Raw genomic sequence first — 57,314 nt, 5'->3', positions numbered from 1 at the left:
TACCTGGACGCGTTCCGGCACGGCATGCCGCCGCACGGTGGCTTCGCCATCGGCCTGGAACGGTTCGTGGCCCGGCTGGTCGGCGCGGCCAACATCCGGGAGGTCACCGCGTTCCCGCGCGACCTGCACCGCCTGACTCCGTAGGGTGCGCCCTGCCGGCCCACCCGATCGGGTGGGCCGGCAGGGGGTTCAGGCGGGGCCGAGCAGGTCCCACAGGTTGCCGGCGATGTCGCGGAAGACAGCGACCTTGCCGTACGGCTCGGAGCGCGGCGGCTTGACGAACTCGACGTGCATCTCGACCATCCGGCGGTAGGTGGCGTCGAAGTCGTCGACCTGGAGGAAGAACCCGACGCGGCCGTGGGTCTGGTCGCCCACCGCGGACTCCTGCCGCTCGCCGTCGGCGCGGGCCAGCAGCAGCCCGGTGCCGCCGCCCGGCGGGCGGACCACCACCCAGCGCTTCGGCCGCCCGTCATTGGTCAGCGACGGGGAGTCCTCGGCCAGCTCGAAGCCGAGTACGCCCGTGAAGAAGGCGATGGCCGGGTCGTACTCGCTGACGACAACGGTGACGAGGTCGATCTGCATTGGCCCGAGGATAGGCCGGCCCTCGGTCACCCCGGCGCGCGGCCGGGCCTGCTCAGACCGTGACGAGGGTGGCGAGCCGACGCTCGACCACCGGCAGCACGTCGGCGACGCTGATCGGGCGGCCCAGCTCGGCGGTGAGCGAGGTGACACCGGCGTCGCGGATGCCGCACGGCACGATCCGGTCGAAGTACGTCAGGTCGCAGTCGCAGTTGATCGAGAAGCCGTGCAGGGTGACGCCCCGGGCCACCCGGATGCCGATGGCGGCCACCTTGCGGGCCGGCCCCCGGTCGTCGGCGGGCACCCAGACCCCGCTGCGTCCCTCGACCCGACCGGCGGTCAGCCCGAACTCGGCGCACACGTCGATGAGCAGCTCTTCGGTCCGGCGGACGTAGGCGACCACGTCCACCGGGTCGGGCAGGCGCAGGATCGGGTAACCGACGAGCTGCCCCGGCCCATGCCAGGTGATCTTGCCGCCGCGGTCCACGTCGACGACCGGAGTGCCGTCCATGGGCCGGTCCCACGGCTCGGTGCGCTTGCCCGCGGTGTAGACGCTCGGGTGCTCCAGCAGCAGCACGGTGTCGCCGCGCTCGCCAGCCACCACCGACTCGTGCAGGCGTCGCTGCTCGTCCCAGGCGGCCTGGTAGTCGAGCAGGCCGGCACGGACGGCCGTCAGGCCGGGGGTCGTCGTCGTCACGGCGTCCAGCCTAGTCCCGCAATGGGCGATCTTCCCTGGTGAGCCGCCTCACCGGGGCCGCGCCAACCGCAGCGGCCGGGCTCAGGCGCCGGGTGTCGGGGCGGCCGAGCGGCGGCCCCGCAGATGGCGGGTGAGGAGGGCGACGGCGAGCAGCAGTGGGACGGCCAGCACCAGGTAGAGCCAGGGCGGGGCGGCGAACGGTGACGGCCGGGGCTCCGGACCGCCGAACGCGGCCCGGGCCAGCAGGTCACCCGGGACCGCCAGATCGGTCGACCCGACCGGCGCGGTCACCAGCACCTCGCGGTGGCCGCCGGATGACAGCGCGGCGAGGACGGCCTGGCGGTCCGTGTGCTGCTCCGTCCCGCTGACCTCCTGCACCACCGGGTCCCCGCCGCGCCAGCCGACGATCTTGCTGGTCGAGGCGTTGACCGGCAGCGGCGCACCGACGGACTGACCGGTGGTGGCGTCCACGAACTCGATGCGCCAGGTGCGTGTCGCCGTCTGCTCCGGGGTGCAGCCCAGGCCGGCGCAACCGTCGAAGGCCAGCAGTGCGATCCGACTGCCGTCGGGGTGCCAGGCGGCCGGGCCGGCCAGCATCCGTCGCTCACCCAGGTCGACCTGCCAGCGAAGGCTGCCCCCGGCCGGGTCGACGACCACCAGCCGCTGCCGCTCGGCGACCTGCGCGGCCCCGTCCGGTGGACCAGCCACCGCCACCAGGTCGCCGGAGGGTGACCAGGCCGCCGCGTGGTGGGCGGCGAAGGTGCCGGCCGCGACCACCTGCTCGGTGCCCTGGTGCGGGTCGACGACCAACAGGTCGTCGGGCTTTTCCGGGTCGTTGAGCTGCTGATTGTCCGGCCCGTAGCTGATCACCAGGTCGTCGTTGCTGCGGGTGCCGAGCACACGTCGCCCATCCGGCGACCACGCGAAAGGGTGCAGCCCGGGGTTCAGGGTGCGGCGCTGCCGGCCGGTGGTGAGGTCCAGCAACTCGCCGGACTGCGGCCGCAGATAGTGGCGCCCGTCGGGGGAGAGCAGCCCGTGCCCCTCGGCGATGCGGATCGGGATCAGCCGGTAGGCACCGTCCCGGGCGATGAGCACCCCGGTCGACTCGAAATAGCGGGTGCGGTCGGTGAAGAACACCAACGCGGCCGGACCGGCCGGGCGTTGACCCACGGTGGCCTGCCACAGCCACGGATCGCGCACCCGGCTCGGCACCACTCCGGCCGTGCTGGCGGTGACAGCGCTCCCGCCGGCCGCGCTGGCGGTGACAGTGCTGTTCGCGGCCGTGGCGGCTGGCGCGCTGAGCACGACGAGCCCCAGCGCGAGCCCGACCACGGCGGCGCGCCGCAATCGCCCACCGGTCAATCTCATCGGCCCATTAGACGCGACGGCGGTCGGTCGTGGTGCCCCGGCCGGCCGCGTCGCGGTCTACCGATCGGCGGGCGGGATGCGCCACAGCCAGACGTCGTCGACCCGTTGCGGCTCGCCGAACAGGGCGGTGCCGGTGCGCAGCAGCGCCGCCTCGTCGACCTCGAACTTCGCGCCGTGCACCTCGTCGGCGAGGACCACCGTCTCGATGCGCCAGTGCCGCAGGTCCGACTGGACCTCCCGGATGGTCCCGTCGGTCACGATCGGCACCAGGCCGGTACGGCCGGCCTGGTCCATCAACGCGCTCAGGGTGCGCGGCACCGGGCCGATCCGGCCGCGCCCGTCCGGCCCGCCGGGGCCGAGGAAGAACCCGCCGGGGATCTCGAACTCGCCCTGCCGGTGCGACAACGCGTACGCCTGCCAGCGCTGGCCGTCCGGGTAGATGTCCACGGTCAGCGGCACCGGGGTGAGCACCCCGTCCGGTGAGACGTAGTGGCGCCACGTGCCGGAGGTGATGAACCGCGGGATCGGTTCCCGCTCGTCGGTCAGCAGCGGGGTGGGCAGCAGCGGCACCAGCGCCACCGCGAACCCGACCAGCCAGGCCAACTCGGTGGAGCGGTGCCGGGGTGGCGCGGTGCGCAACTGGTCGACGGCGTACGCCAGCAACAGCCCGATCACCGGCGCGACCACCAGCGCCAGCCGGGCGGGCAGCGCGGCGTTCACCACCGGCAGTTGTCCGAGTAGGTCGAACGGCATGGGAAGGTCGGTGCGTCGCCCGTCGACCTTGGCGATCGGGCCGAAGGAGAGCACCGAGAAGATCAGCGCGACGACGCCCAGCGCCCAGAGGGTGGCCCGGCGGCCCGGGTCGGCCCGCCGCCAGAGCGCGACGAAGCAGACCACGGTGAGCACCAGCAGCGGGATGCCGAAGAAGGAGTTCTCCTCGGTCGGGTTCGGTGCCAGCGAGGTGCCCAGCCCCACCTCACCGGCCAGCGAGCGGCGCGGGAAGGCGGCGAACGCCGCGATGTCCTCGGAGTGGATCACCGGGTCGAAGCCGGTGCCGTGGAACCGTTGCGGCCCGGCGAAGTGCAGCCACAGCGGGTACGACAGCAGCACGCCGGCGACCACGGCGGTCACCCCGAGCCCCCGCAGGAAATTGGGCAGCGCGGCGCGTGCCTCGGCCCGGTTGGCCGGGTGCAGCGCCCAGACGGCGACGAACACCCCGAGCGCCAGCGCGGTGAAGAACAGCCCTTCGGCGGCGATCGAGAAGGCCACCGCGACCAGCACGCCGAGGATCACCCCGTCGCGGAGCCAGTGCCCGGCTCGGCGCAGCGCGAACAGCCGCCAGATCAGCAGCGGCACCAGCCAGCCGGCGGTCCAGTTCAGGTGCGCGTTGGCGTGCGAGACCATGCCGGGGGAGTAGGCGATGAACAGGGCGCCGATCCCGGCGGCCAGCCGGCTGCGGACCAGGTGCCGGGAGAGCAACCAGTACCAGACCAGCGCGGTGGCGAGCAGGTTCAGGGTGAGGATCACCAGGAACGTCGCCGGTGGCCCGATCAGGTACGTGAGGGGGGCGAAGACCACCGCGTACACCGTGATCGAGGTGTTGACCGCGAGGTTCACGCCGTCCGGGACGTTGATCAGGTACGTGAAGAGCGGGTTGTCCCCGTGGGTGACCGCGTGCCCGCCGAAGGCCAGCAGCCACTCGAAGAGCGCCTGGTCGCTGGAGTTGACCGTGATGGTCCGGGTGTTCGGGTCCCGCCACAGCCCACTGGTCACCCAGACGGCGAGCGCGAGCGCCACCAGCACGACGATCAGGTCGGCCCGGCGGTCCCGGACGACGCGCGGCGGTGACGCTGGTGCGGGCCCGGTGGCCAGCGACGGGGAGGACGGCACGCAGCGGACGTTACCAACCGGACCTGGACGGGCCGGTCAGACCTGCAAGGACAGGACCGTTGGGGACGGATTCGGCCCGCCACGTCGACGGTCTGACGTACACAGCGTCCGTCGTGAATGTGTGAGCGCGCCCCATGTCATCGCGGCGACACATCGTCGTAACGTCTCGGCAATTCGACCGTGACCCAGTTCACAGTCCGCCCCCCTCAGGAGGCCGCCGTGCGCCGCTCCTCATCCACCATCACCCGCCTGGTCGGCGGGCTCGCCGGGCTCGCCCTCGCCCTGGCCGGCGCGGTCGCCATCGCCGCCCCCGCCCAGGCCGCCACCCTCACCCAGGTCACCGGGTTCGGCTCCAACCCGGGCAACCTCGCCATGTACGCCTACCGGCCGGACAACCTGCCGGCCAACTCCCCGGCCGTCGTCCTCCTGCACGGGTGCACCCAGAACGCGTCCGGCTACTTCGCCAACTCCGGCTGGCAGAAGTACGCCGACCAGTGGAAGTTCTCGCTGATCGTCGCCCAGCAGCCGTCCGGCAACAACGCCAACTCCTGCTTCAACTTCTTCGAGTCGGGCGACACCACCCGCGGTCAGGGTGAGGCGCTGTCGATCAAGCAGATGGTCGACCACGCCAAGGCGAACTTCGGGGTGAACGGCTCCCGGGTCTTCGTCAGCGGCCTCTCCGCGGGCGGGGCGATGAGCGCGGTCATGCTCGCCACCTACCCGGACGTCTTCGCCGCCGGATCGATCATCGCGGGGATTCCCTACCGCTGCGCCACGAGCATGGTCAACGCGTTCAGCTGCATGAACCCGGGCGCGGACAAGACACCGGCCGCCTGGGGCGACCTGGTCCGTGGCGCGTACTCCGGCTACACCGGCCCGCGACCCCGGGTGGCCATCTGGCACGGCACCTCGGACACCACTGTCACCCCGCTCAACGGCACCGAGTCGCGCGACCAGTGGACCAACGTGCGGGGGGTCTCGCAGACCCCGAGCAGCACCTCCTCGCTGCCCGGCAACACCAGCCTGGAGGTGTACGGCAACGACGACGTACGTCTCTACCGGGTCTCCGGGATGGGCCACGGCACTCCGGTCGACCCGGGTTCCGCAGCCGAGCAGTGTGGCACCGCCGGCGCGTACTTCCTGGACACCATCTGCTCGACGTACCGTGACGCGCTCTTCTTCGGCCTGAACGGCGGCGGCACCAACCCGACCCCCACCCCGACGGCCACGCCGACCCCCACGGCCACCCCGACGCCGACTCCGACGCCGACGCCGACCGTGCCGGCGACCTGCGTGACCGCCAGCAACTACGCGCACGTGGCGGCCGGTCGGGCGTACCAGTCCGGTGGCTACGCCTACGCGAACGGCTCCAACCAGCGGATGGGCCTCTACAACACCTTCTACACCAGCGCCCTCAAGCAGACCGCCCCCAACTACTGGGTGATCGGCTGCTGACCACGCCCGGGCCGACCCTGTCGATCATGAAGTTGTTGCCACGACACGCCGAGGCGGGTGGCAACAACTTCATGATCAACGCGAACGGCGACAGGGTTGTTCAGGGGGTCAGGGCCGCCTGGAGGGCTTCGGGGAGGGTGGGGTGCTGGTAGCGGTAGGCGGCTCTCGTCAGGACGCCGGGGAGGACGCGGGTGCTGGTCAGGGCCTCGTGGGAGAAGCCGCCGAGGGCCACCTTGAGCGCCAGTGCGGGGATCGGGATGATCGCCGGACGGTGCAGCTGTCGGGCCAGCTCGCGGGTGAACTCGGCGTTGGTCACCGGGTTCGGCCCCACCACGTTGACCGGGCCGGCGACCTCGTCGTGGTCCAGCAGGAAGAGGGTCGCGCCCAGCCAGTCGGCCATCGAGATCCACGGCAGCCACTGCCGGCCGCTGCCCAGCCGGCCGGCGATGCCCAGCTTGAATGGCAACAGCTGCGGCTTGAGCAGCCCGCCGTCGCGGTCCAGTGGCAGGCCGGTGCGCATCCGGATGACGCGTACCCCGGCGTCCTCGGCTGGCCGGGTCGCGGCCTCCCACACCCGGCAGACGTCGGCCAGGAAGCCCTCACCGGCCGGCGCGTCCTCCTCGACGGCCCGGTCGCCGGTGTTGCCGTACCACCCCACGGCCGAGGAGTTGAGCAACACCCGCGGTCGGTCGGCGGCGGGAAGCCCGGCGATGGTGACCGCCAGTGTGGTGGTGCTGTCCACCCGGCTGGTCCGGATCAACCGCCGGTAGTCGTCGTTCCAGCGCTTGTCACCGACGCCCGCGCCGGCCAGGTTGACCACCGCGTCCGCCTCGGTGACCACGGCGGGGTCGAGCTGCCCGGCGGCGGGGTCCCACCGCCGCTCCTGCGGGTCACGCGGCGGCCGACGGACCAGTCGGGTGATCTGGTGCCCGTCCGCCGTGAGCCGGTCGGCCAGCCGGGTGCCGAGGAAGCCGGACGCGCCGGCCAGAAGGATCCGCATGCTCATATCTTCGGGTACGGAGGGCAACTTGGATGCGTCCTGCCCGTGCACTCCCTCGTCGCGACAGCGTGCCTCCCGCGTTCCGCGATCTTGCACTTGATGTCCCCGCGAAGGTGGATGCCGGCCCGTGAACGGGTCGGCATCCACCGTTGACGCGTCAGTCGACGGGCGGCGCCGTGCACTCCTCGATCAGCACCCAGGCGTTGAAGAACTTCGGCTGCGGACCGAAAAGCGCCCCCAGATGGTGCGTCGGAGGTGCATGGCGGTCGTCCTCGGGCAGCCAGACCGAGTCGCACTCCGGGCACAGCAGGAACACGCGCCCGTCCTCACGAACCCGGTACCAGGTCTGCCAGTCCTGCCCGCATGCCGTGCAGGCGACCCGTGGGGAGTCGTTCACACACACCCTCCTCGGATCCGCGCCATCGACCCAGTATCGGCCCACGCCCGAGCCGCCGGCCACGCAGGTGGCCGCCGATCTGCCGAGGGGCCAACCTCCGGATTGGGCAATGCGGGCGCAGCGATAGGGGCCAGTCCTCTGCTTGGGAGGACCGGCCCCTACAGCCCGACCACGAAGCGACGGCCGGTGCGAGATTTCTAGACAGGCATGGTGGGCTCCAGCGCGGCAGCCTCGGCGAGCAAGGCGTCGATCACCTCGCTGCCGGCCGGCGGACGGGGCGCGCCGGCCCGCTCCAGCAACACCAGGGAAACCAGGAGGACCCCGCGTAGCAGCTGCGAGAGGGTGGGGTGGCGGCCCTCGTTGTAGAACTGTAGAAGGCGGTCCACGAAGGTCGTGAACGTCGTTGGATCGAGATCGCAGCTGCCGTTGCGGAGCGGCGTCAGACCTGACGCCGTCCCCACGACCTCCGCCACCGACTGGGCTTGGCCGAGGTATACCTGGCCGACCCGGAGCGCGGGATCCCACACCGGTGTCTCGGCGGTCTGGAACGGATAGCTCATGAGGCGAACTCAATCTTCAATTGGACGCCAGCCTCTTCGGCCAAACGAGTCAACCTCTCTGTGATGACCGTGCGTGTCTTCGCGTCGATCTTTTTGTTGGTGAAACGGAAGCCGATGACTGCGTCGCGGTAGTCAGCGGGGAGGATCGTTCGCGCCTTCAGGTACTTGGCGAACTTCCCGTCAATCTCCTTGGCGAGCCATTCATCGTCCCCCCACCACGGGATTCCGCCCTTCAGCTCCCACAGCTCGCCGTTTTCGATGCTGTCGATGTCGGTGACGATCCGCTTCGTGACAGGGTCCATGACGTCGTACTCGATCTCACCGTCCAGGCAGCCACCCACATTGTGTACCAGCAGCGCGGTCGAGCCGGCGGCCACGTAGTAGGTGTGGGTTTCGGCAACGGTCAGGTTGTGCATCACCCGCGGCCCGTCGAAGGTTCGGACGCCGGCCACCTGGACCGGTTCGCCGTCCGGATTGCGCAGGGTGCTGCCTACCGTCAGGTCCGCGGCGTCGACCCAGCGTCGGACAGCGGCGTCCCAGAATGGGTGATGCGGCGTGGTGTGAACGGTTACCGCCGCCCCGCCGGCCGGTGCAACCGTCACGTCGGTGAGGGCCGGATCGGTGCTCCGAATGAGGCGGGTCACGGGCTGGGCGGCAGATACACCCGTCGTGGGGTCCGTGGCCAGGACCCGATCGCCGACCCGTACGTCCGCGATGGGTTTGCTGCTGCCGTCGGCGAGCAGCACCGGTGTGTCGGCGGAGAAGCTGTTGGGGGTCAGGCACGAGTTGAGCCGCAGCTCACGCCGCGCCTTGTTCACCGTCTTGAGGTCCGCCTCTGCCTGTTTGGCGGCGCGGCTGAGGTCGTAGAGGTGCTTGGCGGCCTTGAAGCCGGCGCCGACGAGTTTGGCGATGCCGGCGAACGCTAGTGCTTCCAGCGCGACGGCGCCGAGCTGCATCAGGGTGTCCGCGAGTGACTGGTCACCGTTGATGTACTTGTAGATGCTGAGGCCGATTTCGCCGATCGTGACCAGGCTGCCGGCGACGATGCCGCAGACCACGCTCAGGACGCAGCCGATGCCGAGAGCGATGGCGACGGGAGCCAGGATCATGGCGACGCCCTGCAGCACCGCGGTGAGCATGACCAGCGTCTGTCCGCCCCGGAAATCGGGGGCCAGGACGGTGGCGAGGCAGTTCTTGGCGAGTTGGCTGCCGTCGGGGTAGACGCTGCAGTAGGCAGAGTTGGTGTAGGCGCGTTTCGCCAGCTCGGCGGGGTCGGCGATGACGTTGCGGACGCACTTCTCGGCGAAGTCACCCCGCTCACCGGTGAGTAGCTTCTCCCATTCGCCCAGCGGCCCCTCGGAGGTGTATTCGACGCTGCATTTCTGGATTTCCACGCCCTGGGCCGACTCGTACCGCTGGTAGGCGTCCTTGGCGGCCGCGACCGCCTCCTGGGCGCTCTTGCCGGCGGCGACAGCCGAGTTGTACGCGCGGGTGGCCGAGGCGTGGGCCTCGGTGGCGGACTGGATGGCCTGCTCGTGCGACAGGACGGCCCAGGACGCGGAACGGATCGCGCTGCGCGCCGACGCGGACGCCCGGGTCGCTGCCGCCTTGGCGGTCCGGACCGCGGCGGCGGCCTTCTCGGCCGACTGGCTGGCCTGGTCGGCGTACTGCGCGGCCTGCGTCGCGTACCCGGCGGCCTTCTGCGCCGACACGGCCGCCTGATTGGCGTATTCCGTGGCGGCGGCGGCGTCCTTCCGTGCCTGGGCTGCGACGGACTGCGCCGTCATGGCGTCCTGCACCGCCGTCTGCGCGATCTGGTTGATCCGCTGCACCAGGCCGGCGACCACGGCCAGGTGCGCCGCGCCGTCCTGGTCGCGCTCGGCTGCGGCGTAACGGCCCTCGTCGAGGAACTGCCGTAGCCCTGCCGGCGGCCCGTCCAACGCGATCTGCGCGGCGGCCTTCACCTCGGGACCACTGTCCGAGCTGGCCAGGATCGTGTTGACCTGGATCCGCTGGCCGATGGCGGCGGCCGTGTGCTGGCCGGAAGCAATGAACTCGCGCAGCTTCTGCCCGTCCCCGGAGTCCAAGGCTTCCTGCGCCTTCTGCGCCAGATAGGTGTCGCCAGCCGTCCGTGCCGCTGACGCGATCTGGTTGACCTTCAACCGGTCCTGCGTGTACCGGCCGGTGTAGTTCTGGGTCTGCAGGAACTGCGACACCTGCGCGTCGCTGCCCTGCAACGCGGCGAGGGCCGCGTCCCGCAACCCGGTGTTGTCCGTGACAGCCAGTTCCCGTACGGCCACCCGGTCGTCCTGCCCGGCCGCCTCGGCGATACCGGTGCGGACGAACTCCATCACCTGCGCGTCGGCGCCGGCGAGCGCGGCCATGGCCGCTTCCCGGGTCCACGTGCCGGACGCCTGGCTGAGGTTCAACGCCACCTTGCGGGCCTTAGTCACCGCGACGGCCGGGTCGGTGGCGGGATTGAGGACCTCGGCGATGAGCTGGTTGGTCGCCGCGTCACGCTCGGCGGCCTGTACCGCGTCCCACTTCGCCGCGGCCTGCGCCTGGTCGTACTGTGCGGCGGCCTGGCGGGCCGTCTCCGTACCCTCGTCCTGGGTGACCGCAAGCCGCTCGGCGTCCGCCACGCGCGCCGCGTCGTAGATCTCGATCGCCTGGCTGGCTGTCTCCACCGCGGCCTGAGCAGCTGCGGTCGCCGCGGTCGCTGCCGCGGTCGCCCGTGCCGCGGCGGTCGCCGCGTCACCGGCGTGGTTCGCCGCGTCGATCGCCGCGTCGGCGGCCTCCTCCGCGTGCTGCGCGGCCCGGTTCGCCGCGTCCCGAGCGCGGGCGGCCGCCGTGGCCGCCACCCGGAGGTATCGCTCCGCCGTGTCGGCCGCCCGCAGAGCCCGGTCCGCGTCCGCCCGCGCCTGCTTCGCTGCCGCGATCGAATCCTTGGCGTCCGCGCCGGCCGCATTCGCCCACCGGGTCGCGTCGTCGTTGGCGTCCGAGGCCAGCTTCGCGTTGTACGCCGCCGACCGCGCCGCGTCCAGGGATTCCAGGCCCGCCTGAATCGCCTGCCCCGCCAGGTTCGCGCTGGCGGCGAGGCCCCTCGTCACGCGCGCGGTGTCCCGCGCCTCCTGCGCCCGCACCCGGGCCGTGTCCGCTTTCGTCGCATCCGTCGCCGCGCCCGCCGCCGCGTTGTAGGCCCGGGTCGCCGCCCGCTCCGCCTGCGATGCCGCCGACGCCGCCCGCTGCGCCGCAGCGGCGGCCGCCCGCGCCGCCCGGTTCGCCGAGGCCGCCGCCTGCACCGCCACCTTCGCCGCCGACGCTGCCTTCTGTGCCGCCACCGCGGCCCGCTTCGCCTGCGCCGCCGCCTCGGCCGTGTCGTTGCGCGCCGCCTCCGTCGCCGCAGCCGCCAACTCCGCCGAACGCTTGGCCGCCGCTGCGGCCTCCTTCGCCCGTGCCGCCTCCGATACCGCGCGCTCGGTCTCCTGCTTCGCCAGGTCGCCATGCGCCTGCGCCTGCGCCTGCAACGCGGTCAGCGTCTCGGTCTCCTGGTCACGAGCCGCCGCCACCGACCACCCGCCGTCCAGGAACGACTCCAACGCCTCCGGCGTCCCCGCGTCCAGCGCCTTCTGCCCGGCTGCCCTCACCTGTGGCCCGCCGGTGGCCATCGCCTGGTTGACACGCACGCGCTGATCCGTCAACCACCGCGACTGCCAACCCGAGTCCGTGAACTGCCGCCACACCGCCGGGTCTTCCGAATCCAACGCCTGCTGCGCGGCTGCCTTGACCTGATCCCCACCAGCCGCCATCAACTGGTTGACCCGTACGCGGGTGTCGGTGTTCGAGGGCGGCTGCCAGCCGCTGTTCAGGAAGGTCGAGAGCGCGTCAATGTCACCGGCATCGAAGGCGTTCAAAGCCGTCTGTGCCGCCGCCCGTACCGCCGGCCCGGACTCGGCGATCACCGACACGACCGCGTCCCGCTCATCGAGCCGCTGCGCCTTCGCCCAGCCGTCGCTCACGAACGCCCGGATGTCGTCGTCGGAGCCGACCAGGGCCAGTTCGGCGGCGGCCCGCACCTTCGTGCCGCCGTTCAACCATGCCTGCACCACCGGCGTGCGCTCTGCGGCCGCGGGTGGCGGCTCCGCCGCCCGCGCCGGGTGCGCCGGAAGAAGACCGGCCAGCAGGGCGAGCGCCGTGACCTGCGCTACGGCGGCCCGTCGCCACCCCGTTCGGTGGCGCCGCGCCGGTGGCGCGACAGCCGCGGACATTCTCAGAACCATGTCTGCTCCCCGTGAAGACGCGCGCCGCCACCGTATGGGGGGCGGCGCGGCAATGAACATCGAACGGAGGACGGACCCGATGGACCGGCGGGATGGCGGATCCCGGCTCCACGCCGGCGCCGCCGCGTCGACGTGTGGTTACGAGTGATTGCCGCCTCCTGGGCCAACATCGCCGGCACGCCGGCGGCCGTACGCACAGGAACACGCTGCGTACGATGTGGACTGACGCCACGCTACAAGTGCCGGTTCGGCGGCGCTGTCCCGCTAAATGTGCCCGGCGTCACATTGATGGATCACGCTGGAGGCGGCGGTCGGCGCCGGCCAGGGCCGGAGTCCGGTGTTGTCCGCCCTGGTCGAGGACGATCGATGCGGTAGGCCTCGGCTGACGTCACCGGCTGCACAGCAATGGCAGGCAGAGAAATCTGGGCGGACCATCCGGACCAAGCGGGAAGCCGCAGGTCAACCAATGTTCCCGGAGCCGAAAACGGCCGCCGCGCGCTGTCGACGGTCAGCGCGTTTCCGCAGGTCAGAGCGAACGTGAATGCCATGTTCGCGATTGCTTCCGGCATCGATCTGGCTGAGCATGAGCCATCCGAGAGCGCCCCCGGGATGGCGGGGTCGGCTCGCCGTGCCCGCCGTCGGGCGATCCCTGAGGAGGAACCATGCCGATCCTGGTGACCGGAGCGACCGGGACCGTCGGAGGCAGCCTGGTCCGGCAACTGGTCAGCACCGGCCACGACGTACGCGCACTGACCCGCGATCCCGCGTCGCCGGCGGCCACCGCGCTGCCCGACCGGGTGGAGGTGGTGGCGGGTGACTTCGCCAGGCCCCACACGTTGGTCGCGGCGCTGCGCGGCGTGACGCGGATGCACCTGGTCGCGATGGACGGGTACGGGCCGCTGACCACCGGCGCGGAGATCCTGGAGCTGGCCCGTCAGGCCGGCGTCCGCCGGGTCACCCATCTCGGCCACAACGATCCGAGCCGGGCGGACGACGACCCGATCGAGGCCCCCCACCGGCCGCTGCACCGGGCCGTCGAGAACTCGGGCCTGGAGTGGACGCACATCTTCCCGGGCGAGTTCATGGCGAACACCCGCGAGTGGGCGGCCGGTATCCGCACCGAGGGGGTGGTGCGGGCGCCGTTCGGGGACTGGAACAGCGCGCTGGTCCACGAGGCGGACATCGCCGCGGTCATCGTGGCCGCGCTGACTGAGGACGGCCACGCCGGCCGGGTGTACCAGCCGACCGGGCCGGAGCCGGTTCGCCGCCGCGACGCGGTCCGGATGATCGGCGAGGCGATCGGCCGCCCGGTGCGCTTCGACGAGCTGACCCCGGAGCAAGCCCGCGAGTACTGGAAGGACCACTACCCGACCGAGGTGATCGAGTGGTTCCTGGAGATGGGGCGTCATCCCGACGGCAGCGGCTGGGTCGCCCCGGACGTCGAGCAGGTGACCGGACGCCCCGGGCGCACGTTCCGGCAGTGGGCCGCCGAGCACGCGGACGACTTCCGGTGACGGCGCCCGGGGCGAGGGCCGCTGCGGCGGTCAGGCCGCGTGGGCCGGGCGCAGGTCGGCGAGCAGTCGCTCCACCTCGGCGTACGTCTCGGCGCTCAGCGGGCCGAGCGTCAGGGTCGCCAGGTTCTCCTCGGCCTGGGCCACCGTGCGCAGGCCGGGGATCGGCACCGTACGAGAGCTGCGCGCCAGCAGCCAGCCCAGCGCGCCCTGTGCGAGGGTCCGCCCGTCGGCGGTGAGCGCCGCGCGGACCTGCTCCACCCGGGCCGCCCAACGCGGCGTCGGTCGGCCGTCGGTGAACCACTCCAACCACTCCGGCGCTCGCCCGCGCACGTCGTCCGCCCCGACGGCCCGGGTCGACCCGGTGAGCAGCCCCATGGCCAGCGGCCCACGGTTGAGGCTGGCCAGGTCGTGGGTGTCGCAGACCGCCAGCACCGCCGCGTTGTCGCGCAGCACCGACTCGTCGTGCTGGATGGCGGCGCAGTGCGGGCCGGCCGCCGCGAACGCCTCCGCCGAGGCGGGGTCGTCGGTGCTCCACCCGTACGCGCGGATCTTGCCCTGGTCGACCAGGGCCTCCAGCGTGTCGACCAGATCGAGCGCGGCGGGCACCGACAGCTCGTTGATGTGCAGTTGGTAGAGGTCGACGTGGTCGGTGCCGAGGCGGCGCAGCGAGTCCTCCAGGCTGCGTACCGCGAAGGCCGGGCTGGCGTCGGTGCCGAGCGCCCGCCGAGTGTTCTCCTCACTGACGTTGCCGAACTTGGTGGCGATCACCGCGCTGTCGCGCCGGCCGGCCAGGGCCCGGCCGAGGATCCGTTCGCTGTGCCCGGCGCCGTAGTTGCTGGCCGTGTCGAACAGGGTCACCCCGAGGTCGAGTGCCCGGTGGATGGTGCGGATCGACTCGTCGTCGTCGACCTCGCCCCAGCCGAACGGCTGCCCGTCGTCACCCCAGAGCGGGCCACCGATCGCCCAGCACCCCATGCCGATCGCGCTCACCTCGATGCCGCTGCGTCCCAGCGTCCGTGTCGTCGTCATGGTCACCAGCCTCCAACCTGGAGTGCGCTCCAGGTCAAGCACTACGATCTCGACATGAGCGGTTACGCCCCCGCGGAGGCTGCCCGCCGCAGCGGCTTCAGCCTCGACACCCTGCGCTACTACGAGAAGATCGGCCTGCTCGCCGACGTGGGCCGGACGACGGGCGGTCAGCGGGTCTTCACCGACGACGACCTCGGCTGGCTGGTGCTGTTCCGCTGCCTGCGCGACACCGGGATGCCGATCGCTCAGATGTGCCGCTACGCGGAGCTGGCCCGGGAGGGCGAGCACACCGTCGACGAGCGGCGGGAGTTGCTGAAACAGCACGCGGCTCGGGTCGAGGAGCAGATGCTCCTGCTGAGCCGCCAGTACGAGCACCTCCGGGAGAAGATCCGCTTCTACGAGCGGCTGCCCGGGCCGGCGCCGGAGGCCGAGCAGCCCACCGCCACCCGGTCCGGCCCGGCCGTCAGTCGGTGACCTGCGGAGGCACGGTCAGACCGAGGAGTTCCTCGGCCGTCCCGGGTCGGCCGGTGAGCGCGTTCAGCGCGGAGACCAACCGCTTCTCCTCGTAACGGAAGTGCGACTCCAGCAGGGCGGCCAACCCGTCCAGCTCGCCGCGCACCTGGGCGAGGGGCACCGCCGTGTCGCCGCCGAGCAGCGCCTCGACCCGCTCCAGGATCCCCGCCACCACCTCGTGATCGGTGATCAGGTTCGCGATGACCGGGCGTAGTTCGGGGACCTGCTCGGCCAGCAGCCGGAACGCGCCCGCGTCCTCGCCGGTGTGGTGTCGGCCGAGTGCGGCGCAGAAGGTCAGGCAGTGCGCCCGCAGATCGCGGGACGGGGTGTCGAGGCCTGCCCGGAGACGGGCCAGTTCCGCGCTGAGCCAGAGGTGGATCTCGATCATCTGATTGCCGACGGCGGCGAGCCGGTCGGCCGGTGAACCGGTCGGGTGCACGTTTGTCCCATGCTGTCCCCGCGCCTCCATGCCCACGGCGGCCTTCGTGCCGGGTACACCGCGACGCTGCGCCGGAGTCTATCCCGAACCGATCACGGCGTGGTCGGCTCGTCGGTCTCCCGGACGTCGTGCCAGCGCGCCCGCCAGGCGGCCTCGTGGGCCTCGTGGGTGGTCCGCTCCTGGAAGACGGCGGAGCGCAACGCGTGCCGGGAATCCGACATGACCATCACCTCCACGGCCACCAGCGCCACGCAGATCACGGTCGCGAGGGTGAGCGCGCCCAGCGCCGGCAGGTGCTGACCGACCGGGAGGGCCGCCGTGAGCACCACGATGACGCCGACGCGGGTCCAGCTGACGGTGTGCAGGGTGCGCAGCTGGAACAACAGGTTGACGGCGAAGTAGCAGATCAACCCGCCGAAGAGCATCGGCACGGCCGGTCCCTCGACCTTCTCGGCGAGCCCGCCGGCCGGGTCAGTGATCTTGTGCAGAACCTCCTCGTTGCCGATGGAGAAGAGGATCACCCCGGCGATCATCGGCAGGTAGAGGTACGCGTACGCGTCGCGGGCCATGGCCACCCGGGGGCCACCCTCCGCCGCGTGCAGGGCGATCCGCGCGGCCGGCCCGATGAAGTCGAAGTGCGCCCACCACAGGGCGGCGGTGACCACGATGCCGAGCGCCGCGGCAGCCACCGCCGACCAGGTCACCGGCTTGCCGAGCAGATTGCCGCCCACCCCGGTGGAGATGATGGACTCGCCCAGCGCGATGATCAGGATGAGGTCGTAACGCTCCGTCCAGTGCTCGGCGCTGGTCACCCCCCAGCCCCAGGTACCGACGATGAAGCCGGTGGCGTACTGCACCACCACCACGGTGATCCACAACGCGTCCCGGACCATGGCGGCCTGGTCGGGGTCGGTGATCTGCGGCGGAATCAGCGCGGCGGCCAGCAGCAGCACGATGCTCACCGCCAGCTCCGGGGCGAAGCGCCGCAGTTGCCGCCGCTCCTGCGGGCTGTCCCGCACCACATGCTGGTAGAGGATCATGTGGACGGCCCGGACCACGACGTAGCTGATGGCCACCAGCATCGGGCCGGCGGCGCTCCCCTTGGGGTCGTTGAACGCCTGCGGCAGCGCCAGCGCGAACGCGAACAGGGCGACCATTGCGATCACCATGAGCACCGGGACGTAGCCCTCGCCGAGCCGGACCCGGGTGGCCACCAGGCTGTGCACCACCCAGATCCACCAGAGCACGGCGAGCACCAGGCCGGCGTGCAACAGCTGCCGGCCGGAGATGTTGGCGGCGGTCGCCCGGGTGATGATGAAGAACGAGAAGACGAAGACCAGGTCGAAGAAGACCTCGAACTTGTCCACCCGGGCACCGGGAGCAATCGGGACGGCCGGTCCCAGTTGTCCACCCCGCCGGTAGCCGCCCACGATCCCACTCTGGCAGCGTCCGGCCTGCTCGGAGGCCCGAACAGCGATGGCGACGGTGTCCGGCGTTACCTCCGGTCCGGCTCGGGAAAACACCGGGACTACCGCCTCCGGCAGCGGGCCGGTCGGTCCGACCCACCCTGGACAAGGATGGATCATGACGACGAACAACCCGATCACCACCTCGTTCGCCCATACCTCCACGGCCATGGACGTGATCCGGGGTGTGGACCTCGTCCGGCGGCGGGCGATCGTCACCGGCGGGTCGTCCGGCATCGGCGTGGAAACCGCCCGCGCCCTGGCCAGCGCCGGCGCGGAGGTCACCCTGGCCGTCCGCAACCCCGACGCCGGCCACAAGGCCGCCGACGACATCACCGGGACCACCGGCAACGACCGCGTCCTGGTCGCCCCGCTCGACCTCGCTGACCAGGGTTCGATCGCCGACTTCGTCGCCAACTGGGACGGACCGCTGCACATCCTGGTCAACAACGCCGGGATCATGGCCGCGCCCCTGTCCCGCACCCCGCAGGGCTGGGAGATGCAGTTCGCCACGAACCATCTGGGGCACTTCGCGCTCGCCACCGGGCTGCGCCCGGCACTCGCGTCCGGCGACGGGGCCAGGATCGTCTCGGTCAGCTCCGCCGCCCACCTGCGCTCACCGGTGGTCTTCGAGGACATCCAGTACGACCACCGGGAGTACGAGCCGTGGCAGGCGTACGGGCAGTCCAAGACGGCCAACGTGCTGTTCGCCGTCGAGGCGTCCCGGCTCTGGGCCGACGACGGCATCACGGCCAACTCGCTGATGCCCGGCGCGATCCAGACCAACCTCCAGCGCTACGTCAGCAAGGAGGAGCTGGACCGGATGCGCTCCGGCAACGCGGCGGCCTGGAAGACCGTCGAACAGGGCGCCGCCACCTCGGTGCTGGTCGCCGCGTCGCCACTGCTCGACGGTGTGGGCGGGCGCTACTTCGAGGACTGTCAGGAGGCCGCCCCCGCCCAGCCCGGCGGGCGGACGGGAGTCGCGGCGTACGCGCTGGACCCGGAGGCCGCCGAGCGGCTCTGGAAGGTCTCGACCGCGCTGCTCAAGGGCTGAGGACCGCAAACGAGAGGGCGCCCCGGTCGACGACCGGGGCGCCCTCTCGGCGTTGCAGGCAGATCAGGCCAGGCCCAGCTCCGACTCGAAGTTGCCGGCCTCCAGCCGCTCCTTGACCGTGGTCAGGAAGCGAGCGGCGTCGGCGCCGTCGATCAGCCGGTGGTCGTAGGACATGGCCAGGTAGACCATCGACCGGACCGCGACAACCTCGCCCAGCTCCGGGTCGTTGACCACGACCGGCCGCTTGACCACGGCACCCGTGCCGAGCATCGCCGACTGGGGCGACGGCACGATCGGGGTGTCGAAGAGCGCGCCACGGCTGCCCGTGTTGGTCAGCGTGAAGGTCGCCCCGGCCAACTCGTCCGGGCTGATCTTGTTGGTCCGGGTCCGCTCGGCCAGGTCGGCGACCCGCTTGGCGATGCCGCCCAGGTTGAGGTCCCCGGCGTTGTGGATGACCGGCGTCAGCAGACCCCGCTCGGTGTCCACGGCGATGCCCAGGTGCTCGGCCGCCGGGTAGGTGATCGTGCCACCTTCCAGGTCCATGCTGGCCTGGACGATCGGGTGCGTCTGGAGCGCCTCGATGGCGGCGAGCGCGAAGAACGGCAGGAAGGACAGCTTCACGCCGTGCCGCTGCACGAAGGAGTCCTTCGCCTGCGCCCGCAGCTTGGCGATCCGGGTGACGTCCACCTCGACCACCGTGGTCAGCTGCGCCATCTCGTGCAGAGACTCGTGCAACCGCTTGGCGATGGCCTTGCGGATCCGGGGGAGCTTCTCGGTGGTGCCCCGCTTGCTGCTCGGCTGCGGCTTCGCGGCCGGCTTGGCCGGGGCCGCCGACGGTGCGGTGGCCTGCGCGGGTGCGGCGGCGGGAGCGGCCTTGGCGGCCTTCGCCTTCTCGGCGGCCTCCAGCACGTCCTGCTTGCGGATCCGGCCACCCACACCGGTGCCGTTGAGCGAGGACAGGTCGACGCCGTGCTCACCGGCCAGCTTGCGCACCAGCGGGGTCACGTAGCCGGCGGCCTCCTCGCCGCCACCCTGCACCGGGGCGGACGGACGCGGCGGCGTCGAGGACGGCGCGGCAGGCTGCGAGGCCTGCTCGGTCTTCGCCGGCTGCGCCGAGCTCTCAGTCTCCGCGGCCGGCTCGTTGTACGACATGCCGGGGGTCGGCTCCTCGACCTTCGGCTCCGGCTTCGGCTCGGCCTTGGGCGCCGGCTTGGCCTCCGCCTTCGGCTCGGGCTTCGGCTCGGGCTTGGTCTCGGCGGGGGCCGCACCGGCAACGCCGATGATCGCCAGGTCGGCGCCGACGTCGGCGGTCTCGTCCTCGGCGACCTTGATCTCCAGCACAGTGCCGGCGACCGGCGAAGGGATCTCGGTGTCCACCTTGTCGGTGGAGACCTCCAGCAGCGGCTCGTCGACCTCGATGGTCTCGCCGACCTGCTTGAGCCAGCGGGTGACAGTGCCCTCGGTGACGCTCTCACCCAGGGCCGGCATCTTCACCGCGGTGCCCTCGCCCGAGGAAGCAGCGGCCGGAGCCGGCGTCTCGGTCGGCGCCTCGGTCGGGGCCTCGTCCTGGGCCACCTCGTCGGCGGTGCCCTCGGCGGCGGCCGTCGGCTCGGCGGCCGGCTCGACCTCCTCGGTCGGGGCCTGCTCCTGACCGGCGGCCTCGCCACCGCCGGTCGACTCGCCCTCACCGGAGATGACAGCCAGCTCGCTGCCGACCTCGGCGGTCTCGTCCTCACCGACCACGATCCGGCTCAGCACGCCGGCAGCGGGTGACGGGATCTCGGTGTCGACCTTGTCGGTGGAGACCTCGAGCAGGGGCTCGTCGACCTCGACCGTGTCGCCCTCCTGCTTGAGCCAGCGCGTGACGGTGCCCTCGGTGACGCTCTCGCCGAGCCGGGGCATGGTGACCGATACCGGCATTTTCTGAGACTCCTTCATTCCCCTGGTGGGATCTTCGCCCGTCGCCGGACGCCGCGGTTGTGGATGATCAGGCGTGCGAGTGCAGCGGCTTGCCGGCGAGGGCCAGGTGCGCCTCGCCCAGGGCCTCGTTCTGGGTCGGGTGGGCGTGCACGAGCTGGGCGACCTCCGCCGGGTAGGCCTCCCAGTTGTAGATGAGCTGCGCCTCACCGATCAGCTCACCCACCCGGGCGCCGATCATGTGTACGCCGACCACCGGGCCGTCCTCGACCCGGACCAGCTTCACGAAGCCGGTGGTCTTGAGGATCTGGCTCTTTCCGTTGCCACCCAGGTTGTAGTTGTACGTCTTGACCTTGTCAGCGCCGTACTGCTCCTTGGCCTTGGCCTCGGTGAGGCCCACCGACGCCAGCTCCGGGTCGCAGTAGGTGACGCGCGGGATGCCGACCTCGTCGATCACGGCCGGGGTCTGCCCGGCGATCTCCTCGGCGACGAAGATGCCCTGCTGGAAGCCGCGGTGCGCGAGCTGGAGGCCGGGCACGATGTCGCCGACCGCGTAGACGTTCGGCACGCTGGTGCGCAGCCGCTCGTCGGTCAGCACGTAGCCGCGGTCCATCTTGACGCCCTGCTCCTCGTACCCGAGGTTGGCGGTGTTCGGGCCGCGACCCACGGCGACCAGCAGCAGCTCCGCCTCGACGGTCTCGCCGCCCTGGATCGTCAGCTTGACGCCGCTCTCGGTCTTCTCGACCTTCTCGAACGGCTTGCCGACCTTGAAGTTGATCTTCCGCTTGCGGAACGCCCGCTCCAGCGCCTTGGACGACTCCTCGTCCTCGGCGGCGACCAGCCGGGGCAGCGCCTCGACGATCGTCACGTCCACACCGAAGGACTTCCACACGCTGGCGAACTCGACGCCGATCACACCGCCACCGAGGACGATCACCGACGACGGCACCCGGTCCATCGTGAGCGCGTGGTCGCTGGTGATGATCCGCTCGCCGTCGACCTCCAGGCCCGGCAGGCTCTTCGCGTACGAGCCGGAGGCCAGCACGATGTTGCGGCCGGTGTAACGCTTGCCGTCCACCTCGACCACGTTCTTGCCGACCAGCTTGCCGGCGCCCGCGACGAAGGTGATGTTCTTCGAGCCGCCCACCAGGCCCTGCAGGCCCTTGTACAGGCGGGAAATCACACCGTCCTTGTACGAGTTGACCCCGGCCATGTCGATGCCGATCAGCTCGGCCTTCACGCCGAACTGCTCCGACTCGCGGGCCTGGTCGGCGATCTCGGCGGCGTGCAGCAGCGCCTTCGTCGGGATGCAGCCGTTGTGCAGGCAGGTCCCGCCGAGCTTGCCCTTCTCGATCAGCGCGACGGAGAGGTCCAGCTGGGCGGCGCGCAGCGCGGTCGCGTAGCCGCCGCTGCCACCTCCGAGAATGACAATGTCGAAGGTCGCTTCGTTCGGCTCGCTCACGTCCAACTCCCAGGTCGCGTCGCTGCATCGGGGGTCACAGAGGTGTAACACGGACACACCCCACCTCGGTCATCTTGTCACCACTGGGCACAGGGTGCGTACCGAGGTGCCCAACGACACGTCATCGACACGTACCCTTGGCACCGTCGTCGATGACGCAACATGGGGGAGAGATCCGGTGGGCTTGTTCCGGCGCCGCAAACAGACGGCTGTGCCGAGCCATGACCGCGCTGCCAGTCGCGGCGATCTGGACCATTTGGAGAACTTCATCCGCAGTCGGCGCGGCGTCGAGGCGTACATCGAGCCGCGCACGACGGTGACGGAGACCACGGTCATCCTGATCGCCGACGACGGGGAGTGGACCCGCCGGCGCATCGACGGCCCGGACGGCGCCCGGCGCTTCGCGTACCGGATGGGCATCCCCGTGTACGACGTCCGGCTGATGGGCTACCCGCAGCGGATGCGCGACTTCAACGAGCGCCGCAAACGTCGCCCCGAGCAGCACTGAACGCGACCGGGGCGCCCTCCAGGAGGAGGACGCCCCGGGTCGGCGGATCATCAGCCGTTGGCGGCGACGTCCTCGACGAGCTGCACCAGGGTGCGGACCGGGACACCGGTGCCGCCCTTGGTCCAGTAGCCGGTCGGCTCGCCCGAGTGGTAGCCCGGCCCGGCGATGTCGATGTGCGCCCAGGCCACGTCGTCGGTCACGAACTCGCGCAGGAACACCCCGCCCTGCAGCATGTGACCGGCCCGGTCCATGCCGGCGTTGACCTGCGAGATGTCCGCCACGTCGGACTCCATGCCCTTGCGCACGTCGTCGGGCAGCGGCATCGGCCACGCCGGCTCGCCGACCGCGTCGCCGACGGCCTGGACCCGGTCGCACAGCTCCGGGGTGCCCATCACGCCGGCCATCCGCTTGCCCAGCGCGATCACCTGGCCGCCGGTCAGGGTGGAGGTCTCGAACAGGTAGTCGGTGCCGTCCGCGCAGGCGCGGGCCATGGCGTCACCGAGGACCATCCGGCCCTCGGCGTCGGTGTTGAGCACCTCGACGCGCTTGCCGTTGAACATGGTGATCACGTCGCCCGGCCGGTAGCTGGTGCCCGACGGCATGTTCTCCGCCATCGGCAGGTACGCGTTGACCGCCACCGCCGGCTTCAGCGCGGCGATCGCCAGCATGGCCGCGCCGACCGCGGCGGCGCCCGCCATGTCGGACTTCATCTCCCACATGCCCTGCGCCGGCTTGATCGAGATGCCGCCGGTGTCGAAGGTGATCCCCTTGCCGACCAACGCGACCCGCTTGCCGTTGCCGCCGCTCTGCGGGGTGTAGGTGAGCTTCACCAGCCGCGGCGGGGCCTCCGAGCCCTGCCCGACCGCGACGATGCCGCCGTACCCGCCGGCGGCCAGCGCCGCCTCGTCCAACACCTCGACGCCGAGGCCCGCGGCACGGGCGGCGTCGGCGACCGCGTCGGCGAACGACGGCGGACGCAGCTCGTTCGGAGCGGTGTTCACCCAGTCCCGGCTGGTCCGGACCGCGCCCGCCACCGCCAGCGCCCGGGTGACCTCCGCCTGGGCGCCCGCGTCACCGGCGTCCGGCACCGCGATGAGCACCTCGGCGACCGGCTCCCGCCGGGTCGGCTGCGGGCGGGTCTTGTAGCCGGCGAACCGGTACCCGCCGAGCAGCGCACCCTCGGCGACCGCGCGCAGCTCCGCCGACGCGTCCGCGTCGTCCGGCAGTGGCAGGGACAGGGCGACCTTCGGAGCGCCGGCCAGGGCCCGGACCGCCGTGCCGGCGGCCCGGCGCAGCGTCTCCGGGGCCGGGGCGGCACCCGACGGCTCCGGGCCGAGCCCGACCGCGACGACCAGCGGCGCGGTCACGGTGCCCAGCGTGGCCAGCTTGACGACCTCACCCGGCCCACCTGTCGCACCGAGCAGCGCGAGGGTCTCGGTCAGCTTGCCGTCGAAGGCGACGGCGATGCTCTCCGCGCCGCTGGCGAGCAGCAGGGTGCCGGCGAGGCCGCTGGTGGCGCCCTGCTCTCCGGTCTGGCTGTGCACGCCGATCACGATCGCGTCGACGGCGAGCTCGGCCGGGTCGGTGTCGACCAGGCTCAGGTTGGTGGTGCGGGGTGATGTCACTGAAGCTACTCCGGGCGGGCCGGGCCGGTCGCGGCGTGGCGTACCGGCGGTGAAGGTCTCCGGCGGAACCTACCCGCCGGACGTCATGGCTGTCCCGCCGACAGCGCCAGCGGGTTCCCGCCGATGCTAACCAGCCACGTTGCCCCCGGTAAGTTGCCACCCATGACCGACGTGACCTCCGACGCCGCCGCGACCCGGCTGCGTCGTTCCCCGCTGCACGAGCGGCACACCGCCGCCGGCGCCAAGTTCGCCCCCTTCGGGGGTTGGGAGATGCCGCTGGAGTACGCCGGCGGCGGTGTGCTCAAGGAGCACACCGCGGTGCGGACCGCGGTGGGGGTCTTCGACGTGTCCCACCTGGGCAAGGCCCGGGTGAGCGGCCCCGGCGCGGCCGACTTCGTCAACGCCTGCCTCAGCAACGACCTGGGCCGGATCGGCCCCGGCCGGGCGCAGTACACGCTCTGCTGCGACGACGCCACCGGTGGTGTGGTGGACGACATCATCGCCTACCTGTACGCCGACGACCACGTCTTCCTCATCCCGAACGCCGCGAACACCGCCGAGGTGGTGCGCCGGTTGCGCGCCGCCGCGCCCGCGCAGGTCACCGTCACCGACGAGCACGAGGCGTACGCCGTGCTGGCCGTCCAGGGCCCCCGCTCGGCCGAGCTGCTGGCCGCCCTCGACCTGCCCGTCGAGCACGGCTACATGAGCTTCTCCGCCGCGAGCCTGGCCGGGATGGAGTTGACCGTCTGCCGCACCGGCTACACCGGCGAGCTGGGCTACGAGCTGGTGGTGCCGGCGGAGCACGCCGTGGCCGTCTGGGACGCGCTCTTCGCCGCAGGCGAGGCGTTCGAGCTGCGGGCCTGCGGCCTGGCCGCCCGGGACACGCTGCGTACCGAGATGGGTTACCCGCTGCACGGGCAGGACCTGTCCCTGGACATCAGCCCGGTGCAGGCCCGTTCCGGCTGGGCGGTCGGTTGGGACAAGCCGGCCTTCTGGGGCCGCGACGCGCTGCTCGCCGAGAAGGCCACCGGCCCCCGGCGTACGCTGCGCGGCCTGGTGGCCGTCGACCGCGCGATCCCGCGGCCCGGGATGACCCTGCACGTGGGAGACACCCAGGTCGGTGAGGTGACCAGCGGCACCTTCAGCCCGACGAGGAAGCAGGGCATCGCGCTGGCCCTCCTGAACACCGACGCCAACCTGGCCGACGGCGACGAGGTGGAGATCGACATCAGAGGCCGCCGAGCCCCCCTGAAGCTGACGAAACCCCCCTTCGTAACCCCCTCAGTGAAATAACCCCTTCACGCCTCGCCCCAGCCCTCTCGCCCTCCCAGCGTTGATCATGAGGTTGACGGGCTGTTGAGAGATCAACACCCCCGTCAACCCCATGATCAACCGGGTGGGTGGGTGGGTGGGTGGGTGGGGTGCGGGGGTGGGTCAGCGCGACGGGGTTGGAGGTTCGCCGGAGTCCAGGACGGCCTGGGTCCAGCCGCCTTCGATGACGCCGGTGGCGTCCAGGACGGCCCAGTCGACCACGTCGGTCGCCTCCACCACGACGGGGGCGCCGATGCGGACCGACGGGTCGGTGTTGGCGTCGCTGGCGCTCACGCCGACGATCCGCTCCGGGGCCTCCCACGAGGTGACGCCCGCCCAGACGTACTCCGGGCCATCGTCGCCGGGCAGGCCGTACTTGACCACGAGCTGCGACTCGGCGGGAAGGTGGCCGGCGACGAAACGGGCGCGCGCGTCACCCAGCGCGGCCCGGGCGGTGGCGACCGCCCGGCTCATCGCGTCACCCGAGCGGGCGTAGCGCACGTCCGGCTGGATCCCGGAGAACAGGGTCGCGCAGGCGGCGGCGTAGTAGCGCCCGTCCGGGCCCGGGTGCCCGGCCGGTGGGCGCAGGCTGAGGAACGAGTCGGCCTCCGGGTCGGTCGCCGGGTCCAGCTCCAGGCGCAGCAGCACCGGGGCGGTCGCGCCGTGCTGCTCCGGGTTGCCGTACGCGACAGCGATGTCGTGACCGGTGACCGTGGCGAGCACCGGAAGCTGCACGAACGCCGGCACCTCCTCGCCGGTGAGCCCGTCGGTCCAGTCCCGCAGCAGCCGACGTGCCGCCCCGGTCATCACCGCACCCCAGGCGCGGGTGAGGTGGTCGGGCACCCCCTGGGTCTGCAACTCCAGCAGCCCGAAGCGGCGCAGCCCCTTGGTGGTGAACCACAGCCCCTCGGTGTCCGACGAGTACGGCACCAGCACCCAGTCGACCAGCCGGATGCGACCCTGCTCGTCGGGGAGTGAGCGCAACGCGGTCGCCGGGTCGAGGAACTGCAGGCCGAAGACGTCCACCACGTCGCCGTCGACGGACTCCGCCACGGCAGCCGCGACCGCCCGGGCCGCCCACTCGTGCGCGGGCGGCCAACCCGGCCGGTACTCGGCCTGCACGACCACCAGGTGGGTCGCCGCGGCCAGCCGGGCCAGCTGCTCCTCGGTGGCGCCGAACGCGGTGAGCAGGTCCGGTGGCAGCTCGGGAAACTCGGTGATCGGCCGGGTGTCGACGCTCATCAGCGGGCTGTCCAGCATCTGCCTGGCCAGCCCGTGGACCGGCTCGGCCAGCCGGCCGGTCAGCGCCGCCACAGCGGTCTTCGCGCTGACCTTCGGCAGCCCCGCCATCGGCACCAGGTAGGTCGCGCTGAGCGACTCCGGCACCGGTACGGGCAGGAAGTCGTCCGTGATGAGCATTTCTGGTTCCCCCGGTGGCCGTGCCGGTGCTGTCGAGCCGAACGCTACCCGGCCTGCCGCGCCCGGTTCAGCCGGACAGCACCAGACCCAGGTAGACCAGCGTGGTGACCACCTCGACGGTCGCGCCGAGAACGTCCCCGGTTATCCCGCCGAGCCGGCGTACCACGTGGTTCAGCAGCAGTAACGCGACGGCGAGCGCGACGGCCACGGCCAGCGGCCCCTGCCACGGGCGGTCCGGCACCGCGCCGACCGCCAGCAGCGCGACGGCGACCGCGCCGACGGCGAGGGCCAGCGGGCCGACGGTGCCGGCCACGAGCGCGCCGAGCCCGTCTGGCCGGGCCGCCGGCACTCCCCGCCGGCAGGCCACCGTGACGCCGAGCCGCCCGGCGGCGGTCGCCGTGACCACCGCCGCGACACACGCCGGCCAGGACCGCCCCGCCAGCTCGGCGAGCGCCGCCGCCTGCACCAGGAGTACGACCACCAGGGCGACCACCCCGAACGGGCCGACGTCCGGCTTCTTCATGATCTCCAGCGCGGCCGCGTCCCTCCGGTACGAGCCGAGCGCGTCCACGGTGTCGGCGAGCCCGTCCAGGTGCAGCCCTCGGGTGAGCAGCGCGGCGGCGCCGACCGTCACACCGGCGGCCACCAGCGGGGGAGCGACAGCGGCGGTCAGCAGCAGCACGCCGACCAGCAGGGCGCCGAGCAGCGCGCCGACCGCCGGGGCGAGCGCCATCGCGGTGCCGGCCACCGGGCGGTCGATCCGTCCGGCGCGCACCGGCAGCGTGGTGAACGTGGTGAGCGCGAGCCGGGTGCCCGCGAGGAACCGCGACTCAGCCGGCACGCCAGCCCGACGCCGGCTGCTCGTCCGCCCCGGTGCTGGCCGGGCCCGGCCCGGCCGGCTCCGGCTCGGCGAAGTCGGGCTCGGCGAGGTCCGGGTCGGTGTCGTTCACGTACGGGTCGTTCACGTCGGGGTAGCTCGGGTCGGTGGACTGCGGCTCGTCGGCGGCCGGGTCCGTTTCGTCGTCGCCGCCGAGGGACGGGTGGACCGGCAGCGCGGCCGACAGCGCCAGCACCGAGCGCAGGAGCGGGAGCGCGACCAGCGCGTTCGCGCCCTCACCGAGATCCATCCGCAGATCGAGCAGCGGGGTGAGGCCGAGCACGTCGGCGGCGAGCCGCACCGCCGGGTGCCCACCGTGGTCGGCGAGCAGGCACCAGTGCCGGGCCTGCCCGGCCAGGTCGCGGCTGACCATGCCGGCGGCCACCCCGACCGGCCCGTCGAGCAGCACCGGCACCCGGCGCGCGGTGGCGCCGAGCAGCACGCCGGTGGCGACCGCGACGTCGCCGCCGCCCAGTTCGGCCAGGATGTCCTTGGCACCCCGCGACGAGCGGCGGGTGCGGTGCAGGGCGTCGCGTACCGCCGCGCAGCGGATCATCCACGCCGCGTCGTCGATCTCGCCGGAGTCGGTGATCACCCGGCCCAGCACGGCGGGCGGCTCCGCGCCGGCCGTCGCCGCGAGCACCGCCGCGGCCGCCGCCTCCGTGCCGGCTCCGCACGCCCCCAGGACCAGCAGCTGTACGCCCGCGTCGGCCGCCTGTTCGGCCAGCCGCCAGCCGTAGCGCAGCGCGGACTCCACCTGATCGGGCGAGAGCGCCGGCTGGTCTTCCATCGGGGCGGAGGCCGGGGCGTCCACCACCTGCAGGCTGGCGCCACTCTCGGCGGCCAGCCGCGCCAACGCGCCCTTGCCCGCGCGGGCCTGCGCGGCCCGGCGGGCCGACTCACCGGCGACGGTGCCGGCCGACCCGCCGCCAGCGTGGTCGCCGTGCAGCAGCAACACCCGCACCGAGCTCCAGGCGCGGGGGGTCGAGGTGCCCTGGGTGCCGGCGGCGAAGCCGACCACCCGGTCGAGCACGCCCAGCCCGGCGCCCGGTACGTCCAGCGTGGCCAGCCGGTCCACCGCCTGCGGGCCCGTGTACTCGTCGGGCATCGGCAGCTCCATGCCGGGCTGGATGACCAGCCCGGTGGCCACCATCGGCAGTGCCATGGTCGGTGCGGCCCAGGGGTTGCCGGGCTCCTGGTTCGGGGCGGCCGGCGGCGCGTGCGTCAACACGTCGGGCAGCTGCACCTCGGGGGTGGGCTCGGCGTCGGCCAGGCCCGCGAGGGGCGGCGCGGTGACGCTGGCCGAAGCCGCCGGCGTGGCGGCGGGAGCCGACTGGGCGATCGTGGTGGCGGCCGGCTTCAGCCAGACCGGCTGACCGGCGACGACCAGCGCCACCGCGTCGCAGGCGTCGGCGACGGCACGATTGGCCGCGCCCAACGCGTCGGTGAACGCCCGGCCCAGCGGGGTGGTCGGCACCAACGACAGCCCCACCTCGGGGCTCACCAGCACCACCCGCGCCGCGCAGCCGCGCAGCGCCTCGGCCAGCTCGGCGATCGTTGCCACGTCGTCGGCGGGCTGGTGGTCCGGGTCGAGCAGCACCGTCACCCAGCCGCCCAGGTCGTCGACGAGCAGCGTCTCGTTCGGCTCGGCGGATGCGAGCACGTCGGCCAACCGGCGCGGGTCCTCGGTGGTCTCCTCCGTGGTCCAGCTGCCCGGTCGCCGGGCGCGGTGCGCCGCCAGCCGGGTGGCCCACTCGGTGTCCTCCGGGTCGCCCTCGGGCGCGGTGGCGACGTAGCGGACCACCGGCGCGTCGGTGACCAGGGACTCGGCGAACTCGGACTTGCCAGACCGGGTACCGCCGAGCACCAGGACCGTGTTCCACCCGTCTACGGACATGCCCGTACCTTAAGGCCGCCCGGGGTTGCGGTGCCTGCCGGCCCGGGTGCTCACCGGTGATCAGTCGCAGTGTTCGAACCCGCTGCCGTAGCTGACCCCGCCGGTGGCACCGCCCCACTTCACGCACGTTCCCGCGGCGCTGGCCCGCACCGGCCCGGCGTAGTAGTCGAAGGACCCGCTGTCGGTGCTGCGGGCCCGCCCCTGCACCTCCAGGTACGCCGACGCCGCCGACTTCGTCCCGACCGCGGTGTCCTTGAGGGTGACCACGCAGTTGGTGCCGGTGCCGGAGTGGTACATCAGGAAGACCCGGCCCTTGCGCTGCCCGTCACCGCCGGTCAGCGTGGCCGAGTCGACCACCTGGTAGCCGCTGCCGCACGCCTGCGCCGCCGTGTACGGGTTGGGTCGGCTCGACGGGGTGCGGCTGGGCGTCGGTCGGCTGCTGGCCGTACCGGTGGGGGTGCTCCCCGGCGCGGCGGTCCGGACCGGTTCGCCGCTGGTCGTCGCGGTGGTGGGGGCACCGGTCGGGTCGGCGGACGTGGTGCGGTCGGCGACCGGTGTCCCGCTGGGTTGGGGACCGGTGGCGGTCGGGTCCCCGCCCGGCAGTGCGGCGTCGGTGACCGCCGCCGACTCACCGGCCAGCGCGGGCGGCGGGTCGGCCGCGCCGCCTCCGGTGCCGGGCCGCAGTGCCGTCACGGCCACCGCGACGACCAGCACGAGCAGGACGACCGCCCCGGCCCCGAGCAACAGTGGCCGGCGTCGGGCGGTCGGCCCGGTCTGGAGCACGTCCTCCCGGGTCGGCCCCGGTTCGACCGCGAGGTTCGCCGCTGGGCGCAGGGCAGCCGGCACCGGCCCGGCCGGAGGGGTGTTCGCCACCGGCGACGTGGGGACCGGGACGGCGGGTGGGTTGGTCGGTACGGCGGGTGGGGTGCCGGCCGGGACGGCCGGGGTGGCGTTCGGGGCGGGCGGGACGCCGATCGCCCACGGTGGGCGGGCGGACACCGGGATCCTGGCCACTGTCGAGTCGCGGGCGTCGGCGGCGGCAGCGGCCAGCTCGGCGGCGCTGCCGAACCGGTCCGCGGGACGCTTGCCCAGCGCCCGGGCCACCACGGCGGTGACCGCCGGTGGGGTCTCCGCCGGCAGCGGCGCCGGCTCCTCCTGGGCGTGCCGCAGCGCCACCGCGAGGGGGTTGTCGCCGTGGAAGGGTGGCTGCCCGGCAAGGCAGAAGTACGCCACCGCGCCGAGCGCGTAGATGTCGGTGGCAGCCGAGACCGGCTGCCCGGTGGCCTGCTCGGGAGACATGTACGAGGCGGTGCCGAGCACCATGTTCGCGGCGGTGAGCCCGGCCATGGCGCGGGACCGGGCGATGCCGAAGTCGACAAGCACCACCGTGCCGTCGGCCTTGACCAGCAGGTTGCCCGGCTTCACGTCCCGGTGGACGATGCCGGCGAGGTGGGCGGTGTGCAGCGCCTCAGCGGCCTGCGACAGCACCGACATGGTGGTGGCCGCGTCCAACCGCCCCGCCGCGCGTACCCGGGCGGACAACGGCTCGCCCTCGACGTACTCCATGACCAGGTAGTCGACCCGGCTGCCGTCGGCGAGCGCGGCCTGCCCCACGTCGTGCACCGGGACCACACCGGGATGCCGCAGCGCGGCCAGCATCCGGGCCTCGGCCCGGAACCGGGCGGTGAACTCGGGGTCGGCGACCAGCGACGGCAGCAGCACCTTCACCGCCACCTCGCGTTCCAGCAGCACGTCCGTGCCGCGCCAGACCGCGCCCATCCCGCCCGTCGCCACCCGCTCGCCCAGCCGGTAACGGTCGCCGAGCAGCACTCCCCGAGTCAACACCGAGCCACCGTACCGGCCGGCGCCAACCGGATTGATCCACCTGCGGGTCCCGGCGGTGGCGAGCGAGCGGCCGTTGCGCGCCGGGCCGACTACGCTGGCGGGGGTTCGTCCCACGGGGACTTCAGCGGCGAGGGGAGACGCGGCATGGCGTGGAGCTGGCGGTACGAGGGCACGGACGGTCAGACGGTCGAGGGGCCGGCGGAATCGTTCGGCAGCCAGGCCGACGCCGAATCCTGGATCGGTCAGACCTGGCGGGAGCTCGCGGCGTCCGGCGTCACCTCGGTCGCACTGATGGAGGACGACCGGGTGGACTACCGGATGAGCCTGCTGCCCACGGCCGAGTGATGGCCTACGACCGGCCGGGCGCCGACGGGCTGGTCCTCGGCGTGCCCAAGGCGGCCTTCCGGCCCAGCCCGGTCTTCCTCGGCCTGGTCGCCCTCTTCGCGGTCGGCGGGGTGCTGGCCTGGAACGGGTACGGCAATGCCCGGTTCAACGTGTTCCTCTTCGTGGTGTCCGGCTGGCTGGTGTCGCTCTGCCTGCACGAGTACGCCCACGCGGTGGTCGCCTACCGGGCCGGCGACCGGGACATCGCCCACCGGGGCTATCTGACGCTCAACCCACTGAAGTACACCCACCCGCTGCTGTCGATCGTGTTGCCGGTGGTGGTGGTGCTGCTCGGCGGCATCGGTCTGCCCGGCGGCGCGGTCTGGGTGGACCGGCACGCGATCCCGGGTCGACTGCGGCACACCCTGGTCAGCCTCGCCGGCCCGGCGACCAACGTGTTGTTCGCGTTGGTGCTGGTGGCGGCGGTGCGGATCGGCACCCAGTCGGCGGGCGGCCCGGTGGAGTTCTGGGCCGGGGTGGCGCTGCTCGCCTTCCTGCAGATCACCGCGAGCGTGCTCAACCTGCTGCCGGTGCCGGGTCTGGACGGCGGCAACATGATCCAGCCGTGGCTCAACCCGCAGTGGCGCAAGATGTACGACCTGTTCGCCCCGTACGGATTCCTGCTGCTCTTCGCGTTGCTGTGGAACCCGCGCATCGGCGGCTGGTTCTTCGACGGGGTCTTCGCGGTCGGCGACGCCCTGGGCCTGCCGTCCTGGCTCTACGCCACCGGCCTGGACCTGATCCGCTTCTGGCAGGGCTGAGCTGACCGGGCCGGCCGGCGCGAACCTCTCGCGTCGGCCGACCCGGAGCGGCGTCAGGGACGCTGCGCGGGGGACTCGGTCTTCGACGGGTCCCGCTCGGTGACCGGCTCGACGATCTCGTCGATCGCCTTGAGCAGCGCGGAGTCGAGCTTGACCCCGGCCGCCTTCACGTTGTCGTGCACCTGCTCCGGACGCGACGCGCCGATGATCGCCGACGAGACGTTCGGGTTCTGCAGGACCCACGCCACCGCGAGCTGGGCCATGCTCAGCCCGGCCTGCTCGGCGATCGGCTTGAGCTGCTGCACCCGGGTCAGCACGTCGTCGTTCATGAACCGGGAGATGAAGCCCGCGCCGGACTTCTCGTCGGTGGCGCGGGAACCGGCCGGCGGCGGCTGCCCCGGCAGGTACTTGCCGGAGAGCACGCCCTGCGCCATCGGCGACCAGACGATCTGCCCGATGCCCAGCTCCTCGCTGGCCGGCACGACCTCGGCCTCGATGACCCGCCAGAGCATCGAATACTGCGGCTGGTTGGAGACCAGCGGGATGTGCAGTTCACGGGCGAGCGGGTGCGCGGCGCGCAGCTGCGCGGCGCTCCACTCGGAGACGCCGATGTAGTGCGCCTTGCCGGAGTGCACGACGTCGGCGAACGCCTCCATCGTCTCTTCCAGCGGCGTGCTGCTGTCGTACCGGTGGGCCTGGTAGAGATCCACGTAGTCGGTGCGCAGCCGCCGCAGCGAGCCGTTGATCGACTCCATGATGTGCTTGCGGGAGAGGCCACGGTCGTTACGGCCCGGCCCGGTCGGCCAATAGACCTTGGTGAAGATCTCCAGCCCTTCGCGGCGCTCGTTCTGCAACGCCCGACCGAGCACGTCCTCGGCCCGGGTGCCGGCGTACACGTCGGCCGTGTCGAAGGTGGTGATTCCCGCGTCGAGTGCGGCCTGGACGCAGGCGAAGGCGGCGTCCTCCTCGACCTGTGAACCGTGGGTGATCCAGTTGCCGTACGAGATCTCGCTGACCATCAGGCCGGAACGGCCCAGGTGTCGGAATTCCATGTACCGACCCTAGCCCCGGTGGATCACGACCGTCGACCGGTCACTCAGAGCACCGGATTGGCGTCGGTGAGTAGCCGGTCGATCTCCTCCAGCACCTCGGCGCGATCGCGGTGCACCGGGTCGATCAGTGGCAGGCCGCGCCGGTCCAGCGCACCCCACCGCCCGGCGTCGTTGCAGAACAGGAACGCCACCGGGTGGATGACCAGCATCGGGTGCGTCGGGGGGACCAGCACCGCGTTGGTGCGGTCCACCACACCGCGCCGGCCCGCCACGTCGACCACGGCGAGGCCCTCGTCGGTGAAACCGTCGACCTGCTGGCCGTCGGCCAACTCGGTCACGAACCCGTGGTAGCGGGTCGGCACGACGATCCGGCCGGTCCGGTCGACCGCCCCCCACCCCTCGCGGCGTACCGCGGCCAACCCGCGGCGGAACGGTCGTACCTCGGCGAAGTTGGGCGGCACCTGCACGGTGCCGGTCGCGTCGATCGCCGTCCATCCGCCCTCACCGACCACCCAGGCCAGGCCGTCGCTGAACGGGTGCGCCGCCCGGTAGGACGGCGGGATCACCGTCGTACCGAGCAGATTGATCAGCGACCACCGGTCGGTGTCCGGCCGGCGGACCCAGGCCAACCCGTCGTGGAACGGCTGCGCCTCGGCGTACCGGGCGGGGATGACCATGTCGCCGTCCTGGCCGGTGTAACCCCACAGCGGCCCGTCGCGGTCCGGCACCGGGGGTCGGTCACGGTCGAGCACCTCGTCCCGACTCCGGGGGTACGGCCCGAAGCCGTCCGCCGTGGCCCGGACGCTGACCGCGTCGAGGGCCACCCGGACCCGGTGCAGCAGTTCGGCGTCGCCGGCGCCGCGCAGGTTGAGCGCCTGCTCGAAGTGCTCGCAGGCCTCCATGAGCCGTCCCTGGTCGTAACACGACCGCCCGGCGTGCTCGTGCAGCGCGGCCCGCAACCGGTCGGGAAGCTCGACCGAGTTGGCCTGGGCGAAGAGCTGGTCGGCCTCTGCGAAGTTGCCGCGCCAACGCAGGACGTGCGCCAACCGGGCCTGGGCCAGCGCGGTCCGGCGCAGCTCGCCGGTGGCCTCGGCGTAGGTGAGGGCGAGCCGACCATCGGCCAGCGCGTCGTCCAGGTCGCCGAGGATCCGCGAGGCCACCGCCCGGAGGCTGAGCAACCGGGCCCGGGCACGGTTGTCGTTCGCCGAGCCCAGCTTCTCGGTCAGTCGCCGCCGAATGGCCCGCAGGTCGTCCGGTTCGGTCAGCTCCTCGCGCAGCGTCACCGGGTCCAACCGCCAGCGGTACGCGGCCAGGACCTGCTCCGGGTCGCCCGGGTCGGCCAGCGACGGGCGGGGCACCACCGGTGCGGTGTCGGCGGGTGGTGCGGCGGGTGACACCGGCGCGCTGTCCCCGCCGAAGCCGTTCCTCGGGCCGGGGACGGCCGAGGCTGGCGCGGACATCGGCACGGGCGGCGCGGAAGCGGGCGGCGCGGATGCAGGTGGCGCGGAGACGGGCGGCGCGGAAACGGGCGGCGCGAATGCAGGTGGCGCGGACGTCGGCATCGTCGAAGCGGGTGGCGCGGAGACGGGCGCCGCCGGCATGGGCGCGGGGGAGGTCGGCGGTGCGGAGACGGGCGCCGCGTCGGGCGGTGGCATCGACGCGGGCGGCGCGGACACCGGCGCGAGGAAGGTCGGCTCTGCCGGCGCGGGCGGCGCGGACACGGGCGCCGCGGCGACCTGTGGCGCGGGCGGTGCCGAGACCGGGGGAGCGGAGACCGGGCGTGCGGGTGGTGCCGAGACCGGCGCGGGTGGTGCGGATACGGGTGCTGCGGCGACCGGTGGCGCGGAGACGGGTGGCGCGAAGGTCGGGGGTGCGGGTGGTGCGGACACGGGTGTCGTGGCGGCCGGCGGCGCGGACACAGGTGGCGCGAAGGTCGGGGGTGCGGGTGGTGCGGATACGGGTGCCGTGGCGGCCGGCGGCGCGGACACAGGTGGCGCGAAGGTCGGTGGTGCGGAGACCGGGGTTGCGGGCGGTGCCGAGACCGGCGGTGCCGAGACGGGTTCGTGCACGTCGTCAGCTGTTTCGGGTCGGAACGGCGGCACAACGGGGAACGACCAGTCGTCGGCCGGCGACACGTCCGTCGGTCCCGTGCTGCTCGGGCCGTCCGGCGCGTACCCCGAATGGTCGTGTGTCGCGGCCTCGTCCGCCGGGTCGTGCTCCACCGGGGCGGTGTCCTCGGTGGGACGACTGGCGACGTCCCCGGGCTGGTGGTGCGGCAGCGTCGTGGCAGGTATGCCGGAGACCGGCTGGTCGCCCTCCACCGAATCCGGCTCGACGGCCGACGGTGCGTCGTCCGGATCGTCCGCCCAGGTGTGGGTGGCACTGGCACCGGTGGTCGGGTCCCCGGGTGGCGCGGAGATCGGCTCCGGGAGGGCGGTCGAGGTCGACCCGACTGTGGGCTCGCCGGACGGAGCGTCCTGAGCGAGGGATGGGGGTGTCAACGGGTCCCGGTCTGTCGCGGCGGACGCCGAGAGGTCGAGGTTGTCGTCCGACTCCTCGTCGACCGAGGCGGACGACGGTGGTGCCGAGGCCGGCTCGCTCTGCTCGGGCTCGGCCTGCTGAGCGGGGCTGAACCATGCGTCCGGCCCACGGCTGGTCGAGACCTCGTCGGACTGCCGAACGGGCGCCACCGGCTCTTCCGAGGGCGGCGGGGGCACGTAGCGGCGCGGTGTGCCAGGGGCCAGCGGGAGCGCCAGGTCCACGTCCTCCACTGGGGGCGCCGGGGCCACCGGGGGCGGCGTGGCAGGGATCGACGTGGCAGGGGTGGGTGGTGCCGGGGACGGCCGGGCGGCCGGCGGTGCCTGCACCTGCCAGGCGGGCGGCGGCGCGACCGGCGGGCGGGCGTCCACAGTGGGGGCCTGCCGCTCGGACGATGAAGGCCACTGCGGCGAGGCCGGACGCTCCGGCGAGTGCGGGTGCTCCCGCGAGCCCGCCTGGGCCGGCGAGTGCGGGCGCTCCGGCGGGACCGGCCGGCGGTCGGTCGGCCCGCCGGTGTCCACCGGTTCGCCGACCCGTCGACGGTCCAGGTCCTCGCCGCGCCGCTGGTCCACCGGGCGGTCCCCGACGTCCGGACCGGCGTAGCGCGGCGGCGGGGCGGGGTGCGCCCCGGCAGCCGGCGTCGGGTCGGCCGGCGTTCGGTGCTCAGGCGACAGCGGGGCGTCCGACCGTTCGTCGGAGACGGGCGGGTCCACCGGCGCGGGCAGGTACTCCAGCCGCAGGCGTGCGGCGGGTGGACCCGAGACGGGCAGGTCGGCGGCGGGGGAGACGGGCGCCGGCGACACCGGGCGGTCCCGACCGGGCGCGGCGGGGGAGACGGGCGCCGGCGACACCGGGCGGTCCCGACCGGGCGCAGCCGGAGAGACGGGCGCCGGCGACACCGGTCGTTCCGGGGAGACCGGCGTGGCGCGACCCGACGTGACCGGTGGAGTCGTTGCGGCGGGACGTACCGGGCGCTCGTCGTACCGGGAGGGGGTGGCCTCCGGGCGCTCGTCCGGGCGCGACGGCGGGACCGGCGGCCGCTCCGGCCGAGCGGCCGGCCGCGACGGGACCCCGGGGTCGGCGCCGCGATACGGGTCGGGGCTGCGGTGTGGGTCGGGGGCGCGGTGCGGCTCCGGGGCGCGGCGCGGCTCGGTGCGGTGGCTCTGCTCGCGCGTGCGGTCCGGACGCAGCGGACCCGGCGGCGGCCAGGGCAGGCTGCCGTCCGGCTGTTGGCTGGGCTGCGGCCGAGGCTCGCGGTACCCGTTCTCGCGTGGCCCGTCCTCGCGGTACCCGTGCTCTCGTGGCGCGTGCTCTCGCGGCCCGTGCTCGCGATAGGCGTCCGGGCGGGCCTCCTCGCGGGGGCGCCGATCCGGGTACGACTCGGCGCGGGCTGCCGCCTCACGAGGCTGCTGCCGGTGCGGCTCGGTGTCGGGCCGACGCCGGTCGTCGTCGCGGCGGGGCTGCTCGGGCATCTCCGGCTCGTGCCGTCGCCGTCGTCCACCGTTGGGTGCCTGCGCCGCCTCGACGCCCTCGTCCGCGCGGTAGCGCCGCTCCGGGCGTCGGACGTCGTCGACCGCCCGGTCCGGGTATCCATCCGAGCGGTACCGCTGGTGGGCGTCCGCGGACGCCCACGGGTCGGCCGCGTCGGGGAGGCGGTCGTCGGCCGCGCGGCCGTTGTGGTCACGGGTGGGTCGTTCGCCGTACCCGTCGGCAGGGTGCCGTTCGTAACCGGCGGCCGGTCGCTCCTGCGTGCCGCGTCGACGCGGTGAGTCGTCCGACTCGGGCATCCAGCCGGAGTCGGACCGGGGCGCCGGCGAGACCGGCGATCCGCCCGGGTACCCCCGATCCCGCTCGCCGGGGTCGTGCTGCGGGCGGCGGCCGTCGTACCGCTCGGAGGCGGGCTGGTCGCGGTGCCAGGCGGCCTCCCGCGCCGGACCCCGCTCGTCGGCGGGGCGTCGGTCGGACCAGGCGGTACGCCGGTCCGACTCGGAGGGGCGGCGCTCGTCGCGCCGAGGTGGTTCGGGCAGGGGCCGGCGGTACGGCTCGTGGTCGTAGTGACGGGAGTCCGCGCTGTCGGACCGCCCGTAGGCGGACGCGTCGACCTCGCTGCGGGGCCGGCCGTAGGTCGGTGTCTCGCCCGGCGCCTCGTCCACCCAGGAGCGGCTGGGGGCTGCCTGTTCCGCCGGTGGTTCGTCGGCCCAGGACCGGCCGAGGTAGGTGCCGTCCGGGCGGGTCGGTGCCAGCGGCGGCACCTCGGCCCGGCCGCTCACCGTGGCGCGGCCACGCGGTGGCGGCTGGTGGATGGCGCCGATGTCGCCGGGGTAACGCTGGCCGGGGAACTGGGGGTGCCACTCGGTGGTCGGTTCGACCACCCAGGACGGCTCGTTCGGGTCGGGCCACCGGTCGTCGTAACGGGCGTTCATCCGCCGAGCCCGTCGCCACACCCGGCCACTCGGCCGATCCTCGACGGAGGCGAGCTGTCCGCAGCCGCAGCGGGGTGACCTCCGGGCGTCCGGTCGCCGCCTGCCACGCCCCGGTGGCCGGCTCGCGTCCGCTCGCTCACGGCGTTTGTCACCTCGTTGCAAATTGTCGCGCTGGGGCCTCGCGTGCCGGTCAGGTCGCCCGCTCCGGCAGCCCGTGGCTGCGGATGGAGGGTAACGGCGTGGGCTCGCTCACCGCCACTGTGGCGCCGCCCACGGGCGCAAACGTTATCCCAATGGTTTCGGACATTTGGTCCTATAACAGAATCTGCTCTCCGACCTTACCGCACTGGCCGGCCACCCGGATCGGGCGGGATCACCGGCTTCGGTCAGGGGTGTTCCATGATGAGGACGGCGAACGTGCCGGGCGCGAGCGCCTCGTAGCGGTGCGGTGCGTCACCGGGGAAGGTGGCGTAGTCACCGGGGTCGAGTTCGACCGCAGCCGTCTCGGGGCCCACCCGCAGGCGGCCGGCGGCGAGCACCACGTGCTCGACACTGCGGGGAGTGTGCCCGTCCGCGGCGCGGATCGCGCCCGGTTCCAGCTCGATCAGGTAGACGTCCCGGCGCAGGTCCGCCGTACCCGCGCTGAGTAGCGTGCCGGTGAAGTCGGCCCGCTCGGAGCGGACCCGAGGCCCGTCCCCTGCCCGGACCACCCGTACGCCGTCGTCGGTTGGCTCCACCAGCCGGCTGAACGGGACGCCCAGTGCCACGCCCAGGGTCCAGAGCGTCTCCACGCTCGGGTTGCCGGTGCCCGACTCCAGTTGGGAGAGCGTGGACTCGGCCACCCCCGCCCGCCGGGCCAGCTCGGTGAGCGAGATGCCGACGCGTTCGCGCTCCCGGCGGAGGGCGGCGGCGATGGTGGCCAGCGGGGCCGCAGGTTCCGGAGGCATACGGTCGCTCCACTGGATCAACGTTCGGTTCGGCGAACAGCATCAGCTGTTCAGCATGCTGAACCAGACCCGTCCTCAAGCAAGAACCGCACAACTTCGGGGAAAGTGCTCCCTCCGGTGTGCCGGAGGGAGCGTCATCCCTGATGTTGTGCGGATCGTGTCCAGTGCGTGGGGGACCCTCGGGTCGACCCGGTCAGACCTTGTCGCCGAGCTTGACCTGGGGAGCCGGGGCGCGCATGCGCCGGAAGGTGATCGACCGCATGACCGCGTAGAGGTAGAGCGAGCCCATCCGCTGGTCGGTCTTCGGGAAGCGTTCGCGGACCAGCTTGCTGATCTTGCGGCAGATCAGGATCGAGTCGACGACCACGCCCAGCGCCAGCGCGCCCCAGAGCACGTTCGAGATCAACCGCACCAGCGGCGGCATGGCCGCGTTCGACCCGATCAGCACGATCAGCGCGCCGCCGAAGAACCAGGTGCCGACCGTACGCCGGGAGTCGACCACGTTGCGGGCCAGCAGCCGCTCCGGGCCACGGTCGCGGGGGCCGCCCTCACGGCGGAACTCCGAGGCGGCCTCGGCGCGCAGTTGGCGGCGACGCTCCCGCTCCTCCTCCTTGGTGAGGGGGCGGCTGGGGCCGGCCGGGCGGCGACCGACGGTCGGCCGCTTGGGCGTCTCCCGACCCTTGGCCGGGGTGTAACCCCGGGACCGCTCGGCGGTCTCCTCGGGGGTCACCGAGGTGACGGCCTCGTCGACGAGGTCGGTGGACTTGCGGCGAAAGAGCGACGGCACGCGGCAAGGGTAGCCAACGGTCCGCGCCCGGCGCACATCGCGGTACAGCGGCCGACGGCTCCAGGTCGCAGCGCGACCTGGAGCCGTCGGCGTCGAACGATGGGTGAGCGGGGTTACGGACGTTCGGCGTGCGCGCCCAGGTCGGCGAGCTTCGCCTCGAAGTCCTCGTAGCCCCGGTTGATCAGGTCGACGCCGTACACCCGGGAGGTGCCCTCGGCGGCGAGCGCCGCGATCAGGTGGCTGAACCCGGCGCGCAGGTCCGGGATGACCAGGTCGGCGGCGTGCAGCTTGCTGGGCCCGGCGATCACCGCGGAGTGCTTGAAGTTGCGACGGCCGAAGCGGCACGGCGTGCCGCCGAGGCAGTCCCGGTAGACCTGGATGTTGGCGCCCATCGAGTTGAGCGCCTCGGTGTAGCCCAGCCGCTGCTCGTAGACCGTCTCGTGCACGATCGACAGGCCGCGGGCCTGGGTGAGCGCCACGACCAGTGGCTGCTGCCAGTCGGTCATGAAGCCGGGGTGCACGTCGGTCTCGAGCGCCACCGCGTTCAGCTCACCGCCCGGGTGCCAGAAGCGGATGCCGCCCTCCTGGCCGGGGTCGCCCAGCTTCGGCGCGCGCGCGTCGGTGACCTCGTACTCGCCCCCGACCGACCGGAAGATGTTCAGGAAGGTCATCATGTCGGCCTGCTGAGCGCCGAGCACCTCGACGTGGCCGCGGGTGGCCAGGGCGGCGGCCGCCCAGCTCGCCGCCTCGATCCGGTCCGGGATCGGCCGGTGGGTGTAGCCGTGCAGCTTCGGCACACCCTGGATCTCGATCACCCGGTCGGTGTGGACCTTGATGATCGCGCCCATCTTCTGCAGGATGCAGATCAGGTCGATGATCTCCGGCTCCACCGCGGCGTTGCGCAGCTCCGTGACGCCCTCGGCCATCACCGCGGTCAGCAGCACCTGCTCGGTGGCGCCGACGCTCGGGTACGGCAGGGCGAACTTGGTGCCGTGCAGCCCGTTCGGTGCGGACAGGTGCAGACCCTCGGGCCGCTTCTCGACAGTGGCGCCGAACTCGCGCAGCGCCTGGAGGTGGAAGTCGATCGGGCGCGGGCCGATGTGGCAGCCGCCCAGGTCCGGGATGAACGCGTGCCCGAGCCGGTGCAGCAGCGGACCGCAGAACAGGATCGGGATCCGGCTGGAACCGGCGTGCACGTTGATCTGGTCGGTGCTGGCGCTCTCCACATTCGCCGGGTCGAAGACGAGCTCGCCGTCCTCGGCGCCGTCGGTGACCTTGACGCCGTGCAGACCGAGCAGACCCCGGACCACCTCGACGTCGCGGATCTTCGGCACGTCGAACAGTCGGCTCGGGCTGTCGCCGAGGAGGGCGGCGACCATCGCCTTCGAAACCAGGTTCTTCGCGCCGCGCACGCGGATCCGCCCTTCGAGCGGAGTGCCTCCGTGAACGACCAGGACGTCGTCGGTCAACGCAACCTCCAGCGCGTCGGTGCTGCAGTGTTATTGGTGGGGCGCCTGAGCCTTCTCGCTACCCCGGATGCGGCCATGTCGAAACGGCCCGCTTGTCTCTTCGCTCCGGGCAGCATAGCCCTCGGTGACGAAAAAGGACTCGGTCACATCGGCGTGTGTGGCATTAATCGGTGATCCGGCACTTTTGCGTACCAAGAGCGCTACAGATCGTGATCAGGGTGCCGTCGGTGGCGGGGTGTCCGCGCCGGGCAGCGCGAGCATCTGGTCCAGCGCGACCCGGGCGTGGTGCGCGGTGTCGGGGTCGACCGTGATCTGGTTGACGACCCGGCCCGCGACCAGCTCCTCAAGGGCCCAGACCAGGTGCGGCAGGTCGATCCGGTTCATCGTCGAGCAGTAGCAGACGGCCTTGTCCAGGAACATGATCTGCTTGTCCGGGTGCGCCAGCGCGAGCCGACGGACCAGGTTCAGCTCGGTGCCGAGCGCCCAGGCCGAGCCGGCCGGAGCCGCCTCGATGGTCTTGATGATGTATTCGGTCGAGCCCACGTGGTCGGAGGCGGTGACCACCTCGTGCCGGCACTCCGGGTGGACCAGGACGTTGACCCCGGGCACCCGCTGCCGGACGTCGTTGACGCTCTCCAGCGTGAACCGGCCGTGCACCGAGCAGTGCCCCCGCCAGAGGATCATCTTGGCGTCGCGCAGCTGCTCCGGCGTGAGCCCGCCGCCGGGCTTGTGCGGGTCGTAGAGCACGCAGTCGTCCAACGACAGGCCCATCTCCAGCACGGCCGTGTTGCGGCCCAGGTGCTGGTCGGGCAGGAAGAACACCTTCGACCCCTGCTCGAACGCCCAGTCCAGGGCGCGCTTGGCGTTGGAGGAGGTGCAGACCACGCCGCCGTTGCGACCGACGAAGCCCTTGATGTCGGCCGAGGAGTTCATGTACGTCACCGGGACGGTCTCCCCGGCGATGCCCAGCTCGGTCAGCGTGTCCCACGCGGCCTCGACCTGGCCCAGAACGGCCATGTCCGCCATCGAGCAGCCCGCCGCCAGGTCGGGCAGGATCACCCGCTGCGCGTCGGTGGTGAGGATGTCGGCGCTCTCGGCCATGAAGTGCACGCCGCAGAAGAGGATGTATTCCGCGTCCGGACGGGCCGCGGCCTCCCGGGCCAGCTTGAAAGAGTCACCGGTCACGTCGGCGAACTGGATCACCTCGTCGCGCTGGTAGTGGTGCCCCAGCACGAAGACCTTGCTGCCCAGCTTCGCCTTCGCGGCCGTGGCGCGGGCCACCAGATCCGGGTCGCTGGGCGCCGGAAGGTCGCCCGGACACTCGACGCCGCGCTCGGTGTCGGGGTCGCTGCCCCGGCCGAGCAGCAGCAGAGCCGTCGCCGTGTTGGAGGGTTCCACCCAGGTCGAAGTCACGTAGCCATGGTCCCACAGCGCGAGCGCGACGCAGCTTCCGTCGGTGTGGGCTGCCACACTGCTCGGCATGCGCGTGCTGCTCTGCCCGGACAAGTTCGCCGGCACCCTGCCCGCACCGGAGGTGGCCGCCGCGGTGGCTGCCGGCTGGCGCACCGTCACCGACGGTGACGACCTGCTGATCCGACCGCTCGCCGACGGTGGGCCGGGCTTCGTGGAGGTGCTCGCCGAAGCGCTCGGCGGCCGGCGGGTGCCGGTGCCGACGGTGGACCCGCTGGGCCGTCCGGCCGCCGGTGAGATCCTGCTCACCACCGACGGCACGACCGCCTACCTGGAGAGCGCGCAGGCGTGTGGTCTGCACCTGCTCTCTCCTGCCGAGCGTGACCCGAAGACCACCACCTCGTACGGGCTGGGGCTGTTGGTGACCGCCGCGGTGGAGAGCGGCGCCCGGACGGTGGTGATCGGGCTGGGTGGTTCGGGCACCAACGACGCCGGGGCGGGGATGCTCGCCGCGCTGGGTGTCACACCGCTCGACTCCGGTGGCGCCGCGTTGCCGTACGGCGGGGCTGCGCTCGCCGCGGTCGACGCGGTGGACGGCGTGCCCCGGCTGCGGGGCGTCCGGCTCGTCGCGGCCACCGACGTGGACAACCCGCTGCTCGGCCTGCACGGCGCGAGCAACGTGTTCGGCCCGCAGAAGGGCGCCGACCGCGCCGACGTGCTGCTGCTCGACGCCGCGTTGGAGCGCTTCGCGGCGGTGCTGGAACGCGACCTGGCCGGCTGCCCGGCGGGGCTCGGCATGATGCCCGGGGGCGGCGCTGCCGGCGGCATCGGCGCGGCGCTCCTCGCCCTGGGCGGCGGCTGCGAGTCGGGGATCGGCCTGGTCACCCGGGCCACCCAGCTGGACGCGGCGCTGGACACCGCGGACCTGGTGATCACCGGCGAGGGGTCGTTCGACCACCAGTCGCTGCGCGGCAAGGTGGTCGCCGGGGTGGCCGGTGCCGCCCGCGACCGGGGTGTCCCCTGCGTGGTGGTGGCCGGGCAGGTGAGCACCGGCCGGCGAGAGGCCGCCTCGGCCGGGGTCACCGACGCGTACAGCCTGGTCGAGCACTTCGGTGGGGAGACGGGCGGCGGGCTCGACGCCGCGCTGAGCAGGCCCGCCGAGGGGCTGCGCGAGCTGGGCGCCCGACTGGCCCGGCAGTGGAGCCGCTGAGCGTTCCGGCCGTCTGACGACTGGGTCCACCTGCGGCGGGCGTCACGCCACGCGGGTGCACCCGGCCGAGGCGGCGTACGATCGGCGGAGGAGCACAACCGGGAATCACTGGACGGCGCGCGGCGTTGGCCAGTGCGTCCGGACCCAAAACCGCGCAGGGAGACTTCCACGTGACCACGCCAGCGCAGACCGAGTCGACCGAGGCCCAGGCCCCTACTTCCGTCGTCCTCACCGACGTCGCGGCGCAGAAGGTCAAGGCCCTGATCGAGCAGGAGGGCCGCGACGACCTGCGGCTCCGCGTCGCCGTGCAGCCGGGCGGCTGCTCCGGCCTGCGGTACCAGCTCTTCTTCGACGAGCGCTCGCTCGACGGTGATGTCGTCACCGACTTCGGTGGTGTCGAGGTCGTCGTCGACCGGATGAGCGCCCCGTACCTCTCCGGCGCGACGATCGACTTCGCCGACCGGATCGACGCCCAGGGCTTCACCATCGACAACCCGAACGCGGGCAGCTCCTGCGCCTGCGGTGACTCGTTCAACTGAGTCACGCACCACGCACCAACGACGACGGGGCCGTCCTTCGGGACGGCCCCGTCGTCGTACCGGCCTGGACGTGATGCCGGCTGGGAGCGGTCCCGCCGCTTTCGTGACGGGCCGGTTGCCGTTGTCCGACCGACCGGTCACCGCCGGGTTGCCGGGCCGGTAGTCTGACCGCGCCCTGCTCCCGACCCCGAGGGTTGACATGAAGATCGCCGTCACCGGCTCGATCGCCACCGATCACCTGATGAGCTTCCCCGGCCGCTTCGCCGACCAGCTCATCGCCGATCAGCTGCACAAGGTGTCCCTCTCCTTCCTGGTGGACGACCTGGTGCTCCGCCGAGGTGGCGTGGCGGCGAACATCTGCTTCGGCATGGGGCAGCTCGGGTTGAGCCCGGTGCTGCTCGGCGCGGTGGGGGCGGACTTCGCCGACTACCGCTCCTGGCTGGAGCGCCACGGCGTGGACTGCGACTCCGTGCACATCAGCGAGGTGGCGCACACCGCCCGGTTCGTCTGCACCACCGACACGGACATGTGCCAGATCGCGTCGTTCTACGCCGGTGCGATGAGTGAGGCGCGCAACATCGAGCTCGCCCCGGTCGCCGACCGGCTCGGCGGACTGGACCTGGTGCTGGTCAGCGCCAACGACCCCGAGGCGATGCTCCGGCACTCGGCCGAGTGCCGGAGCCGGGGGTACGCGTTCGCCGCCGACCCGTCGCAGCAGCTCGCCCGGATGGGCGGCGAGGACGTGGTGGCGCTGATCGAGGGCGCCGAGTACCTGATGACCAACGACTACGAGAAGTCGCTGCTGCAGAGCAAGGCGAAGCTGAGCGACGACCAACTGCTGGACCTGGTCAAGGTGCGGGTCACCACGCTGGGCAAGCACGGTGTGGAGATCGCCGGGCGGGGCATCGACCCGATCCACGTACCGATCGCGCGGGAGATCCGGGCGGTCGACCCGACCGGGGTGGGCGACGGCTTCCGGGCCGGCTTCTTCACCGCGCTCTCCTGGGGGGTCGGCCTGGAGCGGGCCGCCCAGGTCGGCTCGTTGCTGGCCACGCTGGTCCTGGAGACGGTCGGCACCCAGGAGTACGACGTCCGCCGCGACCTGTTCGTCAAGCGGCTCGCCGAGTCCTACGGTGACACCGCGGCGGACGAGATCCGCCCCCACCTCCTGCCGTAAGCCCCCGACACCGTGTTTCGCGGCATCCGCCGCCGGCCTCAGTGGCGGCGGCGGATGTCGTAGGCCGGGCCGTCCGGGCCCTTGACCGACCCGAGGAACTCCTGGCCGCGCATCCGGCACCAGGCGGGGAGGTCGACCGCCGCGGCCGGGTCGTCGGCGAGCACCCGGACCACGGTGCCCACCGGCAGCTGTGGCAACCGCCGGGCCGCCGCGATCACGGGCAGCGGGCAGCGCTGCCCCCGGCAGTCGATGACCTCGTCCGGCATCGTCACAGTCCCACCACCCCGGCGTCGGCGCGCAGCTCGGCGACGATCCCGGGCAGCTCGTCGAGGAACCGCTCGACGTCCGCCTCGGTCGTCTCCCGGTGCAGGCTGACCCGCACGTTGCCGTGCGAGAGCACCCCCATCGCCTCCAGCACGTGCGACGGACGCAACGTGGACGAGGTGCACGACGAGCCGGACGACACGGCGAAGCCCCGCCGGTCCAGTGCGTGCAGCAGCGCCTCACCGTCGACGTACAGGCACGAGAAGGTGACCAGGTGGGGGAGCCGGAGCACCGGGTCGCCGACCACCTCCACGTCGGGCACGTCCGCCGCGACCCGCGCCCGGATCCGGTCCACGAGCGAGGTCAGCCGGGCCGCCTCCACCGCCGCGTCGGCCGCCGCGGCGCGCAGGCTCGCCGCCGCCGCCACCACCGCGGGCAGGTTCACCACCCCGGGGGTACGACCACCCTCCCGCTCGTCGGCCGGCCAGGGTGACTCCCAGCGGGTGCCCTTACGCACCGCCAGCACCCCCACCCCGGGCGGACCGCCCCACTTGTGGGCGCTCGCGCTGAGCACCGACCAGCCGGCCGGCAGGGGCACCCGGCCGACCGACTGGGCGGCGTCCACGTACAGCGGCACCCCCGCCTCGGCGCAGATCGCGGCCGCCTCGGCGACCGGTTGCACGGTCCCCACCTCGTGACTGGCTGTGATCAGAGCGGCCAGCGCGACACCGGGTGCGCGAACGGCGGCCGACCACGCGGTCACGTCCAGCCGACCCACCCGGTCGACCGGCACACCGGTCGCGGTCCCACCCGCCGCCACGTGCCGCTCCGCCGCGTGCAGCACCGCCGAGTGCTCGATCGCCGAGTGCACCAGCGTCGACCCGATCCGACGGCGCCCCGCCAGGCCACCGAGCACCGCGCCGTGAGCTGCGGTCGTACCGCTGGGGGTGAAGGACACCTCGTCCGCGCGGACGCCGAGCGTCAGCGCGGTGGCCTCGCGGGCGGCGTCGAGCAGCTGCCGTGCCCGGCGGGCCTGGCTGTAGAGCTTGCCCGGGTCGGCCCAGCCGTCGTCGAAGGCGGCCAGCAGCGCCTGCCGCGCGACCGGATGCATCGGCGCGGCGGTCGCCGCGTCCAGGTAGACCGGGGATGCGCTCACAGATCGACACGCTATCGCGGTGGTATGCCCATCATCCCCCCAATGGGGGGTGGACAGTGACCCCACCACGGCCGACTCCGTCATGGTCGAGTAATCTGCGACCGTCGGTGACGCCTTTGCCGTCGGTGCTGAGGAAAGACCCACCGCGGCGCGCTAGGGAGGCAGGACCAGGTGGTCGCAAGGAGTTCGGAGGTACGGCCGTCGGCCGTACGGCACAGCGCTTCCCCAGGGGTCGGTGGCCGCCGGGGGCGTGGTGCTGGTCGCTTGGCCGGGCTCGGTCTCGGTGGCGTGGCGCTGCTGGTCCTGCTCACGGGCTGTGACGTAGGGCAGGCGTTTGACGGCTTCGGCTGGCCGCAGGGCGGCATCTCGGCGGAGTCCAAGCGGATGTACGACCTGTGGATCGCCTCCTGCATCGCCGCGCTCGCGGTCGGCGTCTTCGTGTGGGGCTTGATCTTCTGGTGCGTCGTGCGCTACCGCAAGCGTGGCAACACGCTGCCGGTGCAGACCCGCTACAACCTGCCGATGGAGTTCCTCTACACCATCGCGCCGATCCTGATCGTCTCCGTGCTCTTCTACTACACGGCGATCGTGCAGACCGACGTCGACAAGTTGTCGAAGAACCCGGACGTCACGGTCGAGGTTGTCGCCTTCAAGTGGAACTGGCAGTTCAACTACCGCGACGGCCAGGGCCCGGAGGCCCGCACCACCGCGTCGACGCTCGGCACCAGTGAGGTCATCCCGGTGCTGGTGCTGCCGACCAACCGGTCCATCCGGTTCGAGGAGACCAGCCGCGACGTCATCCACTCGTTCTGGGTGCCGGAGCTGCTGTTCAAGCGGGACGTCATGCCGGGCAAGATCCGCAACGTGTTCGAGGTCTCGAGCCTGGACGCCGAGGGTGCCTACGTCGGGCGCTGCGCCGAGCTGTGCGGCAGCTACCACGCGTTCATGAACTTCGAGCTGCGGGTGGTCTCGCCGGAGAAGTACGACCAGTTCCTGGCGGCCAAGCAGAGCGGCAAGTCCACCCAGGACGCGCTGACCGAGATCGGTGAGCAGCCGTACGCGGAGACCACGCGGCCGTTCGACACCCGCCGGACGCAGGACAACTTCAACCCGGACAAAGCTCCGGCCGGCACGGGAAGCTGAGGCAGCCATATGAAGACCGAGTGGCGTATCTTCCTGATCATTGCCGCGTTCCTGCTCGGCGCCACCATCCTCTACGGCGCCTGGACCAACGGCGCGTCCGGTGGCATCGAGTGGGTTGGCACCGTGGCCCTGCTGCTGTCGTTCCTGCTCTGCTCGATGTGCGGTGGCTTCTTCTGGTTCGTCTCCCGGCGTATCGACCTGCGCCCGGAGGACCGCCCGGACGCCGAGATCGCTGACGGCGCCGGCGAGGTCGGCTTCTTCAGCCCGGGCAGCTACTGGCCGTTCGGCCTGGCGCTGGCCGCCGCGCTCGCCGCGCTCGGCATGGTGTTCTGGCAGTACTGGCTGATCGGCGCCGGTCTGGTGGCTGTCGTCTTCTCCGCCTGCGGGCTGCTGTTCGAGTACTACAGCGGCACCCGGCGCACCGCCGAGCACTGATCCACCCGGTCGCTCGCGACCGACCTGCGTGACGAAAGGCCCGTTCCCCGTGTGGGAGCGGGCCTTTCGTCGTGCGGGAGGCCGGACGGCGCTGTGGGTCAGGCGGCGTGGCGGCGGGTGGGCTGGCGGCGTCGACGGTCGGCCAGCTGGGTGGCCGGGACGGCGATCGCGGTGACCAGCACCACGGCGGCACCGCAGCCGGTGCAGATCAGCTCAGGACAGTCGGCGCCGTGACCATCGACGCAGGGCGGCACCTCGAACGGTGCCACGCCCTCACAGACGTCGCAGTACAGCTCGCGATGCGACACGGGCGTCTCCTCTCGAACCGGGCGACCCGCCCCCGAACGCGACAGTGGCGCACGGACGGCATCGGATAACTACTCGCCTGTAGTTTCCCACGCGGGTCCGACAAATCTCCCGTGGCCCGTCGCTGGGGCCCCCGGCCGCGGGTGCCGCCAGGGTGATCCACTCGACATCGTTGACATCGGGGTATCCGGGCGGCTCTGACGCCGCAGTTTCAAGGAACCCGAGTCGATCGAGGCCCTCGCCGCCGAGCGGTGATGCCGAGGTCAGGCCACGGTGGCAGTGGCGGTCGCGGTGGCGATCCAGCGGTCGAGGGTAGCGGCGGCGGCGCCGGAGTCGATCGACTCGGCCGCGCGGTCCAGGCCGGCGCGCAGCGCCTCGGTCAGGTCGCCGTCGAGCGGGCCCTGCGTGGCCAGCGCCGCCGCGGCGTTGACCAGCACCGCGTCCCGGACCGGGCCCGTCTCGCCGGCCAGCAGGCGACGGGCCACATCCGCGTTGTACGCGGCGTCACCGCCCCGCAGGTCCGCGAGGGTGGACCTGGGTACACCCAGGTCCGTCGCGTCCAGCACGGACTCGCGTACGGTGCCGCCCTGGGCCGCCCAGACGCGGGTCGGCGCGGCGGTCGTGAACTCGTCCAGCCCGTCCTCGCCGCGCATCACCAGGACGGAGTCACCACGGTCGGCGAACACACCGGCCATCACCGGGGCCATCCGCAGGTCGAAGCAGCCCACGGCGCCCGCGCGGGGCCGGGCCGGGTTGGTCAGCGGGCCGAGGAAGTTGAAGACGGTCGGCACGCCCAGCTCCCGTCGAACCGGGCCGGTGTGCCGCATCCCCGGGTGGAACCGGGCCGCGAAGCAGAACCCGATGCCGGCCTCGGTGACGCAGCGGACGATCGCGTCCGGATCGAGGTCGAGTGGGACGCCGAGGAACTCCAACAGGTCGGCGGTGCCGCAGGAGGACGACGCGGCCCGGTTGCCGTGCTTGACCACCCGGACGCCGGCACCCGCCACCACGAGGGCGGCCATGGTGGAGATGTTGACCGTGTGGGCGAGGTCACCGCCGGTGCCCACCACGTCCAGCGCGGTGGAACGCAGCTCGTCGGGGAGATCCACCGGGACCGCCCGGCTCAGCATCGTCTCCACCAGCCCGGCCAACTCGGCGGACGTCTCACCCTTGGCCCGCAACGCCACCGCGAAGCCGGCGACCTGCGCGGCACCCGCCGAGCCGGCCATGATCTCGCCCATCGCCCAGGCGGTGTCGGCGGTGGACAGCTCGTCGCCGCGCAGCAGCGAGTTGAGCAGGTGCGGCCAGGTCCGATCGCCCATGACGGGCCTCCCGAGCGTGCGAAGTGCGGGTGGGCTGGAACCAGCGCCGAGTGTCCGGCGCCGTGGCGGTGCCGGAGGAGCGTGGGACGTCAGGCGGGTGCGTGCGTCCGCAGCAGCTCGGCCACCGTGCCGCCGGTGGTCACCGGGTCGAGCGGGTGCACCAGCGTCGCGTCGACCTCGGCGTACGCGGCGAGCCATCGGTCGGCGGCGCGGGCGATCACCAGGCAGGTCGGGGGAGCGTCGTCCCGGTCGTCCTTGATCTGCCGGGCGATGCCGATGCCGCCACCCGGGCTCGCCTCACCATCGAGCAGCAGAAGGTCGATCTCGTAGTCGTCGACCAGTCGGATGGTCTCCGCGTAGGTCGACGCGTCGACGAACTCGATCTGCAGACCGGGCGCGGGCCGAGTGCCGACGGCCATCCGCATCCGATCACGGACCTGCGGGTCGTCGCTGTAGAGCAGGACGGTGCAAAGACGATCGCTCATGCCGGCACTCCGCTTCGCTCCGTGCCGTCATGAGGCACCATCGCACTGAGCCCGATGATTCGTTCGCTGCGCTCACTCATGCCGGCACTCCGCTTTCAATCCGTAGCTGCTCGCAGATCGTACCGGTCGGGGTGACGTAGCCGACATCCTGCCCGCCACCGGCCGTCGGGGCGTACGGTCCGGGCAGCTCAGGTGGCCGCGGCGTCGGCGGCGCGCTCCCGGGCCTCCTGGCGGTCCAGCTCGCGGTCGACCCGGCGGGCCTCGCGTTCGGACTGCTTGACCCACTGGACGACGAGCACGGCGAGCATGGTCACACTGACGAACTCACCACCGGCCCACAGGATGCCGCCGGCGACCACCTGGTCCGCCCACGGGTCCGACCAGGCGAGGTTGAGTGACGGGTACCAGTCGCCGCCGAAGAGCGTGGTGCTCTGCATGATGGTGAGGCCGAGCACGGTGTGGAACGGCACGGAGAGCAGCATCAGCAGCGCGCGCGCCGGGTACGGCCAGCGGCCGGGCAGCGGGTCGAGCCCGAGCAGCGGCCAGAAGAACACGCAGCCGGTCATGATGAAGTGCGCGTGCACCAGCTCGTGCGCCCAGGCGTGCTCGAGGGTGAAGCGGTACAGATCACTGAAGTACAGCACGAACGGGTTGACCACGAAGATGGCGAACGCCACCAGCGGGAAGCTGTAGACCCGGGCGACACGGCTGTGCACGATCGCCAGCAGGCGTTTGCGCGGCCCGACCGGCAGGGTGCGCAGGGCCAGGGTCATCGGCGCGCCCAGCGCCAGGAAGATCGGCGCCACCATGGACAGCACCATGTGTTGGATCATGTGCACGGACAGCAGCGCGGTGTCGTACGCGTGCAGCCCGCTGACGGTGACCAGCGCGATGCCGCCCAGGCCGGGGCCGATGAAGAAGACGGTACGGGCGATCGGCCACCGGTCGCCGCGCAGGCGCAGCCGGTACACCCCGTAGAGGTACAGGCCGGCGGCGAGCACCAGGCCGAGGGCCAGCCAGCTGTCCAGCCGGGTCTCGGTCAGCACCGTGCCGACGGTGAACGGCGGCGGGGCCGAGGTGGCGGCGAGGATCGGATCGACGTGCAGCACGCTTTTCAGGCTAGGCCAGGCGAACCGGACCCTGACGGTGGGGCCACGGAAGGCGCAGGTTTGCCACCCCGCTGATCGCCGCCCCCGGTCAGGGGCAATAATGACGGCGTGACTGCGGCCCCAGCCATTGACAAGAGCCGGATCCACTCTCTGACCCGACCGAACATGGTCAGCGTCGGGACGATCGTGTGGCTCTCCAGCGAACTCATGTTCTTCGCGGCGCTGTTCGCGATGTACTTCTCGATCCGCGCGGCTGCGCCGGAGCAGTGGGAGAAGCACACCGAAGCGCTGAACATCCCGTACGCGACCACCTTCACGGTGATCCTGGTGCTGTCCTCCGTGACGTGCCAGCTCGGCGTCTTCGCGGCGGAGAAGGGTGACGTGCACGCGCTGCGGCGCTGGTTCACCATCACCTTCGTGATGGGCCTGATCTTCGTGCTCGGCCAGCTGAACGAGTACCGGCACCTGGTCGCCGACGGCATCAAGATCAACGGAGACGGTTACGGGTCGGTGTTCTACCTGACCACCGGCTTCCACGGCCTGCACGTGACCGGCGGTCTGATCGCCTTCATCATCTTCATGGTCCGCACGACCATGGGCCGGTTCACCCCGGCGCAGGCGACCTCGGCGATCGTCGTGTCGTACTACTGGCACTTCGTCGACGTCGTGTGGATCGGGCTGTACGCCATGATCTACTGGCTTCAGTGATCTTGCGCGTCACATTCCGCGCTGCTGCTCCGTCCCCTGAGACAGGTCCAACCGGTTAAGGACACCGCTCATGACTTCTGACAACGACCGCCGACGCGGTCTGCTCGCGCGGTTGCGCGAGCGGCCCGCCGCGCGCAGCAGGGGCCGCCGCCGGCTGGGCGCCGCGGTCCGGCTGATCGCCGCGCTGATGCTCGCCGGCGGCGCCTACACCGTCTTCGCCCCGGGTGCCCAGGCGCAGGACAACCCGCAGCTGACCGGCGCCGCCGCCGAGGGCAAGGCGCTGTTCGACGTGAGCTGTGTGACCTGCCACGGTCGCAACGCCCAGGGTGTCGAGGGCCGCGGGCCGAGCCTGATCGGCGTCGGTGCGGCCTCGGTCGAGTTCCAGGTCAGCTCCGGGCGGATGCCGATGGCCCGCCAGGAGGCCCAGGCTCACCGCAAGCCCCCGGTCTTCACCGACGAGCAGACCCGTCAGCTGGCCCAGTACATCCAGGAGCTGGGTGGCGGTCCGGTCGTGCCCGAGGGCGACGAGCTGCGCGAGGACGGCAACATCGCGTCCGGTGGTGAGCTGTTCCGGATCAACTGCTCGCAGTGCCACGCGTTCGGTGGTGGCGGCGGTGCGCTCTCCTCGGGCAAGTTCGCCCCGAGCCTGCGCCCCGCGACCGACCGCCAGATCTACGCGGCGATGCTGAGCGGCCCGCAGAACATGCCGGTGTTCGGCGACAACCAGCTTCGGCCGGAGCAGAAGGCCGACATCATCGCCTACATCCAGGAGACGCTGAAGCACGACCAGGACCCGGGCGGCTTCAACCTCGGGCGGTACGGCCCCTCCACCGAGGGCCTGGCGATCTTCCTCGTCGGCATCGTGGCGCTCGTCTTCGCCAGCCTGTGGATTGCGGGCAAGTCGTGACCGAGCGGATACTCCCCATCAGCGCTGTGGTGCCGCTCGGCGCCACCCGTAGCGAGGTGACGGCATGAGCACCCACACCGAGCACCAGGCCTCGCAGGGCCCGGAGCCGCTCGACGTGAACGACCCCAAGCTGACCCGGTTCGACATCGTTCGTGAGGGCGCGCGTCGGGACGACATCGAGATCGTCCACTACGAGCCGCAGGTGCTGCCCGGCACCAAGGCGGAGCGTCGGCTGACCCGGGTGGTCGCCGGCTTCTTCCTGCTCACCGGTCTCGCCGCCACCGCCTTCATGGTCATCTACATCGCCTGGCCGTGGCAGTACGAGCCGGGCCGGGGCGGCGACAAGTTCTACACCCCGCTGCTCGGTTTCACCCTCGGCATCGCACTGCTCGCCGTCGGCTTCGGCATCCTGACCTGGGGCAAGAAGTTGCTGCCCAAGGAGGTCTCGATCCAGGACCGGCACGAGGGCCAGGTGGACTCCGAAGGCCGCACCATCACCGGCCAGACCATGCTCTACATGGCGGACGAGCTGGGCGTGAAGCGTCGCCCCCTGCTCGGCATCTCGCTGCTGGCCGGTCTCGCGCCGGTCGCTGCGGTCGCCGCCGCGCCGCTGGTCGGCGGTCTGATCTCCGACCCGCACAAGAACAACCAGATGTTCACCACCGGGTTCGCCGCCGCCGAGGGTGGCGAGCGGATCCGCCTGGTCCGCGAGGACGGCCGTCCGGTCCGCCCGGCGGACATCAGCGCCGGTGGCCAGCTGACCGTCTTCCCCGGCATCGAACACGGCGTGAGCAACCGACACGCCGACTCGCCGACGCTGCTGATCCACCTCCGGGACTCCGACGCGCAGGAGTCGCGTCGGGCCAACGAGAAGATCGGCCACGGCGACTACATGTGGGGCAACTACGCGGCCTTCTCCAAGATCTGCACGCACGCTGGCTGCCCGGCCAGCCTCTACGAGCAGCAGACCAACCGCCTGCTCTGCCCGTGCCACCAGTCCCAGTTCCTGATCACCAACAACGCCAAGCCTGTCTTCGGCCCCGCCAGCCGGCGGCTGCCACAGCTGCCGATCGAGGTGGACTCCGACGGCTTCTTCGTGGCGAAGTCCGACTACACCGAGACCGTCGGGCCTGATTTCTGGGAGCGGCCATGAAGCGTCGAAAGTTTGACCTTGCGGCGACGCCGGGCAAGGCCGCGGTGGGAGTGGACGACCGCTTCGCGGTGGCCACGCCGCTGCGCAAGCTGCTGAACAAGGTCTTCCCGGACCACTGGTCCTTCCTGCTCGGCGAGATCGCGCTGTTCTCGTTCGTTGTGCTGCTGCTGACCGGTGTGTTCCTCACCTTCTTCTTCGAGCCGGCGATGACCGAGGTGGTCTACGACGGCAGCTATGCGCCGTTGCAGGGCACCCCGATGTCCGCCGCGTACGCCTCCAGCCTGGACATCTCGTTCGACGTCCGCGGTGGTCTGGTGATGCGGCAGATGCACCACTGGGCGGCGCTGCTGTTCATGGCCGCGATCGTCGTGCACATGCTGCGGGTGTTCTTCACCGGCGCCTTCCGCAAGCCGCGCGAGACCAACTGGATCATCGGTTCGCTGCTGTTCTGGGTGGGCTTCCTGGCCGGCTTCACCGGCTACTCGCTCCCGGACGACGGCCTCTCCGGCACCGGCCTGCGGATCGCCTCGGCGATCATGCTGTCCATCCCGGTGATCGGCTCCTGGGTCACCTCGTCGATCTTCGGCGGCGAGTTCCCGGGCACGATCATCATCAGCCGGTTCTTCATCGCCCACGTGCTGCTCATCCCGGGTCTGCTGGTCGCGCTGATCAGCGTCCACCTGGGCCTGGTCTTCAAGCAGAAGCACACCCAGTGGCCCGGCCCCGGCCGGACCAACAACAACGTGGTCGGCGAGCGGATGTTCCCGCGGTACGCGCTGAAGCAGGGCGGCTTCTTCATGGTCGTCTTCGGCGTCATCGCGCTGATGGGCGGTCTGTTCCAGATCAACCCGATCTGGCTGTTCGGCCCGTACGAGGCGTGGGTGGTCTCGGCCGCCAGCCAGCCCGACTGGTACGTCATGTTCCTCGACGGGTCGACCCGACTCATGCCGGCCTGGGAAATCAACATCCCGCTCGGCGACGGTTACGTCATCCCGCCGCTGTTCTGGCCGACGGTCGTGCTGCCCGGCATCCTGGTGGGCCTGTCGACGATGTACCCGTTCCTGGAAGCACGGCACCTCAAGGACCGCAAGAGCCACAACCTGCTCGAGCGTCCCCGTGACGCTCCGGCCCGGACCGCGGTCGGCGCGATGGCCGTCGCGTTCTACATCGTTCTGACGCTCTCCGGCGCCAACGACGTGATCGCCGACAAGTTCCAGATCAGCCTGAACGCGATGACCTGGGCTGGTCGGGTCGGTCTGCTGGTGCTCCCGCCGATCGCGTACTACGTCACCTACCGGCTCTGCCTCGGTCTGCAGCAGCACGACCGGGAGGTCCTCGCGCACGGCGTCGAGACCGGCATCATCCGGCGCATGCCGGACGGCCGGTTCGTCGAGGTGCACCAGCCGCTCAGCGCGTCGAACGGGCACGCGGACGGTCACGGTCAGCTGGAGTACGTCGGCTGGGTCGTACCGAAGAAGATGAACCGGCTGGGCGCCCTCGGGCCGGCCATCCGGGGCTTCTTCTACCCGATCGAGAAGCCGGTCGAGGCGCCGGTCTCGCCGGGGCACCCGCCGGTCGAGGCCCGGCCCGAGCGCGAGGAGATCGGCAGCGGAGAGAGCCGCCGCTGATCGCCCGACCGCACCGTCACGTGGCGCCCGCCGGATTCCGGCGGGCGCCACGTCGTATCCGCACCCGCCGCCCAGGTGGGGCGGAGTCGGACGGCCACGACGGGACCGGTAGACCCCGCGCGACGGGCGATCGCAGGAATAACCCCGGTGAGCCGGGTATCCGTGCGGTCCAACGTCTCAAGGGGGGGAAGCATGTTGGGTATCAAACGCCTCGGCCTGTTGGCCGCGCTTGTACTCGTCGGTGTCGCGCCGGCTGCGGCCGCGCAGGCCGCGGCACAGCCGTCAACGCAGGACACCCAGTACCTGCAGGCGGTTCACCAGGTCAACCTGTTCGAGATCACCGCCGGTGACCTGGCCCAGCAGAAGGGTCAGGACCAGGGGGTCAAGGACCTGGGTGCGATGCTGAAGACCGACCACACCCAGCTGGACCAGACGGTGCAGCAGACCGCGTCCCAGCTCGGGGTGGAACTGCCGAACGAGCCCAGCGCCGATCAGCAGGCGGTCATCGACAAGCTGAACAACGCCAGCGGTGCGGAGTTCGACCGGCTCTGGGTGACCAGTGAGCTGGCCGGTCACGTCCAGGCCATCCAGGCCACCCAGACGGAGATCTCGCAGGGCTCCGAGCAGTCGGTGGTCCAGTTGGCACAGACGGCTCTGCCGACGCTGCAGGCGCACTATGACGAGCTGGTGCAGCTCGCCAACCAGTTGGGCATCCCGGTTCCGCAGACCAGCGCCAGCGGTACGCCCAGCCCGGGCGGCACCGGCACTGAGTCGCCGGCTCCGGGCGGCACCGGCACCGAGTCGCCGGCTCCGGGTGGCAACACCGAGTCCCCGGTGCCGGGCGGCGGCACCACCGAAACGCCGGCTCCCAGCGAGAGCTGACGTAGCGACAGCAGACG

Annotated in this window: 49 protein-coding genes (1 of these 49 only partly in view); 19 read left to right on the top strand and 30 right to left on the bottom strand. The window is 72.2% G+C overall.

From position 1 onward, the window contains the following. Positions 1 to 144, top strand: partial view of an aspartate--tRNA(Asn) ligase gene (aspS, locus tag HNR22_RS11180; protein WP_179780303.1) — the end only. 1,143 nt of this gene lie to the left of the window's left edge; only the last 144 of its 1,287 coding nucleotides appear in the window; its start codon lies beyond the left edge, outside the window; it ends in the stop codon at positions 142 to 144. 45 nt (positions 145 to 189) lie between these two features. On the opposite strand, the gene HNR22_RS11175 is transcribed toward aspS, so the two are convergent. From HNR22_RS11175 to HNR22_RS11160, 4 genes are all read right to left on the bottom strand, one after another. Continuing rightward, entirely contained in the window at positions 190 to 582 is a 393-nt protein-coding gene (locus HNR22_RS11175) for a VOC family protein (RefSeq protein ID WP_179780302.1), read from the bottom strand. Between the two features lie 52 nt (positions 583 to 634). Then, on the bottom strand, positions 635 to 1,276 hold the full coding sequence (gene lipB / locus HNR22_RS11170; RefSeq protein WP_179780301.1) for a lipoyl(octanoyl) transferase LipB: 642 nt from the start codon (positions 1,274 to 1,276) through the stop codon (positions 635 to 637). Between the two features lie 81 nt (positions 1,277 to 1,357). Next, positions 1,358 to 2,644: a hypothetical protein gene (locus HNR22_RS11165; protein WP_179780300.1), complete on the bottom strand. Its 1,287-nt coding sequence runs from the start codon at positions 2,642 to 2,644 to the stop codon at positions 1,358 to 1,360. 57 nt (positions 2,645 to 2,701) lie between these two features. Further along, positions 2,702 to 4,534 (bottom strand): DUF6311 domain-containing protein, encoded by a 1,833-nt coding sequence (locus tag HNR22_RS11160; protein ID WP_179780299.1) that lies wholly within the window; start codon positions 4,532 to 4,534, stop codon positions 2,702 to 2,704. A gap of 219 nt (positions 4,535 to 4,753) precedes the next feature. Here HNR22_RS11160 and HNR22_RS11155 point away from each other — a divergent pair, with 219 nt between their 5' ends. Continuing rightward, positions 4,754 to 5,989 (top strand): extracellular catalytic domain type 1 short-chain-length polyhydroxyalkanoate depolymerase, encoded by a 1,236-nt coding sequence (locus tag HNR22_RS11155; protein ID WP_179780298.1) that lies wholly within the window; start codon positions 4,754 to 4,756, stop codon positions 5,987 to 5,989. A gap of 100 nt (positions 5,990 to 6,089) precedes the next feature. Here HNR22_RS11155 and HNR22_RS11150 read toward each other — a convergent pair whose 3' ends face one another. The 4 genes from HNR22_RS11150 to HNR22_RS31655 all read right to left on the bottom strand — a co-directional run bounded on the left by HNR22_RS11150 (position 6,090) and on the right by HNR22_RS31655 (position 12,214). Further along, positions 6,090 to 6,989 (bottom strand): TIGR01777 family oxidoreductase, encoded by a 900-nt coding sequence (locus tag HNR22_RS11150; protein WP_179780297.1) that lies wholly within the window; start codon positions 6,987 to 6,989, stop codon positions 6,090 to 6,092. Between the two features lie 157 nt (positions 6,990 to 7,146). After that, positions 7,147 to 7,386 carry a hypothetical protein gene (locus tag HNR22_RS11145; protein WP_179780296.1) on the bottom strand — a complete coding sequence of 80 codons (240 nt, stop codon included), beginning with the start codon at positions 7,384 to 7,386 and terminating at the stop codon, positions 7,147 to 7,149. A 197-nt stretch (positions 7,387 to 7,583) separates the two neighbouring features. Further along, positions 7,584 to 7,946: a DUF6086 family protein gene (locus HNR22_RS11140; RefSeq protein WP_179780295.1), complete on the bottom strand. Its 363-nt coding sequence runs from the start codon at positions 7,944 to 7,946 to the stop codon at positions 7,584 to 7,586. Then, complete coding sequence (locus tag HNR22_RS31655) at positions 7,943 to 12,214, bottom strand: polymorphic toxin-type HINT domain-containing protein (protein ID WP_281374154.1); 4,272 nt, start codon at positions 12,212 to 12,214, stop codon at positions 7,943 to 7,945. Before HNR22_RS31655 ends, HNR22_RS11140 begins: the two co-directional genes overlap by 4 nt. Before the next feature lie 674 nt (positions 12,215 to 12,888). Here HNR22_RS31655 and HNR22_RS11125 point away from each other — a divergent pair. Next, positions 12,889 to 13,740 (top strand): NmrA family NAD(P)-binding protein, encoded by an 852-nt coding sequence (locus tag HNR22_RS11125; protein ID WP_179780293.1) that lies wholly within the window; start codon positions 12,889 to 12,891, stop codon positions 13,738 to 13,740. 30 nt (positions 13,741 to 13,770) lie between these two features. On the opposite strand, the gene HNR22_RS11120 is transcribed toward HNR22_RS11125, so the two are convergent. After that, complete coding sequence (locus HNR22_RS11120) at positions 13,771 to 14,769, bottom strand: aldo/keto reductase (protein ID WP_179780292.1); 999 nt, start codon at positions 14,767 to 14,769, stop codon at positions 13,771 to 13,773. A gap of 54 nt (positions 14,770 to 14,823) precedes the next feature. On the opposite strand from HNR22_RS11120, the gene HNR22_RS11115 reads away from it, so the two are divergent. After that, complete coding sequence (locus tag HNR22_RS11115; RefSeq protein ID WP_179780291.1) at positions 14,824 to 15,243, top strand: MerR family transcriptional regulator; 420 nt, start codon at positions 14,824 to 14,826, stop codon at positions 15,241 to 15,243. On the opposite strand, the gene HNR22_RS11110 is transcribed toward HNR22_RS11115, so the two are convergent. Together HNR22_RS11110 and HNR22_RS11105 are read right to left on the bottom strand one after the other, a co-directional pair. Further along, positions 15,233 to 15,721 carry a hemerythrin domain-containing protein gene (locus HNR22_RS11110; protein WP_343059777.1) on the bottom strand — a complete coding sequence of 163 codons (489 nt, stop codon included), beginning with the start codon at positions 15,719 to 15,721 and terminating at the stop codon, positions 15,233 to 15,235. The genes HNR22_RS11115 and HNR22_RS11110 overlap by 11 nt on opposite strands. 92 nt (positions 15,722 to 15,813) lie before the next feature. Further along, the gene (locus tag HNR22_RS11105; protein ID WP_179780289.1) at positions 15,814 to 17,151 is read right to left on the bottom strand and encodes a low temperature requirement protein A; all 1,338 of its coding nucleotides are present in this window, start codon (positions 17,149 to 17,151) and stop codon (positions 15,814 to 15,816) included. Between the two features lie 154 nt (positions 17,152 to 17,305). On the opposite strand from HNR22_RS11105, the gene HNR22_RS11100 reads away from it, so the two are divergent. After that, positions 17,306 to 18,241, top strand: a complete 936-nt coding sequence (locus tag HNR22_RS11100) for an SDR family NAD(P)-dependent oxidoreductase (RefSeq protein ID WP_179780288.1) — start codon at positions 17,306 to 17,308, stop codon at positions 18,239 to 18,241. 63 nt (positions 18,242 to 18,304) lie between these two features. Here the strand turns inward: HNR22_RS11100 and sucB are convergent, their stop codons facing one another. Both sucB and lpdA read right to left on the bottom strand, forming a co-directional pair. Next, entirely contained in the window at positions 18,305 to 20,161 is a 1,857-nt protein-coding gene (gene sucB, locus HNR22_RS11095; RefSeq protein WP_179780287.1) for a 2-oxoglutarate dehydrogenase, E2 component, dihydrolipoamide succinyltransferase, read from the bottom strand. 67 nt (positions 20,162 to 20,228) lie between these two features. After that, positions 20,229 to 21,620, bottom strand: a complete 1,392-nt coding sequence (lpdA, locus tag HNR22_RS11090; protein WP_179780286.1) for a dihydrolipoyl dehydrogenase — start codon at positions 21,618 to 21,620, stop codon at positions 20,229 to 20,231. Positions 21,621 to 21,798: 178 nt separating this feature from the next. Between lpdA and HNR22_RS11085 the strand changes: the two genes are divergently transcribed. Beyond that, positions 21,799 to 22,128 carry a hypothetical protein gene (locus HNR22_RS11085; RefSeq protein ID WP_179780285.1) on the top strand — a complete coding sequence of 110 codons (330 nt, stop codon included), beginning with the start codon at positions 21,799 to 21,801 and terminating at the stop codon, positions 22,126 to 22,128. Between the two features lie 50 nt (positions 22,129 to 22,178). On the opposite strand, the gene HNR22_RS11080 is transcribed toward HNR22_RS11085, so the two are convergent. Then, positions 22,179 to 23,753, bottom strand: coding sequence for a leucyl aminopeptidase (locus HNR22_RS11080; protein ID WP_179780284.1), 1,575 nt, complete (start codon positions 23,751 to 23,753; stop codon positions 22,179 to 22,181). 162 nt (positions 23,754 to 23,915) lie between these two features. On the opposite strand from HNR22_RS11080, the gene gcvT reads away from it, so the two are divergent. Beyond that, complete coding sequence (gcvT, locus tag HNR22_RS11075; RefSeq protein WP_179780283.1) at positions 23,916 to 25,046, top strand: glycine cleavage system aminomethyltransferase GcvT; 1,131 nt, start codon at positions 23,916 to 23,918, stop codon at positions 25,044 to 25,046. A gap of 141 nt (positions 25,047 to 25,187) precedes the next feature. Here gcvT and HNR22_RS11070 read toward each other — a convergent pair whose 3' ends face one another. From HNR22_RS11070 to HNR22_RS31650, 4 genes are all read right to left on the bottom strand, one after another. Next, a complete protein-coding gene (locus HNR22_RS11070; RefSeq protein ID WP_179780282.1) occupies positions 25,188 to 26,483 on the bottom strand; it encodes a DUF2314 domain-containing protein in 1,296 nt (431 codons plus the stop codon). A 67-nt stretch (positions 26,484 to 26,550) separates the two neighbouring features. Beyond that, complete coding sequence (cobS, locus tag HNR22_RS11065) at positions 26,551 to 27,324, bottom strand: adenosylcobinamide-GDP ribazoletransferase (protein WP_179780281.1); 774 nt, start codon at positions 27,322 to 27,324, stop codon at positions 26,551 to 26,553. After that, positions 27,314 to 29,257, bottom strand: coding sequence for a bifunctional adenosylcobinamide kinase/adenosylcobinamide-phosphate guanylyltransferase (locus HNR22_RS11060; protein ID WP_179780280.1), 1,944 nt, complete (start codon positions 29,255 to 29,257; stop codon positions 27,314 to 27,316). Before HNR22_RS11060 ends, cobS begins: the two co-directional genes overlap by 11 nt. Positions 29,258 to 29,317: 60 nt before the next feature. Then, a complete protein-coding gene (locus HNR22_RS31650; RefSeq protein WP_179780279.1) occupies positions 29,318 to 31,102 on the bottom strand; it encodes a serine/threonine-protein kinase in 1,785 nt (594 codons plus the stop codon). A gap of 144 nt (positions 31,103 to 31,246) precedes the next feature. Here HNR22_RS31650 and HNR22_RS11050 point away from each other — a divergent pair, with 144 nt between their 5' ends. Next, positions 31,247 to 31,447: a hypothetical protein gene (locus tag HNR22_RS11050; protein WP_088949470.1), complete on the top strand. Its 201-nt coding sequence runs from the start codon at positions 31,247 to 31,249 to the stop codon at positions 31,445 to 31,447. Beyond that, entirely contained in the window at positions 31,447 to 32,247 is an 801-nt protein-coding gene (locus HNR22_RS11045; protein WP_179780278.1) for a site-2 protease family protein, read from the top strand. The genes HNR22_RS11050 and HNR22_RS11045 overlap by 1 nt, the downstream gene beginning before the upstream one ends. Positions 32,248 to 32,300: 53 nt before the next feature. On the opposite strand, the gene HNR22_RS11040 is transcribed toward HNR22_RS11045, so the two are convergent. The 6 genes from HNR22_RS11040 to nadA all read right to left on the bottom strand — a co-directional run bounded on the left by HNR22_RS11040 (position 32,301) and on the right by nadA (position 42,876). Further along, the gene (locus HNR22_RS11040; RefSeq protein ID WP_141910588.1) at positions 32,301 to 33,299 is read right to left on the bottom strand and encodes an aldo/keto reductase family protein; all 999 of its coding nucleotides are present in this window, start codon (positions 33,297 to 33,299) and stop codon (positions 32,301 to 32,303) included. Positions 33,300 to 33,343: 44 nt separating this feature from the next. Continuing rightward, entirely contained in the window at positions 33,344 to 38,260 is a 4,917-nt protein-coding gene (locus tag HNR22_RS30980) for a WG repeat-containing protein (RefSeq protein WP_246380793.1), read from the bottom strand. Between the two features lie 386 nt (positions 38,261 to 38,646). Beyond that, positions 38,647 to 39,207, bottom strand: a complete 561-nt coding sequence (locus HNR22_RS11030) for a helix-turn-helix domain-containing protein (RefSeq protein ID WP_179780277.1) — start codon at positions 39,205 to 39,207, stop codon at positions 38,647 to 38,649. A gap of 193 nt (positions 39,208 to 39,400) precedes the next feature. Next, complete coding sequence (locus HNR22_RS11025; protein WP_179780276.1) at positions 39,401 to 39,994, bottom strand: DUF3043 domain-containing protein; 594 nt, start codon at positions 39,992 to 39,994, stop codon at positions 39,401 to 39,403. 113 nt (positions 39,995 to 40,107) lie between these two features. Continuing rightward, positions 40,108 to 41,463: a UDP-N-acetylglucosamine 1-carboxyvinyltransferase gene (gene murA, locus HNR22_RS11020; RefSeq protein WP_124820727.1), complete on the bottom strand. Its 1,356-nt coding sequence runs from the start codon at positions 41,461 to 41,463 to the stop codon at positions 40,108 to 40,110. 213 nt (positions 41,464 to 41,676) lie between these two features. Further along, positions 41,677 to 42,876, bottom strand: a complete 1,200-nt coding sequence (gene nadA, locus HNR22_RS11015; RefSeq protein WP_179783505.1) for a quinolinate synthase NadA — start codon at positions 42,874 to 42,876, stop codon at positions 41,677 to 41,679. 67 nt (positions 42,877 to 42,943) lie between these two features. On the opposite strand from nadA, the gene HNR22_RS11010 reads away from it, so the two are divergent. From HNR22_RS11010 to HNR22_RS11000, 3 genes are all read left to right on the top strand, one after another. Next, positions 42,944 to 44,083 carry a glycerate kinase family protein gene (locus HNR22_RS11010; protein ID WP_179780275.1) on the top strand — a complete coding sequence of 380 codons (1,140 nt, stop codon included), beginning with the start codon at positions 42,944 to 42,946 and terminating at the stop codon, positions 44,081 to 44,083. A gap of 170 nt (positions 44,084 to 44,253) precedes the next feature. Then, positions 44,254 to 44,622 (top strand): iron-sulfur cluster insertion protein ErpA, encoded by a 369-nt coding sequence (gene erpA, locus HNR22_RS11005; RefSeq protein WP_030337969.1) that lies wholly within the window; start codon positions 44,254 to 44,256, stop codon positions 44,620 to 44,622. 199 nt (positions 44,623 to 44,821) lie between these two features. Next, positions 44,822 to 45,799, top strand: coding sequence for a carbohydrate kinase family protein (locus HNR22_RS11000; protein ID WP_179780274.1), 978 nt, complete (start codon positions 44,822 to 44,824; stop codon positions 45,797 to 45,799). 38 nt (positions 45,800 to 45,837) lie between these two features. Here HNR22_RS11000 and HNR22_RS10995 read toward each other — a convergent pair whose 3' ends face one another. Both HNR22_RS10995 and HNR22_RS10990 read right to left on the bottom strand, forming a co-directional pair. After that, positions 45,838 to 46,071 (bottom strand): sulfurtransferase TusA family protein, encoded by a 234-nt coding sequence (locus tag HNR22_RS10995; RefSeq protein WP_088949461.1) that lies wholly within the window; start codon positions 46,069 to 46,071, stop codon positions 45,838 to 45,840. Next, positions 46,068 to 47,219 carry an aminotransferase class V-fold PLP-dependent enzyme gene (locus HNR22_RS10990; protein WP_179780273.1) on the bottom strand — a complete coding sequence of 384 codons (1,152 nt, stop codon included), beginning with the start codon at positions 47,217 to 47,219 and terminating at the stop codon, positions 46,068 to 46,070. Before HNR22_RS10990 ends, HNR22_RS10995 begins: the two co-directional genes overlap by 4 nt. Positions 47,220 to 47,390: 171 nt before the next feature. On the opposite strand from HNR22_RS10990, the gene ctaC reads away from it, so the two are divergent. Next, a complete protein-coding gene (gene ctaC / locus HNR22_RS10985) occupies positions 47,391 to 48,362 on the top strand; it encodes an aa3-type cytochrome oxidase subunit II (protein ID WP_179780272.1) in 972 nt (323 codons plus the stop codon). A gap of 9 nt (positions 48,363 to 48,371) precedes the next feature. After that, entirely contained in the window at positions 48,372 to 48,797 is a 426-nt protein-coding gene (locus tag HNR22_RS10980; RefSeq protein WP_179780271.1) for a cytochrome c oxidase subunit 4, read from the top strand. Between the two features lie 98 nt (positions 48,798 to 48,895). Here the strand turns inward: HNR22_RS10980 and HNR22_RS10975 are convergent, their stop codons facing one another. The 4 genes from HNR22_RS10975 to HNR22_RS10960 all read right to left on the bottom strand — a co-directional run bounded on the left by HNR22_RS10975 (position 48,896) and on the right by HNR22_RS10960 (position 52,019). Next, complete coding sequence (locus tag HNR22_RS10975; RefSeq protein WP_179780270.1) at positions 48,896 to 49,105, bottom strand: hypothetical protein; 210 nt, start codon at positions 49,103 to 49,105, stop codon at positions 48,896 to 48,898. Positions 49,106 to 49,366: 261 nt separating this feature from the next. Further along, the gene (gene trpD, locus HNR22_RS10970) at positions 49,367 to 50,425 is read right to left on the bottom strand and encodes an anthranilate phosphoribosyltransferase (RefSeq protein WP_179780269.1); all 1,059 of its coding nucleotides are present in this window, start codon (positions 50,423 to 50,425) and stop codon (positions 49,367 to 49,369) included. Between the two features lie 89 nt (positions 50,426 to 50,514). Beyond that, positions 50,515 to 50,910 carry a response regulator gene (locus HNR22_RS10965; RefSeq protein ID WP_145779657.1) on the bottom strand — a complete coding sequence of 132 codons (396 nt, stop codon included), beginning with the start codon at positions 50,908 to 50,910 and terminating at the stop codon, positions 50,515 to 50,517. 188 nt (positions 50,911 to 51,098) lie between these two features. Further along, complete coding sequence (locus tag HNR22_RS10960) at positions 51,099 to 52,019, bottom strand: cytochrome c oxidase assembly protein (RefSeq protein ID WP_387266435.1); 921 nt, start codon at positions 52,017 to 52,019, stop codon at positions 51,099 to 51,101. Between the two features lie 108 nt (positions 52,020 to 52,127). On the opposite strand from HNR22_RS10960, the gene ctaE reads away from it, so the two are divergent. The 5 genes from ctaE to HNR22_RS10935 all read left to right on the top strand — a co-directional run bounded on the left by ctaE (position 52,128) and on the right by HNR22_RS10935 (position 57,297). Continuing rightward, positions 52,128 to 52,727, top strand: a complete 600-nt coding sequence (gene ctaE, locus HNR22_RS10955) for an aa3-type cytochrome oxidase subunit III (protein ID WP_088949454.1) — start codon at positions 52,128 to 52,130, stop codon at positions 52,725 to 52,727. A gap of 70 nt (positions 52,728 to 52,797) precedes the next feature. Continuing rightward, positions 52,798 to 53,634, top strand: a complete 837-nt coding sequence (gene qcrC, locus HNR22_RS10950; protein WP_179780268.1) for a cytochrome bc1 complex diheme cytochrome c subunit — start codon at positions 52,798 to 52,800, stop codon at positions 53,632 to 53,634. A 64-nt stretch (positions 53,635 to 53,698) separates the two neighbouring features. After that, complete coding sequence (qcrA, locus tag HNR22_RS10945) at positions 53,699 to 54,787, top strand: cytochrome bc1 complex Rieske iron-sulfur subunit (protein ID WP_179780267.1); 1,089 nt, start codon at positions 53,699 to 53,701, stop codon at positions 54,785 to 54,787. After that, positions 54,784 to 56,415: a cytochrome bc1 complex cytochrome b subunit gene (gene qcrB, locus HNR22_RS10940; RefSeq protein ID WP_179780266.1), complete on the top strand. Its 1,632-nt coding sequence runs from the start codon at positions 54,784 to 54,786 to the stop codon at positions 56,413 to 56,415. Before qcrA ends, qcrB begins: the two co-directional genes overlap by 4 nt. Before the next feature lie 192 nt (positions 56,416 to 56,607). Further along, positions 56,608 to 57,297 carry a DUF4142 domain-containing protein gene (locus HNR22_RS10935; protein ID WP_099856120.1) on the top strand — a complete coding sequence of 230 codons (690 nt, stop codon included), beginning with the start codon at positions 56,608 to 56,610 and terminating at the stop codon, positions 57,295 to 57,297. The last annotated feature ends 17 nt before the right edge of the window (positions 57,298 to 57,314 follow it).

This window comes from Micromonospora jinlongensis (genome assembly GCF_013410645.1).
Classification (GTDB): Bacteria; Actinomycetota; Actinomycetes; order Mycobacteriales; family Micromonosporaceae; genus Micromonospora; species Micromonospora zamorensis.
Note: the sequence above shows the minus strand (reverse complement) of the source record. Positions and strands in the feature narration are given on the sequence as shown.

What these genes read in the sequence shown, in the direction of transcription:
- HNR22_RS11000 (WP_179780274.1), top strand. Translation starts at nt 44,822, where the DNA reads ATGAAGATCGCCGTCACCGGCTCGATCGCCACCGATCACCTGATGAGC.
- HNR22_RS31655 (WP_281374154.1), bottom strand. Translation starts at nt 12,214, where the DNA reads ATGTCCGCGGCTGTCGCGCCACCGGCGCGGCGCCACCGAACGGGGTGG.
- HNR22_RS30980 (WP_246380793.1), bottom strand. Translation starts at nt 38,260, where the DNA reads ATGAACGCCCGTTACGACGACCGGTGGCCCGACCCGAACGAGCCGTCC.
- HNR22_RS11010 (WP_179780275.1), top strand. Translation starts at nt 42,944, where the DNA reads ATGCGCGTGCTGCTCTGCCCGGACAAGTTCGCCGGCACCCTGCCCGCA.
- HNR22_RS10935 (WP_099856120.1), top strand. Translation starts at nt 56,608, where the DNA reads ATGTTGGGTATCAAACGCCTCGGCCTGTTGGCCGCGCTTGTACTCGTC.
- qcrC (WP_179780268.1), top strand. Translation starts at nt 52,798, where the DNA reads ATGACTTCTGACAACGACCGCCGACGCGGTCTGCTCGCGCGGTTGCGC.
- HNR22_RS11115 (WP_179780291.1), top strand. Translation starts at nt 14,824, where the DNA reads ATGAGCGGTTACGCCCCCGCGGAGGCTGCCCGCCGCAGCGGCTTCAGC.
- HNR22_RS11140 (WP_179780295.1), bottom strand. Translation starts at nt 7,946, where the DNA reads ATGAGCTATCCGTTCCAGACCGCCGAGACACCGGTGTGGGATCCCGCG.
- HNR22_RS11050 (WP_088949470.1), top strand. Translation starts at nt 31,247, where the DNA reads ATGGCGTGGAGCTGGCGGTACGAGGGCACGGACGGTCAGACGGTCGAG.
- HNR22_RS11165 (WP_179780300.1), bottom strand. Translation starts at nt 2,644, where the DNA reads ATGAGATTGACCGGTGGGCGATTGCGGCGCGCCGCCGTGGTCGGGCTC.
- gcvT (WP_179780283.1), top strand. Translation starts at nt 23,916, where the DNA reads ATGACCGACGTGACCTCCGACGCCGCCGCGACCCGGCTGCGTCGTTCC.
- HNR22_RS11030 (WP_179780277.1), bottom strand. Translation starts at nt 39,207, where the DNA reads ATGCCTCCGGAACCTGCGGCCCCGCTGGCCACCATCGCCGCCGCCCTC.
- HNR22_RS11150 (WP_179780297.1), bottom strand. Translation starts at nt 6,989, where the DNA reads ATGCGGATCCTTCTGGCCGGCGCGTCCGGCTTCCTCGGCACCCGGCTG.
- HNR22_RS11125 (WP_179780293.1), top strand. Translation starts at nt 12,889, where the DNA reads ATGCCGATCCTGGTGACCGGAGCGACCGGGACCGTCGGAGGCAGCCTG.
- HNR22_RS11060 (WP_179780280.1), bottom strand. Translation starts at nt 29,257, where the DNA reads ATGTCCGTAGACGGGTGGAACACGGTCCTGGTGCTCGGCGGTACCCGG.
- HNR22_RS11070 (WP_179780282.1), bottom strand. Translation starts at nt 26,483, where the DNA reads ATGCTCATCACGGACGACTTCCTGCCCGTACCGGTGCCGGAGTCGCTC.
- HNR22_RS11040 (WP_141910588.1), bottom strand. Translation starts at nt 33,299, where the DNA reads ATGGAATTCCGACACCTGGGCCGTTCCGGCCTGATGGTCAGCGAGATC.
- HNR22_RS10980 (WP_179780271.1), top strand. Translation starts at nt 48,372, where the DNA reads ATGAAGACCGAGTGGCGTATCTTCCTGATCATTGCCGCGTTCCTGCTC.
- HNR22_RS11175 (WP_179780302.1), bottom strand. Translation starts at nt 582, where the DNA reads ATGCAGATCGACCTCGTCACCGTTGTCGTCAGCGAGTACGACCCGGCC.
- HNR22_RS10965 (WP_145779657.1), bottom strand. Translation starts at nt 50,910, where the DNA reads ATGAGCGATCGTCTTTGCACCGTCCTGCTCTACAGCGACGACCCGCAG.
- HNR22_RS11100 (WP_179780288.1), top strand. Translation starts at nt 17,306, where the DNA reads ATGACGACGAACAACCCGATCACCACCTCGTTCGCCCATACCTCCACG.
- HNR22_RS11120 (WP_179780292.1), bottom strand. Translation starts at nt 14,769, where the DNA reads ATGACGACGACACGGACGCTGGGACGCAGCGGCATCGAGGTGAGCGCG.
- qcrB (WP_179780266.1), top strand. Translation starts at nt 54,784, where the DNA reads ATGAAGCGTCGAAAGTTTGACCTTGCGGCGACGCCGGGCAAGGCCGCG.
- qcrA (WP_179780267.1), top strand. Translation starts at nt 53,699, where the DNA reads ATGAGCACCCACACCGAGCACCAGGCCTCGCAGGGCCCGGAGCCGCTC.
- sucB (WP_179780287.1), bottom strand. Translation starts at nt 20,161, where the DNA reads ATGCCGGTATCGGTCACCATGCCCCGGCTCGGCGAGAGCGTCACCGAG.
- trpD (WP_179780269.1), bottom strand. Translation starts at nt 50,425, where the DNA reads ATGGGCGATCGGACCTGGCCGCACCTGCTCAACTCGCTGCTGCGCGGC.
- HNR22_RS11045 (WP_179780278.1), top strand. Translation starts at nt 31,447, where the DNA reads ATGGCCTACGACCGGCCGGGCGCCGACGGGCTGGTCCTCGGCGTGCCC.